The sequence below is a fragment of the Streptomyces cellostaticus genome (assembly GCF_001513965.1).
In the GTDB taxonomy this organism is placed as follows: domain Bacteria; phylum Actinomycetota; class Actinomycetes; order Streptomycetales; family Streptomycetaceae; genus Streptomyces; species Streptomyces cellostaticus.
The window spans coordinates 320,211-375,987 of sequence record NZ_KQ948016.1 but is presented as its reverse complement, the minus strand read 5'-3'; the positions used below and the strand labels follow the sequence as shown (position 1 = coordinate 375,987).

The 55,777-nt window shown below is 72.0% G+C and carries 55 protein-coding genes and 1 pseudogene (2 of these 56 only partly in view); 34 read left to right on the top strand and 22 right to left on the bottom strand.

All coding sequences use genetic code 11. From position 1 onward, the window contains the following. The 4 genes and pseudogenes from AQI88_RS05325 to AQI88_RS05310 all read left to right on the top strand — a co-directional run. Positions 1-382, top strand: partial view of an NYN domain-containing protein gene (locus tag AQI88_RS05325; protein WP_066992631.1) — the 3' portion only. 839 nt of this gene lie to the left of the window's left edge; the window shows 382 of its 1,221 coding nt (coding positions 840-1,221); the start codon falls outside the window, past its left edge; its stop codon occupies positions 380-382. A gap of 257 nt (positions 383-639) precedes the next feature. Then, a pseudogene (locus AQI88_RS05320) lies at positions 640-1,518 on the top strand (ABC transporter ATP-binding protein); the annotation flags it as partial. Positions 1,519-1,594: 76 nt separating this feature from the next. Further along, positions 1,595-2,416: an ABC transporter permease gene (locus tag AQI88_RS05315; protein ID WP_066992626.1), complete on the top strand. Its 822-nt coding sequence runs from the start codon at positions 1,595-1,597 to the stop codon at positions 2,414-2,416. A 34-nt stretch (positions 2,417-2,450) separates the two neighbouring features. Further along, positions 2,451-3,086 carry an AAA family ATPase gene (locus AQI88_RS05310; protein WP_066992623.1) on the top strand — a complete coding sequence of 212 codons (636 nt, stop codon included), beginning with the start codon at positions 2,451-2,453 and terminating at the stop codon, positions 3,084-3,086. 35 nt (positions 3,087-3,121) lie between these two features. On the opposite strand, the gene ybaK is transcribed toward AQI88_RS05310, so the two are convergent. The 4 genes from ybaK to AQI88_RS05290 all read right to left on the bottom strand — a co-directional run bounded on the left by ybaK (position 3,122) and on the right by AQI88_RS05290 (position 7,163). Further along, positions 3,122-3,622, bottom strand: coding sequence for a Cys-tRNA(Pro) deacylase (gene ybaK, locus AQI88_RS05305; RefSeq protein ID WP_066992620.1), 501 nt, complete (start codon positions 3,620-3,622; stop codon positions 3,122-3,124). Between the two features lie 23 nt (positions 3,623-3,645). Further along, entirely contained in the window at positions 3,646-4,386 is a 741-nt protein-coding gene (locus tag AQI88_RS05300) for an LON peptidase substrate-binding domain-containing protein (protein ID WP_066992617.1), read from the bottom strand. A gap of 11 nt (positions 4,387-4,397) precedes the next feature. Continuing rightward, positions 4,398-5,450: a hypothetical protein gene (locus tag AQI88_RS05295; RefSeq protein WP_208615717.1), complete on the bottom strand. Its 1,053-nt coding sequence runs from the start codon at positions 5,448-5,450 to the stop codon at positions 4,398-4,400. A 135-nt stretch (positions 5,451-5,585) separates the two neighbouring features. Further along, the gene (locus tag AQI88_RS05290; RefSeq protein WP_066992614.1) at positions 5,586-7,163 is read right to left on the bottom strand and encodes an oxidoreductase; all 1,578 of its coding nucleotides are present in this window, start codon (positions 7,161-7,163) and stop codon (positions 5,586-5,588) included. 178 nt (positions 7,164-7,341) lie between these two features. Here AQI88_RS05290 and hisD point away from each other — a divergent pair, with 178 nt between their 5' ends. From hisD to AQI88_RS05245, 10 genes are all read left to right on the top strand, one after another. Next, positions 7,342-8,667: a histidinol dehydrogenase gene (gene hisD, locus AQI88_RS05285; RefSeq protein ID WP_066992611.1), complete on the top strand. Its 1,326-nt coding sequence runs from the start codon at positions 7,342-7,344 to the stop codon at positions 8,665-8,667. Next, the gene (locus AQI88_RS05280) at positions 8,664-9,773 is read left to right on the top strand and encodes a histidinol-phosphate transaminase (RefSeq protein WP_066992608.1); all 1,110 of its coding nucleotides are present in this window, start codon (positions 8,664-8,666) and stop codon (positions 9,771-9,773) included. The genes hisD and AQI88_RS05280 overlap by 4 nt, the downstream gene beginning before the upstream one ends. Then, complete coding sequence (hisB, locus tag AQI88_RS05275) at positions 9,770-10,363, top strand: imidazoleglycerol-phosphate dehydratase HisB (protein ID WP_030783530.1); 594 nt, start codon at positions 9,770-9,772, stop codon at positions 10,361-10,363. The genes AQI88_RS05280 and hisB overlap by 4 nt, the downstream gene beginning before the upstream one ends. A 3-nt stretch (positions 10,364-10,366) precedes the next feature. Beyond that, positions 10,367-10,531 carry a hypothetical protein gene (locus AQI88_RS46520; RefSeq protein WP_167357442.1) on the top strand — a complete coding sequence of 55 codons (165 nt, stop codon included), beginning with the start codon at positions 10,367-10,369 and terminating at the stop codon, positions 10,529-10,531. Further along, the gene (gene hisH, locus AQI88_RS05270; protein ID WP_066992606.1) at positions 10,528-11,166 is read left to right on the top strand and encodes an imidazole glycerol phosphate synthase subunit HisH; all 639 of its coding nucleotides are present in this window, start codon (positions 10,528-10,530) and stop codon (positions 11,164-11,166) included. Before AQI88_RS46520 ends, hisH begins: the two co-directional genes overlap by 4 nt. Positions 11,167-11,169: 3 nt before the next feature. After that, positions 11,170-11,895: a bifunctional 1-(5-phosphoribosyl)-5-((5-phosphoribosylamino)methylideneamino)imidazole-4-carboxamide isomerase/phosphoribosylanthranilate isomerase PriA gene (priA, locus tag AQI88_RS05265; protein ID WP_066992602.1), complete on the top strand. Its 726-nt coding sequence runs from the start codon at positions 11,170-11,172 to the stop codon at positions 11,893-11,895. Next, complete coding sequence (locus tag AQI88_RS05260; protein ID WP_066992600.1) at positions 11,892-12,293, top strand: RidA family protein; 402 nt, start codon at positions 11,892-11,894, stop codon at positions 12,291-12,293. The genes priA and AQI88_RS05260 overlap by 4 nt, the downstream gene beginning before the upstream one ends. Beyond that, positions 12,290-13,045: an imidazole glycerol phosphate synthase subunit HisF gene (gene hisF, locus AQI88_RS05255; protein ID WP_066992597.1), complete on the top strand. Its 756-nt coding sequence runs from the start codon at positions 12,290-12,292 to the stop codon at positions 13,043-13,045. The genes AQI88_RS05260 and hisF overlap by 4 nt, the downstream gene beginning before the upstream one ends. Positions 13,046-13,129: 84 nt before the next feature. After that, positions 13,130-13,717, top strand: a complete 588-nt coding sequence (locus AQI88_RS05250) for an ArsR/SmtB family transcription factor (protein ID WP_066992594.1) — start codon at positions 13,130-13,132, stop codon at positions 13,715-13,717. Positions 13,718-13,731: 14 nt separating this feature from the next. After that, entirely contained in the window at positions 13,732-14,982 is a 1,251-nt protein-coding gene (locus AQI88_RS05245) for an MFS transporter (RefSeq protein ID WP_066992592.1), read from the top strand. A gap of 6 nt (positions 14,983-14,988) precedes the next feature. On the opposite strand, the gene AQI88_RS05240 is transcribed toward AQI88_RS05245, so the two are convergent. Next, a complete protein-coding gene (locus tag AQI88_RS05240) occupies positions 14,989-15,387 on the bottom strand; it encodes a glyoxalase/bleomycin resistance/extradiol dioxygenase family protein (protein WP_066992589.1) in 399 nt (132 codons plus the stop codon). Positions 15,388-15,397: 10 nt separating this feature from the next. After that, positions 15,398-16,033 (bottom strand): TIGR03085 family metal-binding protein, encoded by a 636-nt coding sequence (locus AQI88_RS05235; protein ID WP_066992586.1) that lies wholly within the window; start codon positions 16,031-16,033, stop codon positions 15,398-15,400. An 82-nt stretch (positions 16,034-16,115) separates the two neighbouring features. Between AQI88_RS05235 and hisI the strand changes: the two genes are divergently transcribed. The 11 genes from hisI to lgt all read left to right on the top strand — a co-directional run bounded on the left by hisI (position 16,116) and on the right by lgt (position 25,156). Further along, entirely contained in the window at positions 16,116-16,520 is a 405-nt protein-coding gene (gene hisI, locus AQI88_RS05230; protein WP_107118487.1) for a phosphoribosyl-AMP cyclohydrolase, read from the top strand. 10 nt (positions 16,521-16,530) lie between these two features. After that, positions 16,531-18,012 carry an anthranilate synthase component I gene (locus AQI88_RS05225; protein ID WP_066992580.1) on the top strand — a complete coding sequence of 494 codons (1,482 nt, stop codon included), beginning with the start codon at positions 16,531-16,533 and terminating at the stop codon, positions 18,010-18,012. A gap of 50 nt (positions 18,013-18,062) precedes the next feature. Beyond that, the gene (locus AQI88_RS05220) at positions 18,063-18,701 is read left to right on the top strand and encodes a TIGR02234 family membrane protein (protein ID WP_066992577.1); all 639 of its coding nucleotides are present in this window, start codon (positions 18,063-18,065) and stop codon (positions 18,699-18,701) included. A gap of 167 nt (positions 18,702-18,868) precedes the next feature. Continuing rightward, a complete protein-coding gene (locus AQI88_RS05215) occupies positions 18,869-19,129 on the top strand; it encodes an HGxxPAAW family protein (protein ID WP_066992574.1) in 261 nt (86 codons plus the stop codon). A 125-nt stretch (positions 19,130-19,254) separates the two neighbouring features. Beyond that, positions 19,255-19,692, top strand: coding sequence for a DUF2752 domain-containing protein (locus AQI88_RS05210; protein WP_066993691.1), 438 nt, complete (start codon positions 19,255-19,257; stop codon positions 19,690-19,692). A gap of 143 nt (positions 19,693-19,835) precedes the next feature. Beyond that, positions 19,836-20,645 (top strand): indole-3-glycerol phosphate synthase TrpC, encoded by an 810-nt coding sequence (gene trpC, locus AQI88_RS05205; RefSeq protein ID WP_066992571.1) that lies wholly within the window; start codon positions 19,836-19,838, stop codon positions 20,643-20,645. 21 nt (positions 20,646-20,666) lie between these two features. Continuing rightward, positions 20,667-20,849: a tryptophan biosynthesis modulator TrpM gene (gene trpM, locus AQI88_RS42635; RefSeq protein ID WP_079057400.1), complete on the top strand. Its 183-nt coding sequence runs from the start codon at positions 20,667-20,669 to the stop codon at positions 20,847-20,849. A 290-nt stretch (positions 20,850-21,139) separates the two neighbouring features. Further along, positions 21,140-22,423: a tryptophan synthase subunit beta gene (gene trpB, locus AQI88_RS05200; protein ID WP_066992568.1), complete on the top strand. Its 1,284-nt coding sequence runs from the start codon at positions 21,140-21,142 to the stop codon at positions 22,421-22,423. Further along, entirely contained in the window at positions 22,420-23,238 is an 819-nt protein-coding gene (trpA, locus tag AQI88_RS05195; protein ID WP_066992565.1) for a tryptophan synthase subunit alpha, read from the top strand. Before trpB ends, trpA begins: the two co-directional genes overlap by 4 nt. Before the next feature lie 117 nt (positions 23,239-23,355). Then, positions 23,356-24,129, top strand: coding sequence for a DsbA family protein (locus tag AQI88_RS05190; RefSeq protein ID WP_066992562.1), 774 nt, complete (start codon positions 23,356-23,358; stop codon positions 24,127-24,129). Between the two features lie 82 nt (positions 24,130-24,211). Further along, positions 24,212-25,156 (top strand): prolipoprotein diacylglyceryl transferase, encoded by a 945-nt coding sequence (lgt, locus tag AQI88_RS05185; RefSeq protein ID WP_066992559.1) that lies wholly within the window; start codon positions 24,212-24,214, stop codon positions 25,154-25,156. Positions 25,157-25,254: 98 nt separating this feature from the next. Here lgt and AQI88_RS05180 read toward each other — a convergent pair whose 3' ends face one another. The 7 genes from AQI88_RS05180 to AQI88_RS05150 are packed head-to-tail and all read right to left on the bottom strand — an operon-like array spanning position 25,255 to position 32,973. Beyond that, the gene (locus AQI88_RS05180) at positions 25,255-26,067 is read right to left on the bottom strand and encodes an HpcH/HpaI aldolase/citrate lyase family protein (RefSeq protein WP_066992557.1); all 813 of its coding nucleotides are present in this window, start codon (positions 26,065-26,067) and stop codon (positions 25,255-25,257) included. Then, positions 26,064-27,269 carry a CaiB/BaiF CoA transferase family protein gene (locus tag AQI88_RS05175; RefSeq protein WP_066992554.1) on the bottom strand — a complete coding sequence of 402 codons (1,206 nt, stop codon included), beginning with the start codon at positions 27,267-27,269 and terminating at the stop codon, positions 26,064-26,066. The genes AQI88_RS05180 and AQI88_RS05175 overlap by 4 nt, the downstream gene beginning before the upstream one ends. After that, on the bottom strand, positions 27,266-28,159 hold the full coding sequence (gene rbsK / locus AQI88_RS05170) for a ribokinase (protein ID WP_066992551.1): 894 nt from the start codon (positions 28,157-28,159) through the stop codon (positions 27,266-27,268). Before rbsK ends, AQI88_RS05175 begins: the two co-directional genes overlap by 4 nt. Then, complete coding sequence (locus tag AQI88_RS05165; RefSeq protein WP_066992547.1) at positions 28,156-29,523, bottom strand: ADP-ribosylglycohydrolase family protein; 1,368 nt, start codon at positions 29,521-29,523, stop codon at positions 28,156-28,158. The genes rbsK and AQI88_RS05165 overlap by 4 nt, the downstream gene beginning before the upstream one ends. After that, the gene (locus tag AQI88_RS05160; protein ID WP_066992544.1) at positions 29,511-30,686 is read right to left on the bottom strand and encodes an ADP-ribosylglycohydrolase family protein; all 1,176 of its coding nucleotides are present in this window, start codon (positions 30,684-30,686) and stop codon (positions 29,511-29,513) included. The genes AQI88_RS05165 and AQI88_RS05160 overlap by 13 nt, the downstream gene beginning before the upstream one ends. Positions 30,687-30,694: 8 nt before the next feature. Then, on the bottom strand, positions 30,695-31,825 hold the full coding sequence (locus AQI88_RS05155; protein ID WP_066992541.1) for an ADP-ribosylglycohydrolase family protein: 1,131 nt from the start codon (positions 31,823-31,825) through the stop codon (positions 30,695-30,697). Continuing rightward, the gene (locus AQI88_RS05150) at positions 31,822-32,973 is read right to left on the bottom strand and encodes an ADP-ribosylglycohydrolase family protein (RefSeq protein WP_079057399.1); all 1,152 of its coding nucleotides are present in this window, start codon (positions 32,971-32,973) and stop codon (positions 31,822-31,824) included. The genes AQI88_RS05155 and AQI88_RS05150 overlap by 4 nt, the downstream gene beginning before the upstream one ends. 267 nt (positions 32,974-33,240) lie before the next feature. Between AQI88_RS05150 and AQI88_RS05145 the strand changes: the two genes are divergently transcribed. The 3 genes from AQI88_RS05145 to AQI88_RS05135 all read left to right on the top strand — a co-directional run bounded on the left by AQI88_RS05145 (position 33,241) and on the right by AQI88_RS05135 (position 40,432). Continuing rightward, positions 33,241-33,972, top strand: a complete 732-nt coding sequence (locus AQI88_RS05145; protein WP_066992538.1) for a VIT1/CCC1 transporter family protein — start codon at positions 33,241-33,243, stop codon at positions 33,970-33,972. Positions 33,973-34,374: 402 nt separating this feature from the next. Then, positions 34,375-38,976: a glutamate synthase large subunit gene (gltB, locus tag AQI88_RS05140; RefSeq protein WP_208615715.1), complete on the top strand. Its 4,602-nt coding sequence runs from the start codon at positions 34,375-34,377 to the stop codon at positions 38,974-38,976. Further along, positions 38,969-40,432: a glutamate synthase subunit beta gene (locus AQI88_RS05135; RefSeq protein WP_066992533.1), complete on the top strand. Its 1,464-nt coding sequence runs from the start codon at positions 38,969-38,971 to the stop codon at positions 40,430-40,432. Before gltB ends, AQI88_RS05135 begins: the two co-directional genes overlap by 8 nt. A gap of 94 nt (positions 40,433-40,526) precedes the next feature. Here AQI88_RS05135 and AQI88_RS05130 read toward each other — a convergent pair whose 3' ends face one another. The 3 genes from AQI88_RS05130 to AQI88_RS05120 all read right to left on the bottom strand — a co-directional run bounded on the left by AQI88_RS05130 (position 40,527) and on the right by AQI88_RS05120 (position 43,715). Further along, the gene (locus AQI88_RS05130) at positions 40,527-41,237 is read right to left on the bottom strand and encodes a calcium-binding protein (protein ID WP_244184045.1); all 711 of its coding nucleotides are present in this window, start codon (positions 41,235-41,237) and stop codon (positions 40,527-40,529) included. Beyond that, positions 41,234-42,397 carry a non-hydrolyzing UDP-N-acetylglucosamine 2-epimerase gene (gene wecB / locus AQI88_RS05125; RefSeq protein WP_066992530.1) on the bottom strand — a complete coding sequence of 388 codons (1,164 nt, stop codon included), beginning with the start codon at positions 42,395-42,397 and terminating at the stop codon, positions 41,234-41,236. Before wecB ends, AQI88_RS05130 begins: the two co-directional genes overlap by 4 nt. 118 nt (positions 42,398-42,515) lie before the next feature. Next, positions 42,516-43,715, bottom strand: a complete 1,200-nt coding sequence (locus AQI88_RS05120; RefSeq protein ID WP_244184044.1) for a glycosyltransferase family 2 protein — start codon at positions 43,713-43,715, stop codon at positions 42,516-42,518. Positions 43,716-44,203: 488 nt separating this feature from the next. Between AQI88_RS05120 and AQI88_RS05115 the strand changes: the two genes are divergently transcribed. The 3 genes from AQI88_RS05115 (at position 44,204) to AQI88_RS05105 (ending at position 47,938) form a co-directional block, all read left to right on the top strand. Continuing rightward, complete coding sequence (locus AQI88_RS05115) at positions 44,204-46,054, top strand: DUF2334 domain-containing protein (RefSeq protein ID WP_244184043.1); 1,851 nt, start codon at positions 44,204-44,206, stop codon at positions 46,052-46,054. 11 nt (positions 46,055-46,065) lie between these two features. Continuing rightward, on the top strand, positions 46,066-47,115 hold the full coding sequence (locus tag AQI88_RS05110) for a glycoside hydrolase family 113 (RefSeq protein ID WP_244184042.1): 1,050 nt from the start codon (positions 46,066-46,068) through the stop codon (positions 47,113-47,115). Between the two features lie 100 nt (positions 47,116-47,215). After that, entirely contained in the window at positions 47,216-47,938 is a 723-nt protein-coding gene (locus AQI88_RS05105; protein ID WP_066992521.1) for a vWA domain-containing protein, read from the top strand. Here AQI88_RS05105 and AQI88_RS05100 read toward each other — a convergent pair. After that, a complete protein-coding gene (locus AQI88_RS05100; RefSeq protein ID WP_066992518.1) occupies positions 47,935-48,885 on the bottom strand; it encodes an acyl-CoA dehydrogenase family protein in 951 nt (316 codons plus the stop codon). The genes AQI88_RS05105 and AQI88_RS05100 overlap by 4 nt on opposite strands. After that, the gene (locus AQI88_RS05095; protein WP_066993682.1) at positions 48,885-50,024 is read right to left on the bottom strand and encodes an acyl-CoA dehydrogenase family protein; all 1,140 of its coding nucleotides are present in this window, start codon (positions 50,022-50,024) and stop codon (positions 48,885-48,887) included. The genes AQI88_RS05100 and AQI88_RS05095 overlap by 1 nt, the downstream gene beginning before the upstream one ends. A 53-nt stretch (positions 50,025-50,077) precedes the next feature. Here AQI88_RS05095 and AQI88_RS05090 point away from each other — a divergent pair, with 53 nt between their 5' ends. The 3 genes from AQI88_RS05090 to AQI88_RS05080 are packed head-to-tail and all read left to right on the top strand — an operon-like array spanning position 50,078 to position 52,719. Continuing rightward, entirely contained in the window at positions 50,078-50,863 is a 786-nt protein-coding gene (locus AQI88_RS05090) for an SDR family oxidoreductase (protein WP_066992515.1), read from the top strand. A gap of 24 nt (positions 50,864-50,887) precedes the next feature. Continuing rightward, the gene (locus AQI88_RS05085) at positions 50,888-51,523 is read left to right on the top strand and encodes a TetR/AcrR family transcriptional regulator (RefSeq protein ID WP_066992512.1); all 636 of its coding nucleotides are present in this window, start codon (positions 50,888-50,890) and stop codon (positions 51,521-51,523) included. Between the two features lie 38 nt (positions 51,524-51,561). Next, positions 51,562-52,719 (top strand): acetyl-CoA C-acetyltransferase, encoded by a 1,158-nt coding sequence (locus tag AQI88_RS05080; RefSeq protein WP_066992510.1) that lies wholly within the window; start codon positions 51,562-51,564, stop codon positions 52,717-52,719. On the opposite strand, the gene AQI88_RS05075 is transcribed toward AQI88_RS05080, so the two are convergent. The 4 genes in view from AQI88_RS05075 to AQI88_RS05060 are tightly spaced (each overlapping or abutting the next) and all read right to left on the bottom strand, a layout consistent with a single transcriptional unit that may run on beyond the window. After that, on the bottom strand, positions 52,703-53,761 hold the full coding sequence (locus AQI88_RS05075; protein ID WP_066992508.1) for an NAD(P)H-dependent flavin oxidoreductase: 1,059 nt from the start codon (positions 53,759-53,761) through the stop codon (positions 52,703-52,705). The genes AQI88_RS05080 and AQI88_RS05075 overlap by 17 nt on opposite strands. Next, positions 53,761-54,525: a CoA-transferase subunit beta gene (locus AQI88_RS05070; RefSeq protein WP_066992505.1), complete on the bottom strand. Its 765-nt coding sequence runs from the start codon at positions 54,523-54,525 to the stop codon at positions 53,761-53,763. The genes AQI88_RS05075 and AQI88_RS05070 overlap by 1 nt, the downstream gene beginning before the upstream one ends. Further along, entirely contained in the window at positions 54,522-55,373 is an 852-nt protein-coding gene (locus AQI88_RS05065) for a CoA transferase subunit A (protein WP_066992503.1), read from the bottom strand. Before AQI88_RS05065 ends, AQI88_RS05070 begins: the two co-directional genes overlap by 4 nt. Then, positions 55,374-55,777 carry the 3' portion of an enoyl-CoA hydratase family protein gene (locus AQI88_RS05060; protein WP_066992500.1) on the bottom strand. The gene runs 340 nt beyond the window's last position, so 404 of the gene's 744 nt are visible here — the last part of the coding sequence; its start codon lies off the right edge, out of view — the gene reads right to left on this strand; its stop codon occupies positions 55,374-55,376.

Here is a 55,777-nt window from a genome sequence, read left to right as displayed (position 1 = left end):
CCGTCCGGGAGGGGTCTCCGAGCCGCCCGAGGTCGCCTCCATGCCGACGCTGGCCCAGCTGACCACCGCCGAGCAGCGGTGGGCCGACCGGGAGGAGGACATCACCACCGTCGGCGGCGATCCGTACGAGGTGGGGCAGGTCTTCGCCCGCCGGTGGATGTCCCGGCTCGGCGACCAGAGCCATCTGCAGCGGCTGTCCTCGATGTATCCGCGCATCCCGCACCGCATCGACGGCGAGCTGCTGCGGTACGCCGCCCGCTTCGGCCTGCTCGCGCACAAGGACGACCAGATCGACGATCACGATCGTTACGCCATCCGGGCGGGGTTCTGGCGGGAATTCGATGTGCCCGCGGCGGCTGAGCACGCCCCGGCCGGGGATTGAGCCGGTGCTGTGGTGAGCTCGGCAGCGCCGGTCTCCGCCGTCGTGGCTGATCGCCGTCGCGGCTGGTCTTCCAGAGGCCCCAAAGGCGAGTAAAGGGTTCGGACCCCGTAGTCTCGTCCCTTGTGAGTACGCGCGCGGGACAGGCACTTCGGCATGACGAGGTCGTACGCGTGCGCGGGCTCAGCAAGACCTACCCGCCCGTCAAGGGACGGCGCGGGACGCCGGGCACCCCGGAGGTGCGGGCCACCGACGGCGTGACACTGGACGTGCGGCGCGGGGAGATCTTCGGGCTGCTCGGGCCGAACGGCGCCGGCAAGTCCACCCTCGTACGGCAGCTCACCGGACTGCTGCGGCCGGACGGCGGCAGCGTCGAGATCCTCGGCCATGACATCGTGCGCCACCCCGAGCGGGCCGCCCGCATCCTTGCCTATCTCGGCCAGGAGTCCTCCGCGCTGGACGAGCTGACCGTTTCCCTGGCCGCGGAGACCACCGGACGGCTGCGCGGACTCGACGTACGCCGGGCGCGGGCCGAGCGGGACGCCGTGATCGAGGAACTCGGGCTCACGCCGATCGCCGGTCGGGCACTGAAGAAGCTGTCCGGGGGCCAGCGGCGGCTCGCCTGCTTCGCCGCCGCCCTCGTCGGTGAGCGCCCGCTGCTCGTGCTGGACGAGCCGACCACCGGCATGGACCCGGTGGCCCGGCGCGCGGTGTGGGCGGCCGTGGACCGGCGGCGGGCCGAACACGGTACGACCGTGCTGCTGGTCACCCACAACGTCATCGAGGCCGAGACCGTCCTGGACCGGGTCGCCGTCCTGGACCAGGGCCGGGTCATCGCCTGCGACACCCCGGCCGGGCTCAAGGAACAGGTCTCCGGCGAGGTGCGGGTCGAGCTGGTGTGGCGGGAACGCGCGCCGCTGGACGTGCCCGAGGTCGCCGTGCTGCGCGAGCGGGCCGTGGAGTCCGGCCGGCGCTGGACGCTCCGGCTCGCCCCCGAGGAGGCCCGGGCCGCCGTCGCCACGGTGACCGGCGGGGCCGCCTTCGCCGCCCTGGACGACTTCACCCTCGCCACGCCCAGCCTGGAGGACGTCTACCTGGCACTGGGCGGCGCGGCGCGGCAGGGGCTGGTGAAGGTGTGAGCGCGAGGCTGGTCGTATCCGTATGGTCCCTGTGGGACGGTGGCGCGGCTGCCGTAGGGAAGAGGAGCAGGTCGTCGTGAGTGTCGTATCCGCTCAGGTGCTGCCGGGCGATGCCCCGGCCATGCCACAGGCGGCCCGGGGCGCGGCCGAACTCGGGCCGCGAGCACGGCTGTGGCCGTCGTTGGCGGCCGTCTACCGGGCGCAGCTGTCCCGGGCCCGGGTGGCCCGGATCCCGCTGCTGTTCGTGGCGACCTTCCAGTCCGTCGGCATCACCGTGATGATGCGGGGCGTCGTCGACAGCGGCGGTGAGGCCCAGTCCGTGGTGGCCGGGTCGTCGGTGCTGGTCGTCGCGTATGTCGCGCTGAACCTGCTGTCGCAGTACTTCGGGCAGCTGCGGGCCAGCGGCGGGCTCGACCACTACGCCACGCTGCCGGTGCCGCCGGCGGCGGTCGTGCTGGGTGCGGCGGGGGCGTACGCCTCCTTCACCGTGCCGGGGACCTTGGTGACCGCCGTCTTCGGGTGCGTGCTGTTCGGACTGCCGCTGTCCAACCTGTGGATCCTGATGGCCGTGATCCCGCTCGCCGGGGCCGCGCTGTCCGGGCTGGGCGCCGCCTGCGGGCTGCTCGCGCCGCGGCCCGAACTGGCCACGCTGCTCGGTCAGCTGGGCATGTCCGCGGCGCTGCTGCTGGGCGTGCTGCCGGCCGACCGGATGCCGCAGATCGTGCGGCTGGCGCGGGATCTGCTGCCGTCGACCTACGGCGTGGAGGCATACGCGCGGACCTTCGGGGCACACCCCGACTGGGCCGTGGTCCTCGCTGACCTGGGGGTGTGCGCGGGTGTCGGAGTCGTCTCGCTGGCCGTGGCGACCTGGGCGTACCGCAGGGCGGCCGTCCGGTGACGCGGCGCACAGCGCGACCTGGCACGATGTCAGGGTGACCGCACCGCTGACTCCGCCTCCGCCGCCCCACGACGACTCCCCGCACCAGGTCTGGCAGGCTCCGCCCGCCGGGGGGCCGGTGGCGGGTCCGTACGAACAGGACGGCCCTGGGATGAAGACCGAAGTGCGGGAAGCCGCCGTGATCACGGTGGCCGTGGCGCTGGGCGGTGTGCTGCTCGGGCTGCTGTGGTCGTGGCTGGCGCCGCATGTGCCGCTCGTGGGGGACGAGGCCGACCGCAGCTGGGTCGTCTACCTCAAGGACACCGAGGGGGAGCAGGCGGTCGGGGCGGACGGGACGTTCGCGCTGCTGGGGCTGGGCTTCGGGCTGGTCAGTGCGGTTGCGGTGTTCCTGCTGCGGCGGCGTGGGGGCGTGCCTCTCGTGGTGGCACTCGGCCTCGGCGGGCTGCTGGGGTCGTTGCTGGCGTGGCGGCTCGGTATATGGCTGGGCCCGGAGTCGGATGTCATCGCTCACGCCAAGGCCGTGGGCAAGGGGGTCACCTTCTCGGCGCCGTTGAAGCTGGGGGCGAAGGGGGCGCTGCTGGCCTGGCCGCTCGGGGCGCTGCTGGTGCACCTCGGGCTCACGGCGCTGTTCGGGCCCCGGGATCCCGAGCTGCCGTATCCGCAGGGCTGACCGGGGCTCTGCCCCGGGCCCCGCAGCGCCGGGTGTCAGCCCCGGCCGATCGGTGCCAGCACCGCGGCCGTCAGGCTGGTCAGGTCCCCCGGGGACAGTTCGACCTCCAGGCCGCGGCGGCCCGCCGAGACACAGATCGTGGGGTGGGCGGCGGCCGAGTCGTCCAGGACCGTGGGGAGCTTCTTGCGCTGGCCCAGGGGAGAGATACCGCCGCGGACGTAGCCGGTGGTGCGTTCGGCGAGGGTGGGGTCGGCCATCGTGGCCCGCTTGCCGCCCACCGCTGCCGCCAGGGCCTTGAGGTCCAGCGTGCCGGAGACCGGGACCACCGCCACCGTCAGGGCGCCGTCCACGTCGGCCACCAGGGTCTTGAAGACCCGGTCGCCGGAGACGCCCATCGCCTCCGCGGCCTCCTCGCCATAGGAGGGGTGGGAGGGGTCGTGGTCGTAGGCGTGGACCGTGAACTCCACGCCCGCCGTCGTCAGGGCCACCGTCGCCGGGGTGCCTCCGGACTGCTGCTTCTTCGTCTTCTTCGCCATCGGGGGTCTCGGCCTCGGTTCCGTCAGTTCAGGCTGGTCGGTGTCCGCGTCAGCTCGAACGCGGGCAACGACGGCAGGCTACGGATGATGGCCGTCTCCGCGCGAAGGAGTTTCAGCTCGTCCCTCAGCCGGGAGGCGGTGTCCGGCGCCTGGAGCAGCCGTTGCTTCGTCGGCGTGTCCAGGACCATCGCCGCGGCCACCAGGTAGGAGACCACCGAAGGCTCGTCCGGGAGGTCCGCGCCCGTCGAGAGCGAGCGCTCGCGGGCGCCCGCGAGCCGCTTCTGGTACTGGCGGAACGCGCGCAGGACCCCTTGCGCCAGTGCGCCCGCCTCGTCGCCGGGCTCCTCCGGCAGCTCCTCCAGCTCCGCCGTCAGGAACGGGCCCGACGCGTCCACGGACAGCAGCCGTACCCGGGTCGTCCCGGTCGCCAGCACCTCGAACGTGCCGTCGGCACGCTCCCGGACGGTCGCCGCGTCCGCCACGCAGCCCACCTGCTGGAAGGCCTTGAGGGGGTCGGGGCCGAACCCCGCCGAGGGGCCGCGCTCGGGCTGTGCGGTCGGATCCGGCATGCCAGGGGCGCTGGGCGCCACCTCGTAGCCGTCGCGGATCGCCACGACGGCGAACCGGCGCGGCTCGTCCTCGGGGGTCTTCAGCAGCTCGCGCATCATGGCGCGATAGCGCTCCTCGAACACGTTCAGCGGAAGCACGAGCCCCGGGAACAGCACCGAGTTCAGCGGGAAGAGGGGGAGACGGACGGTGGTCACGGCGCCCCAGCCTAATGGTCACCGGCGCGGGCGTGTCCGCCGTGCCCGCTCCGTGGTCGCAGCGGAGCGGGCAGCAGGCCCTTCGGGCCGGGTGTGCCGGTCCCGTTCAGGAGTTCCTCGCGCAGCCGCAGGAAGAGCCCCAGCGGGTCCTCCGAGACCCGGTCCCAGGGGAAGGAGGTGGCGTACGGGCCGGTCAGCCGCAGCTGGGCGCGGGCATCCTCCCAGCGTTCCAGCCGTACGAGGACGTAGACCAGCTTGTTGCGGACCTCGGCGGGCCACGGGTCGGCCGCCGGGAACCGGCCGGAGAGCGCGACCGCCCGGTCGGCCGCCGCGTCCAGCCGCTCGCGCGGCACCTCGGGACCGCAGTCGTCGGTCAGGTAGGCGAAGGCCGCCCGGGCCGGCAATGCCTGGACGAGCGAGTCGGCCGGGGCGTCCTGCGCGGCCAGGTCGGCGAAGTCGAAGCACTCGCGGTGAGAGCCGTGCCAGAAGGTGCCCAGGTAGCGCAGGGCGGCCACATGGCAGCCGTAGTGGTGCGGGGCGCGCCGGACCGCCGCCTCCCACAGCTCCTCGAAGTACCGGTGGCCGGCCCGTGAGCCGCGCGCGTGGTCGAGCGCGATCCGCCACGGCACCGGGTCACGGTCGTCGGCGCGGGCGGCGGCCGTGATCAGCGGGCTCACCTCGCGCAGCAGCTCGGCGCGGGCCGGCGAGGGCCAGACGCGGTCCACCGCCAGCTGGGTCGCGACGAGCAGCGCGTCGGGGTCGTCGGGTGCGGCGGCGCGCCATGCCTCGAACCATTCGGGGCGCGAGCGGGCGAAGGCGGCGAGCCGTTTGGCGCAGCGGTCGCGGTCCTCCCACGCGGCGGTCGCACGGGTGGTGGCGAGCAGTGCCTCGGCGACGCCGTACTCCCCCCGGCCGGCCGCGACCAGCGCGGGGGAGAGGCGCTCGTCGGGCGCGTCGAGGACGGCCTCGTCGCCGGCCGGCAGTGGGGCGGCGGGGCGCGAGGCACGTCGTGTCATCCGTGTGGGGCGGAGGAACGCCGGCAGCAGAGCCATGGTGTCGACCATTGAAAGTCCGCAGGTCGTGGGTGCGCCAGAGGGTCCGGGCAAGTCATGGAAAGTTGTACGGCCGATGGTCAAGGACGGGCAAAAGGTGCCTCTTCGGTCATTGTGGAGTACCTGTCACTATCGGCGAACCGGGCGTCAGCCCCGGCGCAGCAGCCGGGTCGCCCCCGCCGCCACCGTCGTCGCCAGGATCCAGCCCAGCATGATCATCGCCGCCGACAGCCACTGCCAGCCGCCGCGTAGCTGCCACTGGCCCACCTGGCCCAGGTCGATCACCGGTAACAGGATGTCCAGCGTGAACAGGGCGGGGCTCCAGGAGGGATGCCCGCCGGAGTTCACGGGCGGGTGGGGCGCGTGCGAGAACGCGAGCGTGCCCGCCGCCCAGAGCACCGCCATCCACACCGCGGCCCGGCCCGGCCGGTAGCCGTAGGCCACCGTCCAGTCCTGGACGTAACCCCAGAACTTGGCGGCCAGCGGCAGCGTCTCGCGGCGTCGGCGCTGCTTGGCGAGCAGCACCTCGCGGGCGTCCTCGTCCTCCCCGGCCGCGCGCAGCACGGTGGCCAGCCGCTCGTACGGCTCCGGGTTGTACTCGGCGGTGGCCGCGGCCACCCAGTCCAGCCGCCGGGTCAGCGGGAAGGGGCCCTGCGGGACCAGGTTCTCGTAGGCGAAGCCGCCCATGTGCAGGCTGCCCGGGCCCGGCCAGCTGCTCGCGCGGTCCACCAGGTTGACGATCCGCGCGCCGGACAGCAGCACCTGGCCGCGCTGCGGAGCGTCCCCGAGGAAACGCAGCTCCGGCGTCTGCACCCGGCGCAGCGACAGCACCTGGTCGTCGGTGAAGGCGAACCGGGCCCGCTCCAGGTCCACGGCGTCCCCGAACCGTCCGTCGTCCAGCCGCACCCCGCCCTGGGCTTCGAAGCACTGGATCCGGGTCCCGCGCGCGGGGGTCGTGCCGCTCAGCAGCGGGTTGCCCACGCCGGCCGGCGTCAGGTACAGCGTGCGCCCCACCGTGAGCTGGGGGGCGTTCAGGGCGAGGCGCGCGTACGGGTTGGCCAGTTTCGCGCCGCGCAGGCTCAGCGAGACCCCGATCTTGGCGCTGCGCAGGCTCAGCTCACCGTGCGACTCCAGCAGCTCCGCCTGGAGGTCCTGGCCGACGGTCATGCCGTCCGCGGCGATCGAGCGGCCGCTGCGGCCCCGGTACACGATCGCCTGGTTGAGCAGCAGATCGGTGCCGATGTGCGCGTCGGTCAGCCGCACCCCGTTCTGGAAGCGGCAGCGCGGCAGGTGCAGATCGCCCTCCGTGTGCACCCGGGCCGCCTCCAGCCGCGGCACCGCGCAGTCCACCAGGCGCAGGGTCGTGAAGCGGGCCTCGGGCAGCAGGACCTCGTCGTCGAAGCGGCAGCCGCGCATCTCCACGTACGGCGTGACCGTGCCGCCCGCCAGGTCCAGCGTGCCGGTGACGCGCACGCCGACGAGCTTCAGCGCATTCACCCGGCCCGCGAGCGCGGGCGGCCCGTCCAGCAGCAGCCAGCAGATGATGCGCGCCCTGACGCTCCGCTCGGGCCCCCAGGGGTGCCCGCCGTGCGGATCGTCCACGATGGCGTCTGCGCTGCTCAGGTCGTACACGCTGCCGTTGCGGAAGGCCTGCCACATGCCCGCCTCGGTCGCGGTCAGGTCCTCCGGCAGGTCCCCGGCGCGCAGGCCGGCCCCCTCGGTCACCGCTCGTCCTTCTTCCTCGCCTACTTGTGGGTCACCTGTGTCGTACAGACGTTCATGCCCGCTGAGTGACGCCCGGAACACTAGACGTGAAGGCGATCTTCCGGCTTCCGGCCAGGTTCTGTATCAGCCATTGATACGCGCGGACGGCTCCGGACCCCGGTCTGAGAGAATTGGAACCGTGATCTCCCGAATCGATCTGCGCGGCGACGCCCTTCCCGAGGGCCCCGCCCTGCGCGACCTGCTGCCCCGAGCCGACTTCGACGTTCAGGCCGCCCTGGAGAAGGTGCGTCCGATCTGCGAGGCCGTGCATCATCGGGGCGACGCGGCGCTGATCGACTTCGCGGAGAAGTTCGACGGAGTACGGCTGGAATCCGTCCGTGTCCCGGCCCAGGCGCTCACCGACGCGCTCCAGGCCCTCGACCCGGCCGTGCGCGCGGCCCTGGAGGAGTCCATCCGCCGCGCCCGCCTGGTCCACCGCGAGCAGCGCCGTACGACGCACACCACCCAGGTCGCGCCCGGCGGGTCCGTCACCGAGAAATGGGTGCCGGTCGAGCGCGTCGGGCTCTATGCGCCCGGCGGCCGCTCGGTCTACCCGTCCTCCGTGATCATGAACGTGGTGCCCGCACAGGAGGCCGGCGTCGAGTCGATCGCGCTCGCCTCGCCCGCCCAGGCCGAGTTCGACGGGCTGCCGCACCCGACGATCCTCGCCGCCTGCGCCCTGCTCGGCGTGGACGAGGTCTACGCGGCCGGCGGTGCCACCGCCGTCGCGATGTTCGCGTACGGCACCGAGTCCTGCCCGCCCGCCAACATGGTCACCGGCCCCGGCAACATCTGGGTGGCCGCCGCCAAGCGCTACTTCACCGGCAAGATCGGCATCGACGCCGAGGCCGGCCCCACCGAGATCGCGGTCCTCGCGGACGACACCGCCGACCCGGTGCACGTGGCCTCGGACCTGATCAGCCAGGCCGAGCACGACCCGCTCGCGGCGGCCGTGCTCGTCACCGACTCGGTCGAGCTGGCCGACGCGGTGGAGAAGGAGCTGGAGCCGCAGGTCGCGGCCACCAGGCACGTCGAGGACCGCATCCGCCCGGCCCTCGCGGGCAGGCAGTCCGCGATCGTGCTGGTCGACGGCATCGAGGAGGGCCTCAGGGTGGTCGACGCGTACGGCGCCGAGCACCTGGAGATCCAGACCGCCGACGCCGCCGCGGTCGCCGACCGCGTGAAGAACGCGGGCGCGATCTTCATCGGCCCCTGGGCCCCCGTCTCGCTCGGCGACTACGCGGCCGGGTCCAACCACGTCCTGCCCACCGGCGGCTGTGCCTGCCACTCCTCGGGCCTGTCCGTCCAGTCGTTCCTGCGCGGCATCCACATCGTGGACTACACGAAGGATGCGCTGGCCGAGGTCGCGCACCACGTGGTGACGCTGGCGGAGGCGGAGGACCTGCCCGCGCACGGCGCGGCGATCAGGGCGAGGTTCGGTTGGAAGGTGCCTGAGAGCAAGTGAGCTTCGGAATCGACGATCTCCCCGTACGGGACGAGCTGCGCGGCAAGTCCCCCTACGGTGCGCCCCAGTTGGACGTCCCCGTACGGCTGAACACGAACGAGAATCCGTACCCGCTGCCCGAGCCGCTGGTCGAGCGGATCGCGGAGCGGGTGCGCGAGGCCGCCCGGAACCTGAACCGCTACCCCGACCGGGACGCGGTCCAGCTGCGCACCGAGCTGGCCAAGTACCTGACGAAGACCGGCAAGTACCCGCTCGGCATCGAGAACGTATGGGCCGCCAACGGCTCCAACGAGGTCATCCAGCAGCTGCTGCAGACCTTCGGCGGACCGGGCCGCAGCGCCATCGGCTTCGAGCCGTCGTACTCGATGCACGCGCTCATCGCGCGCGGCACGGGCACGGCCTGGATCTCGGGCCCGCGCAACGAGGACTTCACGATCGACCTCGCCGCCGCCGAGCAGTCCATCGCCGAGCACCGGCCCGACGTCGTCTTCATCACCACCCCCAACAACCCCACCGGCAACGCGGTCCCGCCCGAGACCGTCCTCGCGCTGTACGACGCGGCCCAGGCGGCGGGGCCGTCGATGGTGATCGTGGACGAGGCCTACATCGAGTTCAGCCACGGCGACTCGCTGCTGCCGCTGCTGGAGGGCCGGCCGAACCTGGTCGTCTCCCGCACCATGTCGAAGGCGTTCGGCGCCGCCGGCCTGCGCCTCGGCTACCTCGCCGCGCACCCCGCGGTCGTGGACGCCGTCCAGCTCGTCCGGCTGCCGTACCACCTGTCGGCGATCACTCAGGCGACCGCCCTGGCCGCCCTGGAGCACACCGACACCCTGCTGAAGTACGTCGAGCAGTTGAAGTCGGAGCGGGACCGGCTGGTCGCCGAGCTGCGCACGATCGGCTACGACGTCATCGAGTCCGACGCGAACTTCGTGCAGTTCGGCCGGTTCGAGAGCGCCCACGAGGTCTGGCAGAAGATCCTCGACCGGGGCGTCCTGGTCCGGGACAACGGCGTACCGGGGTGGCTGCGGGTGTCCGCCGGAACCCCCGAAGAGAACGACGCGTTCCTCGACGCGGTACGTGAAGTGAAGAAGGAGCTTGAGGCATGAGCCGGGTTGGACGCGTGGAGCGCACCACCAAGGAGACCTCGGTCCTGGTCGAGATCGATCTCGACGGCACCGGGAGGACCGACATCGCCACCGGCGTCGGCTTCTACGACCACATGCTCGACCAGCTCGGCCGGCACGGTCTGTTCGACCTGACCGTGAAGACCGACGGCGACCTGCACATCGACTCCCACCACACCATCGAGGACACCGCCCTCGCGCTCGGCGCCGCCTTCAAGCAGGCGCTCGGCGACAAGGTGGGGATTTATCGATTCGGCAACTGCACGGTCCCGCTGGACGAGTCCCTCGCCCAGGTCACCGTCGACCTGTCCGGCCGCCCCTACCTCGTGCACACCGAGCCCGAGAACATGGCGCCGATGATCGGCGAGTACGACACGACGATGACCCGGCACATCCTGGAGTCCTTCGTCGCCCAGGCGCAGATCGCGCTGCACGTGCACGTGCCCTACGGGCGCAACGCGCACCACATCGTGGAGTGCCAGTTCAAGGCGCTCGCCCGGGCCCTGCGCTACGCCAGCGAGCGCGACCCGCGCGCGGCCGGCATCCTCCCCTCCACGAAGGGCGCGCTGTAACCCATGAACGGTCTGTCCACGGTCCTGATCGTCGTCGGCCTCTTCCTGGTCGGCGGCATCATCTCCTTCGCCAAGCAGAAGATGCCCACGAGCCTCATCGTGCTGCTCTCCATCGGCGCGGCCATGTGCCTCGGCGCGGGCGTCCTGCGGCTGGAGGTGTGGAATTGAGCGCCAAGCGAGTGGTCGTCTTCGACTACGGCTTCGGCAACGTCCGCTCCGCCGAACGCGCCCTCGCGCGCGTGGGGGCCGACGTCGAGATCACGCGTGACTTCGACAAGGCGATGAACGCCGACGGCCTGCTGGTCCCGGGCGTCGGCGCCTTCGCCGCCTGTATGCAGGGGCTGCGCGCGGCCCGCGGCGACTGGGTCGTCGACCGCCGGCTGTCCGGCGGGCGCCCGGTGATGGGCATCTGCGTCGGCATGCAGATCCTGTTCGCGCGCGGCATCGAGCACGGCGTCCAGGCCGAGGGCCTGGACGAGTGGCCCGGCACGGTCGAGCCGCTCCAGGCCGACGTCGTGCCCCACATGGGCTGGAACACCGTTCAGGCGCCCGCCGACTCGGAACTGTTCGCCGGCCTGGACGCGGACGCCCGCTTCTACTTCGTGCACTCCTACGCGGTCCACGACTGGACCCTGGAGTCGCACAACCCGCTCATCGCCGCCCCCAAGGTCACCTGGTCGACGCACGGCAAGCCCTTCGTGGCCGCCGTGGAGAACGGTGCCCTGTGGGCCACCCAGTTCCACCCCGAGAAGTCCGGCGACGCCGGCGCCCAGCTCCTCACCAACTGGATCGGAACCCTGTAGACCATGGCCAAGCTCGAACTCCTCCCCGCCGTCGACGTCCGCGACGGCCAGGCCGTCCGCCTCGTGCACGGCGAGTCCGGAACCGAGACGTCCTACGGCTCCCCGCTGGAGGCCGCCCTCGCCTGGCAGCGGTCGGGCGCCGAGTGGCTGCACCTGGTCGACCTGGACGCCGCGTTCGGCACCGGTGACAACCGCGCGCTGATCGCCGAGGTCGCCAAGGCGATGGACATCAAGGTGGAGCTGTCCGGCGGCATCCGCGACGACGACACCCTCGCCGCCGCCCTCGCCACCGGCTGCACCCGGGTGAACCTCGGCACCGCCGCCCTGGAGACCCCCGAGTGGGTCGCCAAGGTGATCGCCGAGCACGGCGACAAGATCGCGGTCGGCCTGGACGTGCGCGGCACGACCCTGCGCGGCCGCGGCTGGACCCGCGACGGCGGCGACCTCTACGAGACGCTGGAGCGCCTCAACAAGGAGGGCTGCGCCCGCTACGTCGTCACCGACATCGCCAAGGACGGCACCCTCCAGGGCCCGAACCTGGAGCTGCTGAAGAACGTCTGTGCCGCCACGGACCGCCCGGTCGTGGCCTCCGGCGGTGTGTCGTCCCTCGACGACCTCCGTGCCATCGCCGAGCTGGTACCCCTCGGTGTCGAGGGCTCCATCGTCGGGAAGGCCCTGTACGCCAAGGCGTTCACCCTGGAAGAGGCCCTGGAGGCTGTGTCGTCATGAGTGATGCCGTGCGGCGCGTGCAGAGCGGAAGTCCCTGGGAAGAGAGTTTCGGGTTCGCACGCGCGGTGGCGGCGGGTGACCGGGTGCTGGTGGCCGGTACGACGTCCTTCAAGGGCCGCGTGCTGTACGGGGAGGGCGACCCCTACGAACAGGCCAAGGTGGCCTTCACCGGCGCGCTGGAGGCGATCGCGGAGTTCGGGCTCGGCATCGACTCCGTGATCCGTACGCGGATGTACCTGACCCATGTGCGGGACGTGGACGCCGCCGGCCGGGCCCACAAGGAGATCTTCGACTCCGTGCGCCCGGTCTCGACCCTGCTGGTCGTGGAGGGCTTCGTCGACCCGCGCATCCTGGTCGAAGTGGAACTAGAAGCATTCAGAGGAGCCGTGACCTCATGACCCTGGCGGTCCGAGTCATCCCCTGCCTGGACGTGGACAACGGCCGGGTCGTCAAGGGCGTCAACTTCCAGAACCTGCGCGACGCGGGCGACCCCGTCGAGATGGCCAAGGTGTACGACGCCGAGGGCGCCGACGAGCTGACGTTCCTGGACATCACCGCGTCCTCGGGCAACCGGGAGACGACGTACGACGTGGTGCGCCGCACCGCCGAGCAGGTGTTCATCCCGCTGACCGTGGGCGGCGGAGTCCGCACGGCCGAGGACGTGGACAAGCTGCTGCGGGCCGGCGCCGACAAGGTGGGCGTGAACACGGCCGCGATCGCCCGCCCCGATCTCATCCGCGAGATCGCAGAGCGCTTCGGCCGGCAGGTACTGGTGCTGTCGGTGGACGCGCGCAGAACCGAGTCGGGCTCCTTCGAGGTGACCACCCACGGCGGCCGCCGCGGCACCGGCATCGACGCCGTCGAGTGGGCGCACCGGGCCGCGGAGCTGGGCGCCGGCGAGATCCTGCTGAACTCCATGGACGCCGACGGCACCAAGGACGGATACGACCTGGAGATGATCGCGGCCGTCCGGGGGCACGTCACCGTCCCGGTGATCGCCTCGGGCGGCGCGGGCAGGCTGGCGGACTTCCCGCCGGCCGTCGAGGCGGGCGCGGACGCGGTCCTGGCCGCCTCCGTCTTCCACTTCGGCGACCTGCGCATCGGCGAGGTGAAGCGGGCCCTGCGGGAGGCGGGACACCCGGTCCGGTGACGCTGCGCTGAGCTTCGACAGATGGGAAAGAGAAGTTGCGCAAAATCTGTTGTGCAACTTTTCTTTCCTGTCTAGTCTGAGCGCATGGCAGACAAGGAGCCCCGGCGGATCACCGATGTGGGGACGCTGAAGGCCCTCGCACATCCGCTGAGGGCACATCTGTACCGGTTGCTGTGCATCGAGCAGGTTGCCACGGCATCACAGCTCGCCGAACACGTGGACGAAGCCGTGTCCCTGGTCAGCTACCACCTGCGCAAGCTCGCCGAGCACGGGCTGATCGAGGAGGCGCAGCCGCAGAGCGGGGATGCGCGGGAGCGGTGGTGGCAGCCCGCGTCCGACGGACTGAGCATCCGGGACGCGGACTTCCGTGGCGAACCGGGGAAGGCAGCGGCCCACCTGGCGGCCAGCCGCCTCTTCCACGATCAGCGTGCCGACCGCTACCGGGGCTACCTGGACGAACGCGCCACCTGGAGCCCTGAGTGGAACACCGCCTCCATGGACAGCGAGTCGTGGATGCGGCTGACCCCGGCGGAACTCACCGCGCTGAGAGTGGAGTTGGAGGCGCTCGTGCGCCGGTACGACGAGCGCGGCCGGGCCGCCGAAGCCGCAGGCGGCACCGAGGGGCGCGAACACGTCGCGCTGTTCATGTACGGATTCCCGTTCCGCGTCTGAGAAAGGCCCCTCCCATGACCGCCACCCTCTTACCGTCGGCCCCCGTCACCGACGCCCGCCCCGCCCACCGCGACCGCAACGTCCTGCGCTGGCTCGCCGCCTACACCTCCTCGATGCTCGGCGACAGCATCTACTACATCGCCCTGTCCTGGGCCGCCGTCCAGGCCGGAACGCCCGCTCAGGCCGGTCTCGTGATGTCCGCCAGTGCGCTGCCCAGAGCCGTGCTGATGCTCGGCGGGGGAGTGATCGCCGACCGGTTAGGGCCGCGCCGGGTCGTCATCGGCAGCGACGCTGTGCGCTGCGCGGCCGTCCTCGCCGCGGCCGCCCTGCTGTTCCTCACCAGCCCCGGACTGTGGCCGCTCGCCCTGCTGGCCCTGGTGTTCGGCACCGTCGACGCCGTGTTCATGCCCGCCGTGGGCGCGCTCCCGGCCCGCCTCACCGAGAAGGGCCAGCTCGCCCGGGTCCAGGGCATGCGGGGCCTTGCCGTCCGCTTCTCCGGTGTGGTCGGCGCCCCGCTCGGCGGACTCGGCGTGGCCGTGGGCGGAGCGTCCGCCGCCTTCGCGCTCGCCGGACTGCTCATCGCCGTCTCGGTGCCGCTGCTGCTCTCCGTACGCCTACGGGACCTGCCGAAGGACGACGCGCCCGGGGCCGCAGGGACCGCCTGGAGCGATCTCAGAGCCGGCCTGCACCACATCCGCCGCCACCGCGTCCTCGCCCCGCTGATGCTGGCCATCGCCCTCGGCGACCTCGGCTTCGTCGGCCCCCTCAACGTCGGCCTGACCCTGCTCGCCGACCGGCGCGGCTGGGGCGCCTCCGGCATGGGCTGGGTGCTGGCCGGGTTCGGCGTCGGCGCGGCGGCCGCCTCGCTGCTGCTGACGGTCCGGGGGCGGCTGCCGCGCGCCGGACTGGTCACCGGGTGCGCATGCACCGCGGGCGCCGTGGCCATCGGCGCCCTCGCCTACGCCCCGACCCTCGTCACGGCCGTCGGTACGGCCCTGCTCGTCGGCCTGCTCGCCGGGCTCAGCGGCGCGCTGTGCGGGGCCCTGCTGCAGACCCAGACCGACCCCGCTTACCTGGGCCGCGTCACCGCGGTCTCCAGCCTGGTCAGCCTCGGCCTCGCCCCGCTGAGCATGCCCGTGGCGGCCGCCGCGATCGGGGCCTTCGGCCTCGGCCCGGTCTACGTGGTCAGCGCGGTCGTCTGCGGCCTCGGCGGGGTCGTCGCCCTCCTCGTCCCGGGTCTGCGCCGGGCCGAGCTGCCCCGCTGACGCGGCTCATTCCTTCGGCTGGGCCAGCTGCACCAGATTGCCGACCGTGTCGTCGAGCACGGCGGCGATCACCGGCCCCTGCTCCTGCGGCTCGTGCGTGAACCGCACACCGAGGCCGCGCAGCCGCTCGTACTCCGCCCGGATGTCGTCCACCGAGAAGACGATGCACGGGATCCCTGCCTCGTACAGGGCCCGGCGGTACGGCTCCGCGACGGGCCCGTCGCCGGGCTCCAGCAGCAGCTGGAGGTCCGGCTGGGCCCCGCCCGGCGCGCCGACCGTAATGAACAGCGTGCCGCCGCCCAGGTCCAGATGGGTGCGGGTCTCGAAGCCGAGGACGTCCGTGTAGAAGGCGTGCGCCTGCGCCACGTCGTCGACGTACACACCGGTCATCGCGACCTTGATCATGAGACGCCTCTCAGATGCCCAGCTGCTTCGACTCGTGCAGCTTGGCGATCGCGTTCTCGTCGCCGTCCAGCTCGACCTCGGCCGCGCTCTGCCGGCCGAACGCGAACATCAGCAGCTCCGACGGCTCGCCCGTCACCGTCACCACCGGCGCGCCCCGGTGGGCGACGGCCGTCTGGCCGTCCGGGCGCCGGAGGACCAGGCCCGTCGGCACACCCCGGCCCAGCAGGCGGGCGGTGCGCTCCAGACGGGACCACAGGGCGTCCTGGAAGACGGGGTCGAGCTCCCGCGGCGACCAGTCCGGCTGGGCGCGGCGGACGTCCTCCGTGTGGACGTAGAACTCCACGGTGTTGGCCGCCTCGTCGATCTGCTTGAGCTGGAAGGGCGAGAAACGCGGCGGGCCGGTACGGATCAGCTGGATCAGCTCCTCGTACGGCTTCGCGGTGTACTCGCTCATCACCTTCTCCAGGCGCGGCGCGAGCGGCTTGATCAGCGTGCCGCCTGCGGCGTCCGGCCGCCGCTCGCGCACCACCACGTGCGCGGCGAGGTCACGGCTGTGCCAACCCTCGCAGAGGGTCGGGGCGTCCGGACCGGTGGTCTCCAAGAGGTCGGCGAGCAGAAGCCGTTCACGCTGAGCGAAGGTCGACATGAAATCAGCCTACGACCACACAGTACGTCCGCACAGTGGACACGGACCGTCACTGTCAGTGGGGCGCGGCACAATGGCACCCATGACCAGCACGCCCCCGCCCAGCAGCCTCGATCCCCGGATCGCCGCGCGTCTCAAGCGCAGCGCCGACGGGCTCCTGCCCGCCATCGCCCAGCAGTACGACACCGGTGAGGTGCTCATGCTCGGCTGGATGGACGACGAGGCGCTGCACCGCACGCTCACCACGGGCCGCTGCACCTACTGGTCGCGCAGCCGCCAGGAGTACTGGGTCAAGGGCGACACCTCCGGCCACTTCCAGTGGGTCAAGTCGGTCGCCCTGGACTGCGACGCCGACACCCTGCTGGTCAAGGTCGACCAGGTGGGCGCCGCCTGCCACACCGGCGCGCGCACCTGCTTCGACGAAGACGTCCTGCTCAAGGACGGCGACAGCGGCGCCGATTCCGGCGTACCCGACGCGGATCAGTAAGGTCGCCGCCATGGACCTCGAGACCTTCCGCAAGCTCGCCACCGACCGGCGTGTCATCCCGGTCACGCGCAAGCTCCTCGCCGACGGCGACACCCCGGTCGCGCTCTACCGCAAGCTCGCCGCCGAGCGCACCGGCACCTTCCTGCTGGAATCCGCGGAGAACGGCCGCTCCTGGTCCCGCTACTCCTTCGTGGGCGTGCGCTCGGCCGCCACGCTGACCGCCCGGGACGGCGAGGCCCACTGGCTCGGCACCCCGCCCGTCGGCGTCCCCGTGGACGGCGACCCGCTCGCGGCCCTGCGCGCCACCCTCCAGGCCCTGCACACCCCGCACCAGGAGGGCATGCCGCCCTTCACCGGCGGCATGGTCGGCTACCTCGGCTACGACATCGTCCGCCGCCTGGAGAAGATCGGCCCCGGCGAGCGCGACGACCTGAAGCTGCCCGAGCTGACCATGCTCCTCACCAGCGACCTCGCCGTCATGGACCACTGGGAGGGCTCGGTCCTGCTGATCGCCAACGCGATCAACCACAACGACCTCGACACCGGAGTCGACGAGGCCTACGCGGACGCCGTGGCCCGCCTCGACGCCATGGAGGCCGACCTGACCCGGGCGGTCGCCCAGCCCCCGGCCGTCCTGCCGCCCTCCGAACTGCCCGAGTACACCGCCCTGTGGGGCGGCCCCGATTTCCAGGCGGCCGTCGAGGACGTCAAGGAGCGCATCCGCGCGGGCGAGGCCTTCCAGGTCGTGCCCTCCCAGCGCTTCGAGACCCCGTGCACGGCGAGCGCGCTGGACGTGTACCGCGTCCTCAGGGCGACCAACCCCTCGCCGTACATGTACCTGTTCCGCTTCGACGGATTCGACGTCGTCGGCTCGTCCCCCGAGGCCCTGGTCAAGGTCGAGGACGGGCGGGCGATGGTCCACCCCATCGCCGGCACCCGGCACCGCGGCGCCACCCCGCAGGAGGACCAGGCACTCGCCGAGGAACTGCTCGCCGACCCCAAGGAGCGCGCCGAGCACCTGATGCTGGTCGACCTCGGCCGTAACGACCTTGGACGGGTCTGCCGGCCCGGCTCGGTCGAGGTCGTGGACTTCATGTCCGTCGAGCGCTACTCGCACGTCATGCACATCGTCTCGACCGTCACCGGCAAGGTCGCCGACGGCCGCACCGCCTTCGACGTGCTGACCGCGTGCTTCCCGGCGGGCACCCTCTCCGGCGCCCCCAAGCCCCGCGCGATGCAGATCATCGACGAACTCGAACCGTCCCGGCGCGGCCTGTACGGCGGCTGCGTCGGCTACCTCGACTTCGCCGGCGACTCCGACACGGCCATCGCCATCCGCACGGCCCTGCTCCGGGAGGGCACGGCCTACGTCCAGGCCGGCGCGGGCATCGTCGCCGACTCCGACCCGGTCGCCGAGGACCAGGAGTGCCGCAACAAGGCGGCGGCGGTGCTGCGGGCGGTGCACACGGCCAACCGCCTCACAAAGGCCTGATCGGCCTGAGTTGAACCCCGGGTGACGGTTCGCCCGGGGTTCAGGCGATAGTGGAGTACGTGACTGCCGTACCTCACCCCCGTTCCGAAGCCGCCGCACCCGCCCGGTCCGGCCGGCGGAGCCTCGCCGTGGCCCTGCTGTGCGGTGCGCTCGGCGCGGCCGTGGCGCTGCTCGCGACCCGGCAGCGCTGGGCGGAGGGCACCGCCACGGTGGCCGGCGGCACGCTCCCGCTGACCGCCAAGGGGAGTGACGTCACGGGCGTCCCCGCGGCCCTCGCCATAGTGGGCCTCGCCGCGCTCGTCGCCGTCTTCGCCGTACGCAAGGCCGGCCGCCTCGTCGTCGCCGGGCTGCTCGCGCTCTCCGGTGCGGGCATCGTCGCCGCCTCGCTCGTCGGGGCCTCCGACAACTCCGCGCTGGACGAGAAGGCCGCGCAGACCACCGGCGACACCTCGGCCACCGTCGCCGCCCTCACCCACACCGGCTGGCCGTACGTCGCGGCCGTCGGCGGCGCCCTGATCCTGCTCGCCGGGCTGCTCGCTCTGCGCTACGGCCGCCTGTGGCCCGCCATGTCCGGCCGCTACGAGCGCGGGGCCGACCGCCCGCGGCGCAAGGCCCGCCCGGTCGACCCCGAGCGCCCCGAGGAGATCTGGAAGGCCCTGGACCGGGGCGAGGACCCGACCGGCGCCTGAGCCCGGTCCCGATGTGGCGAACCAGACGCCACCCCAGCGTCCGCCACGCGTGCGCGTACGGGACAATGGACGACGAGCGTCCGGCTCGGACAGTGACGGGCGGGCTCGGAACCGTACGACACGTACGACACGAACTACGACACGTACACAGCAACGAGGAGCAAGTCATGGCGGGCAGCAGCCACGGTCACACCCCGGCCGCCTGGACCGGCGTCACCATCGCCTTCATCGGTTTCTGCGTCGCGGGCGCCTTCATGGTGATGGCCCAGCCGGTCGGCTTCTGGGCCGGCATGGCGATCGTGGTCCTCGGTGGCGTCGTGGGCGCCGCCATGCGCGCCATGGGCCTCGGCCAGCCGAAGCAGCAGCCGCTCGCCGTCGCGCACGCGGCCCCCACCGCGACCCGCGAGCCGGCCGTCGCCGAGGGCTGAGCACCACCGCTTCCCACGAGGGGCGACCCGGCACCGAAAAGGGTGCGGGCCGCCCCTCGCGCGCGTCCGCGCGCCGCGCGGGGCACAATGCCAGCGTGAACGCCGACAGCCGCACGGTCCCGCCCCTGGCTCCGCAGACCGTCCCGTACCTGGCCCCGTCCGCCTCTGTGTGGCGGCGGCTCGCCGTCCCGGGCGGGCTGCTCGCGGCCGTCGCCGGGGCCTTCGCGTACGTCGGCACCGTCGATCCCAACGAGCCCGGCCACTACCCGGTGTGCCCCCTGTACCGGCTCACCGGCCTGTACTGCCCCGGCTGCGGCGGACTGCGCAGCGCGCACGCCTTCATCCACGGAGACTTCCTCGCCGCCCTGCGGGACAACGCGGCGGGCGTGGCCGCCTACCTGGGCTTCGCCCTGCTGTGGACCGTCTGGGTGGTCCGCGCGGTGCGCGGCCTGCCGGTGCGCCGGTTCGAGCCGGGGCGGGCCCAGCTGTGGGCCGCCGGCGCGTTGCTCCTGGTCTTCACCGTGGTCCGGAACCTGCCGTTCGGCGGCTGGCTCCATCCCTGATCGTCCACGGAACGTCCAGGTGGTGGGACCGAAATGGATCGGATGCAGGGCCTTCGTGGACCTGCGGATACCATCGCAGTGACCAAGGGTTTTCAAAACCCGAAGGAACAGAAGGAACAACCGTCTGAAAGGGGGCCGCTCGCGTGAGTGTGCTCGACGAGATCATCGACGGAGTCCGTGCCGACCTCGCGGAGCGGCAGGCACGCGTCAGCCTCGACGAGCTCAAGGAGCGTGCGGCGAAGGCTCCTGCCGCCAAGGACGGGGTGGCCGCACTCAAGGGCGACGGCGTCAAGGTGATCTGCGAGGTCAAGCGCTCCAGCCCCTCCAAGGGCGCGTTGGCCGCGATCGCCGACCCGGCCGGGCTCGCCGCGGACTACGAGGCGGGCGGCGCTGCCGTCATCTCCGTGCTCACCGAACAGCGCCGCTTCGGCGGCTCGCTGGCGGACCTGGAGGCTGTCCGCGCGCGCGTGGACATCCCGGTGCTGCGCAAGGACTTCATCGTCACGTCGTACCAGCTGTGGGAGGCCCGGGCCTACGGCGCCGACCTCGCGCTGCTGATCGTCGCCGCCCTCGACCAGCCGGCCCTGGAGTCGCTGATCGAGCGCGCGGTGTCCATCGGACTCACCCCGCTCGTCGAGGTGCACGACGAGGAGGAGGTCGAGCGGGCCGTGGACGCGGGTGCCCGGATCATCGGCGTCAACGCGCGCAACCTGAAGACACTGGAGGTCGACCGCGGTACGTTCGAGCGGCTTGCCCCGGAGATCCCCGAAGGCATCGTGAAGGTCGCGGAGTCCGGCGTACGCGGACCGCACGACCTCATCGCCTACGCGAACGCCGGCGCGGACGCGGTCCTGGTCGGCGAGTCCCTCGTCACCGGGCGTGACCCGAAGGCCGCCGTCTCCGACCTGGTCGCCGCCGGCGAGCACCCCGCGCTGCGGCACGGGCGGGGCTGACCTCCCGGTAGGCTGGCCCCGATGATGCTTCCGATCACCCCGGCGATGCGGGATCCCTATGCCCGCCTCGCCCGCGGTTGCCGACCCCGAGGCTGCCGTGCGCCCGCACGACGGGTGCACGGGCGGCGGGTCCGCTATGTGATCGGCGACGAGCCCGGCCAGGTGAACGGCATGCGATGGCGTCCCGCCGCGTGCGCGAGCTGAGCCGGCGTTCTGTGGTGAACGCCGGTTGATCCGTACCCCTGTTGACCGGGCCGCTCAGGGGGCTCCGCCCCCCGGACCCCCCGGGCCTTTGCCCACCCTCCCCCACGCTCGGCTGCGCTCGCGCGGGGCCCCCATCCCGACTCGGCCGGCTGAGAGGTAGCCGTCCGGTCTTTGCTCGGCCTGTGCCGACAGCAAAGGCGGGTGGGTGGGAAAGCATCCTCAGGGCAGCGCACGCGTACCCATACCCCAAGTCCAGCGACCCGGGGCACAAGCCCCTGCGAGGTATCCGCATGCCCAGTCAGTTCTTCATCCCTGACCCCACCGGCCAGGTGCCCAGCGCCGAGGGCTACTTCGGTGCGTTCGGCGGAAAGTTCATCCCGGAGGCCCTCGTCGCCGCCGTGGACGAGGTCGCCGTCGAGTACGACAAGGCCAAGGCCGACCCCGAGTTCGCCCGTGAACTCGACGACCTGCTCCTGAACTACACCGGCCGGCCCAGCGCCCTCACCGAGGTGCCGAGGTTCGCCGAACACGCCGGCGGCGCCCGCGTCTTCCTCAAGCGGGAGGACCTCAACCACACCGGCTCCCACAAGATCAACAACGTCCTCGGCCAGGCCCTGCTCACCAAGCGCATGGGCAAGACCCGCGTCATCGCGGAGACCGGCGCCGGCCAGCACGGCGTCGCCACGGCCACCGCCTGCGCCCTCTTCGGCCTCGACTGCACCATCTACATGGGCGAGGTCGACACCCAGCGCCAGGCCCTCAACGTGGCCCGCATGCGCATGCTCGGCGCCGAGGTCGTCGCCGTGAAGTCCGGCAGCCGCACGCTCAAGGACGCCATCAACGAGGCGTTCCGGGACTGGGTGGCGAACGTCGACCACACCCACTACCTGTTCGGTACGGTCGCCGGCCCGCACCCCTTCCCGGCCATGGTCCGCGACTTCCACCGGGTCATCGGCGTCGAGGCGCGGCGCCAGCTCCTGGAGCGCGCCGGGCGGCTCCCCGACGCCGCGATCGCCTGTGTGGGCGGCGGCTCCAACGCCATCGGCCTCTTCCACGCCTTCATTCCCGACGAGGGCGTCCGCCTGATCGGCTGCGAGCCGGCCGGGCACGGCGTGGAGAGCGGCGAGCACGCGGCCACCCTGACCGCGGGCGAGCCCGGCATCCTGCACGGCTCGCGCTCGTACGTCCTGCAGGACGAGGAGGGCCAGATCACCGAGCCGTACTCCATCTCGGCCGGCCTGGACTACCCGGGCGTCGGTCCGGAGCACTCCTACCTGCGCGACAGCGGCCGCGGCGAGTACCGCGCGATCACCGACGACGCCGCCATGCAGGCCCTGCGCCTGCTGTCGCGGACCGAGGGCATCATCCCGGCCATCGAGAGCGCCCACGCCCTCGCCGGCGCCCTGGAGGTCGGCAAGGAGCTGGGCAAGGACGGGCTGATCGTCGTCAACCTGTCCGGCCGCGGCGACAAGGACATGGACACCGCGGCGCGCTACTTCGGCCTCTACGACACCGACGCCGAGGTGGCCGCCGACGCAGCCGACATCGCCGAGATCGAGGGGGACGCCAAGTGAGCGGGAACATCCAGCTGTTGAGTGACACCCTCGCCGGTGCGAAGGCCGAGGGGCGCTCCGTCCTCATCGCCTACCTCCCGGCCGGGTTCCCGACCGTGGACGGCGGCATCGAGGCGATCAAGGCCGTCTTCGACGGCGGCGCCGACATCGTCGAGGTCGGCCTGCCGCACAGCGACCCGGTGCTCGACGGCCCGGTCATCCAGACCGCCGACGACATCGCCCTGCGTGGCGGAGTCAGGATCGCGGACGTCATGCGGACGGTCCGCGAGGCGCACCAGGCCACCGGCAAGCCGGTGCTCGTCATGACGTACTGGAACCCCATCGACCGCTACGGCGTCGAGCGCTTCACCGCCGAGCTGGCCGAGGCGGGCGGCGCGGGCTGCATCCTGCCCGACCTGCCGGTCCAGGAGTCGGGCCTGTGGAGGGAGCACGCCGAGAAGCACGGTCTCGCCACCGTCTTCGTCGTCGCCCCCAGCAGCAAGAACGAGCGGCTCGCCCGGATCACCGCGGCGGGCAGCGGCTTCGTCTACGCGGCCTCGCTGATGGGCGTCACCGGCACCCGCGCGTCCGTCGGCGCGCAGGCCCAGGACCTGGTCGAGCGCACCCGGGCCACGGGTACGGAGCTGCCCGTGTGCGTCGGGCTCGGTGTCTCCGACGCGGCCCAGGCCGCCGAGGTCGCCGGCTTCGCCGACGGCGTCATCGTCGGCTCGGCGTTCGTGAAGCGGATGCTGGACGCCCCGGACCACGCCTCGGGCATCGAGGCGGTCCGCTCGCTGGCCGGCGATCTGGCGAAGGGCGTACGCGGACAGGCGTAATCGCCCGTAGCCGTCGGTAGCCGCCCGTAGCCGTTCACAACGGAAGATTCGGTCACTCGAACGAGTGGACCTCGGGCCGGGGAGGCGCGCTGCGCCTCCCCGGTTCGTTCTGGGGGTGTGAGCGAGAAGAACCGTGACGGAAAGCGCACCGCCCGTGAGCGGCTGGCGGTCGAGCGTGAGAAGCAGAAGACCGCGGACAAGCGACGGCGCACGCTGATCGTGGGCGCGAGCGTCGTCTGCGTCCTCGGCCTCGCGGCGGTGATCGGCGTGATCGCCGCGAACGCAGGCAAGGAGAAGGGCAGCAGCGCGGGGCCCGTCGTGGCGCCCTCCGGCGCCCAGGGCAAGGACAGCCTCGCGATCCCGGTCGGCAAGGACGGCGCCAAGTCGACGCTCACGGTCTGGGAGGACTTCCGCTGCCCGGCCTGCATGGGCTTCGAGATCCGGTACCGGCCCACGCTCCACGAGCTGGAGGACGCGGGCAAGCTGAGAATCGAGTACCACCTGGTCCGGCTGATCGACGGCAACCTCGGCGGCAGCGGCTCCCTGCGCGCGGCCAACGCCGCGGCCTGCGCCCAGGACGCCGGAAAGTTCCGCGACTACCACGACGTGCTGTACGGGAACCAGCCCCAGGAGACCGACGACGCCTTCGCGGACAACGACAAGCTGATCCGGCTGGCCGGCAAGGTGAAGGGTCTCGACACCCCCGCCTTCCGGAAGTGCGTCAAGGACGGCGCCCACGACAGCTGGGTGAACAAGTCCCACAAGGCCATGCAGGCCGCCCGCTTCAGCAGCACGCCCACCGTCCTGCTGGACGGCAAGAACATCTACCAGGACCAGACGCTGACCCCGGCGAAGCTGAAGCAGATGGTGGAGCAGGCGCACCAGGGGTAAGCGTTTCTCACATCCCCGTTATGGACCCGTTGCCGGGCTGCTTTCCGCCCTCGCGGCCCGGCACGGTAGCGTCGACCTTGCCATGGAACTTGCCTACATTCCCAGCCCGTCGCGCGGGGTGCTGTACCTCGGCCCCATTCCGCTGCGCGGTTACGCCTTCTGCATCATCATCGGTGTCTTCGTCGCCGTCTGGCTCGGCAACAAGCGCTGGATCGCCCGGGGCGGGCGGGCCGGCACGGTCGCCGACATCGCCGTCTGGGCCGTCCCCTTCGGCCTCGTCGGCGGCCGGCTCTACCACGTGATCACGGACTACGAGCTGTACTTCAGCGAGGGCCGTGACTGGGTGGACGCCTTCAAGGTGTGGGAGGGCGGCCTGGGCATCTGGGGCGCGATCGCCCTGGGCGCGCTCGGTGCGTGGATCGGCGCGCGGCGCCGGGGCGTCCCGATGCCCGCCTACGCCGACGCCGTCGCGCCCGGCATCGCCTTCGCGCAGGCCATCGGCCGCTGGGGCAACTGGTTCAACCAGGAGCTGTACGGGCGCGAGACGCATGTTCCCTGGGCACTGCACATCACCTCCTCCGAGGGCGGCCGGGTGCCGGGCTACTACCACCCGACGTTCCTGTACGAGTCGCTGTGGTGCATCGGCGTCGGCGTCCTGGTCATCTGGGCCGACCGCCGCTTCCAGCTGGGCCACGGCCGGGCGTTCGCCCTGTACGTCGCCGCGTACTGCGTGGGCCGCGGCTGGATCGAGTACATGCGCGTCGACGACGCCCACCACATCCTGGGCCTCCGCCTCAACGACTGGACCGCGCTGGTCGTGTTCCTGCTGGCGGTGACCTACATCGTGGTGTCGTCGAAGAAGCGGCCCGGACGTGAGGCCGTGGTGGAGCCCGGGGCCGTCGAGGAAGTACCCGGTGACGAGCCGGCTGCTGCCGAGGCGGAGGACAAGACCGAGGCAGATGCCGTTGAGGCTGAAACTGAGGTTGAAGCTGAGGACGAGGCCGGGTCGGCGACGAAGAAGAGCTGACGGCCGGCTGTACGACGCCGAGGGCGCCCGGAACTGTTCCGGGCGCCCTCGGCGTGTGCGGGCGGTCGGTCGAGGTGGGGACGGCTGAAAGAGGAAGGTCAGTCTCTACGGGCCAGTGACAGCGTTCGCCGGGCCGTCGCCACCACCGCCGCGTCGATGAACCGCCCGTTGGGAAGGGCTTGGGCGCCCTCGTTCGTCGCTGCCGCCTTGAGGATGGTCTCCGCCTCCTCGATCTCCGCCTCCGTGGGCAGATACGCCCGCTGGATCACCGGGAGCTGGCGCGGATGGATCGCCGCGCGGCCCAGGAATCCGAGGGCGCGGCCGTGGGCGCAGGAGGCGGCGAGGCCGTCCAGGTCGCGGATGTCGGGGTGGACGGACTGGGGCGGTGGGGCGAGCCCCGCAGCGCGGGCGGCGACGACCACGCGCGAGCGGGGCCAGTCGAGGCCCGCGTCGGCCCGGACGCCCAGGTCGGCGCGGAGGTCGGCCTCGCCGAGGGAGACGCCCCGCAGGGACGGATGGGCGCAGGCGATCGTGTACGCGTGCTCGATGGCGAGGGCCGACTCCAGGAGGGCGTACAGGGGGAGCGGGGTGGCTGCGGCGACCTGTCTGATCGCGTCCGCTGACGTCACCTTCGGCAGCCGTAGCCCGGACACCCCCGGCAGCGCGGCCAGGCTCCTGAGGTCCGCGGACGCCCAGGGGCCTTCCAGGGCGTTGACGCGGACGTGGACCGGCACCGGCTGCGGCTCACGCAGGCGTTCGGCGGTGGCCGCGCGGGCGTACTCCTTGCGGTCGGGGGCGACCGCGTCCTCCAGGTCGATCACCACCACGTCGGCGCCCGCGGCCAGCGCCTTGGTGACCACGCGCGGGCGGTCGCCGGGGACGTAGAGCCAGGTGAGCGGGAACGGCGTCATACGGCGCCCTCCTCACGCAGGGCGCGCAGGCCGGCCGGGGTGAGACCCAGCTCGGTGAGCACCGCGTCCGTGTCGGCGCCGTGCGGACGGCCGGCCCAGCGGATCGCGCCGGGCGTGGCGGACAGCCGGAAGAGCACGTTCTGCATGCGCAGCGGACCCAGCTCCGGGTCGGCGACGGTGGTGACCGTGTCCAGGGCCCGGTACTGGGGGTCCGCCATGACGTCCCGTACGTCCTGGACCGGGGCCACCGCCGCCTGTGCCTTCTCGAAGGCCGCGAGGACCTCGGCGCGGGTGCGGGCCGCGATCCAGGAGCCCACCGCCTCGTCCAGCACATCGGCGTGCGCGGCGCGCTCCGCACCTGTGGCGAACCACGGCTCCTCGATCAGCTCCGGGCGGCCCACCAGCCGCATCACCCGTTCCGCCACCGACTGCGCGGAGGTGGAGACGGCGACCCAGAGGCCGTCGGCGGTGCGGTAGGTGTTGCGCGGGGCGTTGTTCGCGGACCGGTTGCCGGTGCGTTCCTGGACGTGGCCGAGCTGGTCGTACCAGGTGGGCTGGGGGCCGAGGACGGCGAGGATCGGCTCGATGATCGCCATGTCCACGACCTGGCCGTCGCCGGTCCGGTCGCGCGCGGCCAGCGCCGTCAGCACGGCGTACGCCGTCGCCAGGGCCGCGACCGAGTCCGCGAGCCCGAAGGGAGGGAGCGTCGGCGGCGCGTCCGGTTCGCCGGTCAGGGCCGCGAAGCCGCTCAGCGCCTCGGCGAGCGTGCCGAAGCCGGGCCGGTGCGCATACGGCCCGAACTGGCCGAAGGCCGTGACCCGGGCGAGGACCAGCCGCGGGTTGGCGGCGGACAGCTCCGCCCAGCCCAGGTCCCACTTCTCCAGGGTGCCGGGGCGGAAGTTCTCGATCACTACGTCGGCAGTCGCGGCGAGGCGGAGCAGGGTGGCGCGGCCGCCGGGCTTGGACAGGTCGAGGGTGATGGCGCGCTTGTTGCGGCCGAGCACCTTCCACCACAGCCCGATGCCCTGCTTGGCCGGGCCGTGGCCCCGGGACGGGTCGGGCCGGTCCGGATGCTCCACCTTGATCACCTCGGCGCCGAAGTCACCGAGCAGGGTGGCGGCCATGGGGCCGGCGAAGAGGGTGGCCAGGTCCAGTACGCGCAGGCCGGACAGGGACTGCGGGGCGTTCGCGGGCGTGCTCATGCCGTGTACTGCGCCTCGATCTCCGGGCGGTACGGCATCGATGCCGACGCTCCCTCCCGCTGCACGGACAGGGCCGCGGCGGCGGCCGCCCAGGACAGGGCCTCCCGCACCGGCTTCTCCTCGGCGAGGGCCACCGCGAGCGCGCCGACGAAGGTGTCGCCCGCGCCGGTGGAGTCCACGGCCTTCACCCGGGGCGCGGGCACCACCAGCCGTTCGGCGCCCCGGGCCAGGTACAGGCTGCCGGTCGCGCCGAGCGTGACGACCACCTCCGGGACCAGCTCCAGCAGGGCGGCGGCCGCCTCGCCCGGGTCGGTGCGGCCGGTGAGGGTGACCGCCTCGTACTCGTTCGGGACCAACAGGTCGGTCATGGCGAGGAGTTCGGGCGGGAGCGGCTGGGCGGGGGCCGGGGTGAGGACCGTACGGACGCCGTGCCGGCGGGCCGCCTCCGCGCCCGCGACGACCGCGGCCAGCGGGATCTCCAGCTGGAGCAGCAGGGCGTCGGCGGAGGCGATCACTCCCTCGTCGCCCGGGACGAGATGGTCGACGGTGCCGTTGGCGCCGGGGATGACGACGATGGAGTTGCCGCCCTCGTCGTCCACCACGATGTGCGCGGTGCCGGACGGGCCCTCGACCGTGCGCAGGAAGTCGGTGTCCACGCCCGAGTGTTCGAGGGTGTCGCGCAGGCGCAGGCCGAAGGTGTCGTTGCCGACCGCGCCGATCATCGAGACCGTGGCGCCGGCGCGGGCCGCGGCGATCGCCTGGTTGGCGCCCTTGCCGCCGGGAATCGTGCAGAACTCCCGGCCCGTCACGGTCTCGCCGCGCTGCGGGGCCTTGGTCACGTAGGTGACGAGGTCCATGTTCGTGCTGCCCAGCACGGCGATGTGCGTCATTTCGCCTCCAGGTAGGTGAGGTGGGCGAGGGTGTCGAAGCCGGTGCCGTCGAAATCGGCGACGGTGCTGGCGAGGCGGTTCTTCAGCGGGGCCCGCCAGCGGCCGGGGAGCGCGCCCGGGGCTTTGGCGAGGAGGCCGGAGATGCTGCCCGCGGTCGCGCCGTTGGAGTCCGTGTCCCAGCCGCCCGACACGGCACGGCAGACGGAGCCGGTGAAGTCGCCGTCCGCGTGGGTGAGGGCGGCGACGATCAGGGCGGTGTTGGGGAGGGCGTGGACCCAGTGGTGGGTGGGGGCGTAGCTGGCGTGGAGCTCGTCCACGACGTCGTCGAAGTCCTGGTGACTCGCGGCCAGCCGGAGGGCGTGGTCGATCGCCTTCGCCAGGCGGGAGCGGGGTGGGACCACGGTGCGGCCGGTGCGCAGGCAGGCGTGGATGTCCTGGGTGCCGGTGGCGGCCGCGGCGAGGGTGGCGGCGGTGAACATCGCCGCGTAGACGCCGTTGGCGGTGTGGGTGAGGACCGCGTCGCGGTGTGCCTGCTCGGCGGCGGCCGCGGGGTCGCCCGGGTTGGTCCAGCCGTGGACGTCGGCGCGGATCAGGGCGCCGATCCATTCGCGGAACGGGTTGCGGTGGCGGGCGGTGTGCGGGGGCTCGATGCCGGTGAGGAGGTTGCGGAAGGCGAGGCGTTCGGCGGTGAAGGTGCGGCCGGGCGGGAGTTCCTCGAGCCAGAGCCTCGCCACGTCGGTGGTGGTGAAGGTCTTTCCGTGGCGCCTGAGCAGCAGGAGGTTGAGGAGGGGGTAGTCGAGGTCGTCGTCCTCGGGCATGCCGTCGATGTTCTCGGCGAGGGAGGTCCGGGCCGAGCGGCGGTTCCAGGGGTACTGGGCGAGCAGGTCCTGGGGGACGCCCTTCGCCGTGAAGTACGTGGTCAGGGGCCAGTTGCCGGTGGATCGGGCGAGGGCGCGGATGCCGTCCAGGGGGAGCTTTTCCACGGGTTTGCCGAGGAGGCATCCGATGGCCCGGCCCAGCCAGGATGCTTCCAGGGCGAGGGGGTCGGGGGCTGGGCGGGGGTGGGCGCAGCCGGGTGGATGTGGCCAGTCGGGGCAGAGCGCCTTGATGCGTGCCAGATCCGTTGGCTCGTCCTCGGCCAACTTGCTGGGCAGGTCCGCGAGTTCGTCCAGGAGGTCCTCGGCCAGCAGGCGCAGGTAACGGGACGCCCGCGTCGGTGAGGCGCCCGCTCGGTCCGGGGCATCCAGGCCTCCGGCCGCGCGCCACCGCGCCTCGATTCTCGACGGTTCCCGGCCGTCGAGACGGGCCTGGTGGAGTTCGTGGCCCAGGAGGTCCTCCGGCTGGACCCAGGTCAGTCGGAGCATGGCGTGCCTCCGAGCGCCGTGACGGCCTGCTCGTGTGCGCGCCGGCGGCGGACGTCCCGTTCGAAGATCTCGCGGGTGACCTCCGTCAGCGTGCGGGCCGGTTCCCACAGGTCCAGGCGGCTCGCCTCCGCCACCGTCTTCGCCCAGTCCTCGGGTACGGGCGAGCGCAGGGCGCCCGCGAGGGCGCCGGCCATCGTGGCGATCGAGTCGCAGTCACGGCCGTAGTTGACCGAACCCAGCACCGCCTGGCGGAAGTCGCCGCCGGCGACCAGCAACATACCCAGGGCGATGGGGAGTTCCTCGATGGAGTGCAGACGGGAGGGGCGGCGCGCGCCGAGGGAGGGGGCGCGGTAGTCGGGGCCGACCGTGTCGTACGGGGCCACCGCCGCGCGCAGCGGGACCAGGGCCGACTCGAAGTCGCCGTGGCCGCAGGCCACTTCGCAGACCTTCTCGATCGCCGTGCGCGTGCCGTCCCTCGCCAGGGACAGACAGGCGGCCACGACCGACTCCGGGGTCGCGCCCGGTGCGGTGGCGGCGGCGACGGCCGCGGCGAAGACGCCGGCCGCCTCCCTGCCGTACGACGACTGGTGCGCGCCCGCGATGTCCAGAGCCTCGGCGTACGCGGCGGCCGGGTTGGCCGCGTTGACCAGGCCGACGGGGGCCATGTACATCGCCGCGCCGCAGTTGACGATGTTGCCGACGCCCGCTTCCCGGGGGTCCACATGACCGTAGGCCAGCCGCGCGACGAGCCACTTCTCGGCGAGGAAGACGCGGTGCAGCGGCAGCGTCTCGGCCTCCAGCTCCGGGATCCAGCGCGGGTTGGTCATCAGGTCCGGCACCAGGTGGTCGGCGACGGCGTACGCGTCGAGGTGGTCGCGGACGCGGGCGTAGACCCGTACCAGCGCGTGCGTCATCAAGGTGTCGTCGGTGACGTGCCCGTCGCCCTTGTGGTACGGGGCGAGGGGGCGGGCGGTGCGCCAGGCGTCGCCGTGCCAGGGACCGACGATGCCGTGCACGCGGCCGCCGTGCCGGTCGGTGATCTGCTCGGGGGAGTAGCCCTCGACGGGACCGCCGAGCGCGTCACCGACGGCGGCCCCGACCAGGGCTCCGGTGATCCGTTCGGCCAGACCGGCTCCTTGGCTTTCTTCTCCTTTGGGCGTCATGCCCCGAATCATCCTCCTGGTCGGGCCCGCTCCGTCGCTTCCAGGAGTTCGGCGAGTTCCACCAGATCGGTGCCGGTGAGGCGGGGCAGGGCGCAGCCGGACAGGGTGCGGCAGGCATCCCGCCAGGTGGCCGGGACGGCCGCGCCGCCGCCCAGGGCGCCGGTGAGCGCGCCCACGAGGGCGGGGGCGGAGTCGGCGACCCGGGACAGGCACGCGGCGGCGGGGACGGCCTCGGCGATACGGCCCCGCGCGGCCGTGGCCAGGGCGAGCGCGACGGGGACGGTCTCGGCGGCGGCGATGCCGTAGCTGTAGACGTGGTCGACGATCTGGTGTTCCAGGAGGGGGACGAGGGCGAAGGCCGACTCGCTGTCCTCGACGCAGTCCTTGGCCAGGACGAGGGCGTGGCGGGCGTTGCGGCCGATCTCCGTCTGTTCGGGGAGTTCGGCGAGCGCGGCCGTCACGCAGGTGTCCGGGTCCGCTCCGGCGAGGGCGAGCGCGAGAGCCGCCGCCATCGCCCGGGCGCCGTGCACGCCGTCGCCGTCCTGGGTGTAGCGGGCGTCGAACTCGGCGAGGTCGGCGGCGCGCCCGGGGTCGCCGGGGTGGGCCACGGCGAGGACGCAGGCGCGGACGCAGGCCGCGTCGTCGAAGTAGTGCGGGTTGTCGTGGCCGGTGGCGGGCGGGCGCAGGCCGGCGGCGAGGTTGCCGAGGCCGGCCCGGACGGAGATGCGGGCGCGCAGCGGGAGTACGGCGGACTCGATCTCGGGGGCGCGGTCCGCCGCCGCGGCGACCTCTGCGGCCACGGCGGTCCAGGTGAGGTCGATGGCGGTGCGCATACGGCGTTCCCGGCTGAGGTCGCCGAGTACGTCGTCGTCGCCGGCCCGCAGGACCGCTTCCGCGGCGAACGCCGCCCACTCGGCGTCGTCGGAGGGGCCCAGGCGGAGCGGCTCGGGGGGCTGGTTGAGCGCGATCGGCACGGGGAGGGTGGTGGTGGCGTTGAGTTCGGCGAAGGTGTCCAGTTCGCGGGTCAGTCTGCGGGTCCACTCGGGCATGCGGGCGGCGCGGTGCCGTGCTGCGGGCCAGCCGGCGGCGTCTCCTGCGGCGAGGCCGAGGAGGAGTCCCTCGATACGGCGCCGTGTCATGGCCGACCCTCACTGTCCGGGATACCGGTGTTTCCGGCCCCCACCAGGGGGCTCCGCCCCGACGCGAGGTCCGGCTCCCTCTCCGGGACAGGATCCGGTACCGCCGTCGGCAGGAAGTCCGGTACCACCACCCCCGCCCCCCACTTCCCGCCCTCCTCCGGTACCAGCAGTTCCGCCACGTCCAGGACGTGATGTCCGGCCATGGACGGCAGGCAGCGGCCCCTCGCCGGGCCGATGGCTGCTGCCCAGTCCGGGGGGATGGCCGAGAGGCCTTGTGTCGCGCCGGACAGCGCGCCCGCAACCGCCGCCGTCGTGTCCGCGTCGCGGCCCATGTTGACCGCCGTGAGGACCGCCTCCCGGAAGTCGCCGTCGGCCGCCGCGTACGCGCCGAAGGCGAGGGCGATCGCCTCGGGCGCCAGGTCGGTCCAGGGGTAGCCGCCGATCACCACCGCGGAGCGCACCGCGCGTTCGCCGCGGTGGGCCACGGTCACCGCGCGGCGCAGGGAGCGGGCCGTCCAGGAGTCGTCGGGCACGACGGCGAGGGCCGAGGCGATCACCACCGCGGGCGAGGCGCCCGCCATCGCCGCCGCCACTCCCGCAGCGACCGCCTGGCCGCCGTAGATGCCCTCGCCCTCATGGCTGACCGAGCCGTCGATCGCCACCAGTCGCGCCGCCTCGGCGGGGCGACCCGCCGCGAAGACGCCGAAGGGGGCCGCCCGCATCGCCAGGCCGTCGCTCCAGGCGTGGCGGTGCTGGGCGGAGATGGGGGCCGCAAGCCCCCGGCGCAGGTTCTCCAGCGTGCCGCGCTCGCTGAAGCCGGCGCCGCGGAAGGGGCCCTCGGCCCGGTCGGCGATCCACTCGTGCCAGGCGGCCTCGACATGGGCGGGGGTCAGTGCCGAGCCGTGCCGGGCCAGCAGCAGGCCCGAGAAGATCGCGTACTCGGTGTCGTCCGTGCCGGACGGCGCCTTGGTGACGTACCCCGTGATGCGGCCCCAGCGGGCGCGGATCTCGGAGGGCCTGAGGTTCTCCGCGGGCGCCCCGAGCGCATCGCCCACGGCCAGGCCGAGCAGTGCGCCGCGCGCCCGTTCGCGGAGTCCGGCGGCGTCCCCGGGCGCCGCGAGCGGGGGAGTGCAGGCAGTCGATGCCATGGGCGGCCTCTCCTTCGGGCAAGGGCCTGGGAGCCCCTTTGCGGATGTGTCCCACGGACACGGCCCGCGCGAGCCTTTGCGGGGCCCGCATCACCCACACGGCATCTGAGCGCTGATCATCACGGATGAGCATTCGGTGGCAAAACCGCAGGTTAGCCGAGCCTTTCCTTGCTGGCGGCGTGGAAATTATCGGCGTAGGTTCGGTGTTGTCGAAAAGTAGAACTCGTCCAAAGTTAGCTTTGGCTAAGCTTCCTGGGGGGACCCCGCATGGCCATCATCGAAACCGAGGCACCGCTGCACGCGGCGCACCGCGACAACCACACGCACCGTGACGTCAACGGCGGCTGGCTGCGCCCCGCCGTCTTCGGCGCGATGGACGGCCTGGTCTCCAACCTCGCCCTGATGACCGGCGTGGCGGGCGGTTCCGTCAGCCATCAGACGATCGTCATCACCGGGCTCGCGGGGCTCGCCGCCGGCGCCTTCTCCATGGCGGCCGGCGAGTACACCTCCGTCGCCTCCCAGCGTGAACTCGTCGAGGCCGAACTCGACGTCGAGCGACGCGAACTGCGCAAGCATCCGCAGGACGAGGAGAACGAGCTCGCCGCACTGTACGTGGCCCGCGGGGTCGAGCCCGCACTGGCCCGTGAGGTCGCCCGGCAGCTGTCCGAGGATCCCGAGCAGGCCCTTGAGATCCATGCCCGCGAGGAGCTGGGCATCGACCCCGGCGATCTGCCGTCGCCGCTGGTGGCCGCGGTGTCGTCCTTCGGGTCGTTCGCGCTCGGCGCCCTGCTGCCCGTCCTGCCGTTCCTGCTGGGTGCGACCGCCCTCTGGCCGGCCGTACTGCTCGCGCTCGCCGGGCTCTTCGGTTGCGGTGCGGTCGTGGCCAAGGTGACCGCGCGGACCTGGTGGTACAGCGGGGTCAGGCAGCTCGCGCTCGGCGGTGCGGCGGCCGGTGTGACGTACGCCCTGGGCAGCCTGTTCGGAACGGCCGTAGGATAGCTTGACCGCTACTTATGCGAGGGGCCGCATAAGTAGCCGTTACTCGCTGGTTTCGAATGCTTAACCACCGGGCATGAGCCGTAAGCGCTGTGGGCAATGACGCCTGCGGCGCACTCGCGGGAGGAGTGAAAGACGCTCCCCCGTTCTCCTAGGGCCGACGGACGCCGATCTGATCGATCTTGTCCTGCTCGATCCCCCCATACTTTCCGCCGCCGTGTGCGGCGCCTGCCGTGACCCCGCGGCACCTGCCGCACCCCACGCGGCGTCCGCATGCTGGAACGGAGTATCCGGTTCCCGAGATCCGCTCCATCATGTAACCTGCACGAAATTTTGCACTCCGCAGAGGGCCAACGTCGTCCCTCGGCACTTGCCACATGCCACATGACGACGACGGGAGAGCCGATGCGTACGCCGCGCCAGCCGTCCCAGCATTCCGCGAATGGCCAGAACTGGTCCTTCATGGATGCTCGCCCTGCTGCGCAGGGTATGTACGACCCCCGCAACGAGCACGACGCCTGTGGCGTCGGCTTCGTGGCCACCCTCACCGGCGAGGCGAGCCATACGCTGGTCGAACAGGCGCTCACGGTTCTGCGTAACCTCGAGCACCGCGGCGCCACCGGCTCCGAGCCCGACTCCGGCGACGGCGCGGGCATCCTCTCCCAGGTGCCGGACGCCTTCTTCCGTGAGGTGGCCGGATTTGAACTCCCCGCGGCGGGCTCGTACGCGGTCGGCATCGCCTTCCTCCCGGAGGACGGGGCCCAGGACGCCGTCTCGAAGATCGAGACGATCGCGTCCGAGGAGGGTCTGACCGTCCTCGGCTGGCGCGAGGTCCCCGTCGCGCCGGAACTGCTGGGCGCCACCGCCCGGTCCACCATGCCGGTCTTCCGTCAGGTGTTCGTGGCCGACGGTTCGAGCGAGGGCATCGCGCTCGACCGCAAGGCCTTCGTGCTGCGCAAGCGCGCCGAGCGGGAGGCCGGTGTCTACTTCCCGTCCCTCTCCGCCCGCACGATCGTCTACAAGGGCATGCTGACCACCGGCCAGCTGGAGCCCTTCTTCCCGGACCTGTCCGACCGCCGCTTCGCCTCGGCCGTCGCGCTCGTCCACTCGCGCTTCTCCACGAACACCTTCCCGTCGTGGCCGCTCGCGCACCCCTACCGCTTCGTCGCGCACAACGGTGAGATCAACACCGTCAAGGGCAACCGCAACTGGATGCGCGCCCGCGAGTCCCAGCTGGTCTCCGACTTGTTCGGCTCTGCCGACCAGAAGGCGATCGAGCGCATCTTCCCGGTGTGTACGCCGGACGCCTCCGACTCGGCGTCCTTCGACGAGGTGCTCGAGCTGCTCCACCTCGGCGGCCGCTCGCTCCCGCACTCCGTGCTGATGATGATCCCGGAGGCGTGGGAGAACCACGACTCCCTGGACCCGGCACGGCGCGCCTTCTACCAGTTCCACTCCACGATGATGGAGCCCTGGGACGGCCCGGCCTGTGTCACCTTCACCGACGGCACCCAGGTCGGCGCCGTGCTCGACCGCAATGGTCTGCGCCCCGGCCGCTACTGGGTCACCGACGAGGGCCTCGTCGTCCTCGGCTCCGAGGTCGGCGTCCTCGACATCGACCCGGCCAGGGTCGTCCGCAAGGGCCGCCTGCAGCCCGGCCGGATGTTCCTCGTCGACACCGCCGAGCACCGCATCATCGAGGACGACGAGATCAAGGCGCAGCTGGCCGCCGAGGCTCCGTACGCCGAGTGGCTGGAGGCCGGCGAGATCGAGCTGGGCGACCTGCCCGAGCGCGAGCACATCGTCCACACCCACGCCTCGGTCACCCGCCGCCAGCAGACCTTCGGTTACACCGAGGAGGAGCTGCGCGTCATCCTGGCGCCGATGGCCAAGTCCGCCGCCGAGCCGATCGGCTCCATGGGCACGGACTCGCCGATCGCGGCCCTCTCCGAGCGCCCGCGGCTGCTGTTCGACTACTTCACCCAGCTCTTCGCGCAGGTCACCAACCCGCCGCTGGACGCGATCCGCGAGGAGCTGGTCACCTCCCTGCGCTCGTCCCTCGGCCCGCAGGGCAACCTGCTCGACCCGAACGCCGCCTCCTGCCGGTCGGTCGTGCTGCCCTTCCCGGTCATCGACAACGACGAGCTGGCCAAGCTCATCCACATCAACGCCGACGGCGACATGCCCGGCTTCAAGGCCGCGACCCTGTCGGGCCTGTACCGGGTCTCCGGCGGCGGTGACGCCCTCGCCGCGCGCATCGAGGAGATCTGTGCCGAGGCCGACGCGGCCATCGAGAACGGCGCCCGTCTGATCGTCCTCTCGGACCGCCACTCCGACGCCGAGCACGCGCCGATCCCGTCACTGCTGCTCACCGCGGCCGTCCACCACCACCTCATCCGCACCAAGCAGCGCACCCACGTGGGCCTGCTGGTCGAAGCCGGCGACGTCCGCGAGGTCCACCACGTCGCCCTGCTGATCGGCTTCGGCGCCGCCGCCGTCAACCCGTACCTGGCGATGGAGTCCGTCGAGGACCTGGTCCGCGCGGGCACGTTCCTGTCGGACATCGAGCCCGAGAAGGCCATCCGCAACCTGATCTACGCCCTCGGCAAGGGTGTCCTGAAGGTCATGTCCAAGATGGGCATCTCCACCGTGGCCTCCTACCGCGGCGCCCAGGTCTTCGAGGCCGTCGGCCTGGACGACGCCTTCGTGGAGAAGTACTTCAACGGCACCGCCACCAAGATCGGCGGCGTCGGTATCGACGTCATCGCCAAGGAGGTCGCCGCCCGCCACGCCAAGGCCTACCCGGCCTCCGGCATCGCCCCGGCGCACCGCGCGCTGGAGATCGGCGGCGAGTACCAGTGGCGCCGCGAGGGCGAGCCGCACCTGTTCGACCCGGAGACGGTCTTCCGCCTCCAGCACTCCACGCGCTCCGGCCGCTACGACATCTTCAAGAAGTACACCGGGCGCGTGAACGAGCAGTCCGAGCGGCTGATGACGCTGCGCGGCCTGTTCGGCTTCACGTCGGACCGCGCGCCGATCTCCGTGGACGAGGTCGAGCCGGTCTCCGAGATCGTCAAGCGGTTCTCGACGGGCGCGATGTCGTACGGCTCCATCTCCAAGGAGGCGCACGAGACCCTCGCCATCGCCATGAACCAGCTGGGCGGCAAGTCCAACACCGGTGAGGGCGGCGAGGACCCGGACCGCCTGTACGACCCGGCACGGCGCAGCGCCATCAAGCAGGTGGCCTCCGGCCGCTTCGGTGTGACGAGCGAGTACCTCGTCAACGCCGACGACATCCAGATCAAGATGGCCCAGGGCGCCAAGCCCGGCGAGGGCGGCCAGCTGCCCGGCCACAAGGTCTACCCGTGGGTCGCGAAGACGCGTCACTCGACGCCGGGCGTGGGCCTCATCTCCCCGCCGCCGCACCACGACATCTACTCCATCGAGGACCTGGCCCAGCTGATCCACGACCTGAAGAACGTGAACCCGCAGGCGCGGATTCACGTCAAGCTGGTCTCCGAGGTCGGCGTCGGCACGGTCGCGGCCGGTGTGTCCAAGGCGCACGCGGACGTGGTCCTGATCTCCGGTCACGACGGCGGTACGGGTGCCTCCCCGCTGACCTCCCTGAAGCATGCGGGCGGTCCCTGGGAGCTGGGCCTGGCCGAGACCCAGCAGACGCTGCTGCTCAACGGCCTGCGCGACCGGATCGTGGTCCAGACCGACGGCCAGCTGAAGACCGGCCGTGACGTGGTCATCGCCGCGCTGCTCGGCGCCGAGGAGTTCGGTTTCGCGACCGCTCCGCTCGTCGTCTCCGGCTGCGTGATGATGCGCGTCTGCCACCTGGACACCTGCCCGGTCGGCATCGCCACCCAGAACCCGACGCTGCGCGACCGCTTCGCCGGCAAGGCCGAGTACGTGGTGAACTTCTTCCAGTTCATCGCCGAGGAGGTCCGCGAGATCCTCGCCGAGCTGGGCTTCCGCTCCATCGAGGAGGCCGTCGGCCACGCCGAGGTCCTCGACGTGGCGCGGGCCGTCGACCACTGGAAGGCGCAGGGCCTGGACCTGGAGCCGCTGTTCCACGTGCCGTCGCTGCCCGAGGGCGCGGCGCGCCACCGGATCGTCGCCCAGGACCACGGCCTGGAGAAGGCCCTGGACAACGAGCTGATCAAGCTCGCCGCGGACGCGCTGGCCGCCTCCGACGCCACCGAGGCACAGCCGGTGCGCGCCCAGGTCGCCATCCGCAACATCAACCGCACGGTCGGCACCATGCTGGGCCACGAGGTGACGAAGAAGTTCGGCGGTGCGGGCCTGCCCGACGACACCATCGACATCACCTTCACCGGCTCGGCCGGCCAGTCCTTCGGCGCGTTCCTGCCGCGCGGCGTCACGCTGCGCCTGGAGGGCGACGCCAACGACTACGTGGGCAAGGGCCTGTCCGGCGGCCGGGTCGTCGTCCGCCCGGACCGTGCGGCCGACCACCTCGCCGAGTACTCGACCATCGCGGGCAACACCATCGCCTACGGCGCCACCGGCGGCGAGCTGTTCCTGCGCGGTCGTACCGGTGAGCGGTTCTGCGTGCGCAACTCCGGCGCGCTGGTCGTCTCCGAGGGCGTGGGCGACCACGGCTGCGAGTACATGACCGGCGGTCACGCGGTCGTCCTCGGCCAGACCGGCCGCAACTTCGCGGCGGGCATGTCCGGCGGCATCGCCTACGTCATCGACCTCGACCGCGACAACGTCAACATCGGCAACGTCGACGCGGTCGAGGCGCTGGACGACACGGACAAGCAGTGGCTGCACGACGTGGTGCGCCGTCACGCCGAGGAGACCGGCTCGACGGTCGCCGAGAAGCTGCTCGCCGACTGGGACGTGGCCGTGGAGCGGTTCAGCAAGATCATCCCCAGCACGTACAAGGCAGTGCTCGCCGCCAAGGACGCCGCCGAGCGAGCCGGTCTCTCCGAGACCGAGATCACCGAGAAGATGATGGAGGCGGCGATCAATGGCTGACCCGAAGGGCTTCCTGAACCACGGCCGTGAGGTCGCCAAGACCCGCCCCGTCGCCGAGCGCGTCAAGGACTGGAACGAGGTCTACGTCCCCGGCTCCCTGCTGCCGATCATCAGCAAGCAGGCCAGCCGGTGCATGGACTGCGGCATCCCGTTCTGCCACAACGGCTGTCCGCTGGGGAACCTCATCCCCGAGTGGAACGACTACGCCTACCGCGAGGACTGGGCCGCCGCCCAGGAGCGCCTGCACGCGACCAACAACTTCCCGGAGTTCACCGGTCGCCTCTGCCCGGCCCCCTGCGAGTCGGCGTGCGTGCTCGGCATCAACCAGCCGGCCGTCACCATCAAGAACGTCGAGGTCTCGATCATCGACAAGGCGTGGGAGACCGGGGACGTCGCCCCGCAGATCCCCGAGCGCCTGTCCGGCAAGACCGTCGCGGTCATCGGCTCGGGCCCGGCGGGCCTGGCCGCCGCCCAGCAGCTGACCCGGGCCGGCCACACCGTCGCCGTCTACGAGCGCGCGGACCGCATCGGAGGCCTCCTGCGGTACGGGATCCCCGAGTTCAAGATGGAGAAGCGGCACATCAACCGCCGTATCGAGCAGATGCGCGCGGAGGGCACCCGCTTCCGCACCGGCATCGAGATCGGCCGTGACCTGAAGGCGACGGACCTGAAGAAGCGGTACGACGCCGTGGTCCTGGCCGTCGGCGCGACGACCGCCCGCGACCTGCCGGTGCCCGGCCGCGACCTCAAGGGCGTCTACCAGGCGATGGAGTACCTGCCGCTGGCCAACAAGGTCCAGGAGGGCGACTACGTCACCGCTCCGGTCTCGGCCGAGGGCAAGCACGTCGTGGTCATCGGCGGCGGCGACACCGGTGCCGACTGCGTGGGCACCGCCCACCGCCAGGGCGCGGCCTCCGTCACCCAGCTGGAGATCATGCCCCGCCCGAACGACGAGCGGAACGCGGTCGCCCAGCCCTGGCCGACCTTCCCGATGCTCTACAAGGTCACCTCGGCCCACGAGGAGGGCGGCGAGCGGGTCTACTCCGTCTCCACCACCCACTTCGAGGGCGACGAGGACGGCAACGTCCAGTGGCTGCACCTCACCGAGGTCGAGTTCGTGGACGGCAAGCTGACCCCGAAGCCGGGCACCGAGCGCAAGATCCCGGCCCAGCTGGTCACCCTCGCCATGGGCTTCACCGGCACCGACCGGGAGAACGGTCTTGTGGAGCAGTTCGGCCTGGACCTCGACGAACGCGGTAACATCGCCCGCGACGCCGACTTCCAGACCAACGTGCCGGGTGTGTTCGTCGCCGGCGACGCCGGCCGCGGCCAGTCCCTGATCGTGTGGGCGATCGCGGAGGGCCGCTCGGCCGCCCGCGGTGTCGACCGCCGCCTGACCGGAGCCAGCGACCTGCCGGCCCCGATCCGTCCGACGGACCGCGCGCTGATGGTCTGACGGTTCATCGAAGACGTCCCGTACAAAGGCGTACGGAACACTGGTGGCGCCTGCCCGAAGTCCCCGACCGGACTGGGCGGGCGCCGCCGCCTTTTCAGCGCGAACCAGCCTTCAGCCCCTCGAACTTCACGGTCGCGTCCTCGGTGTAAGCCCCCACCCTGCCCCGGCTGTAAGGGCGCTCGGTGTCCGTGAACGTCACCAGCGGCTTCCCGCCCACCGACACCGCAAGCACCGCGCCACGCTGCTCCGCCCGCACCTCGTACCAGTCGCCCACGGGGTACCTGGTCTTCCCCGTGGCCAGGAAACGCTGGCCCCCCGGATATGCGGGATCCCGCTTGCCCAGCTCCCAGCCGTTGGGCTTGAGGGTGATGTAGTAGAAGTGCTCCGGGTCGGTGTATGCCCACACCAGCCACGGCACCTCCCACGGGTTCGGGTCGGGATCCCGCAGCTGCTGCACCGTCCGCATACGCGCGTCGTACCGCACGTCGGTGTACGAGGCGGTGCTCACCACAAGGCCCGCGTGCGTCGTACCAGGATCCTCCGCGGCTCTGGGGGACAGCGACAGGGAGTCGTCGTCGCCCAGGTTGGTGCCATGGCCGTTGAACACGGAGAGCCAGCGGCCGTGCGTCGTGCCGTCGATCCAGGGCCTGGGCGGTGGTGAGCCGCCGCCCTGGCACTGGCTCAGGGTGACCGCGAGGAGCGCGGTCAGTGTGAGCGCGAGTGCCAGGGCGGTGAGAAGACGGCCCCTGCGCCCCTGCGGGATCGGCGGGATCCGGCGGCGGGGGCGCAGGAGTGACGAGGTCATGCAGCCGAGTATGGCCCGGACGCGGTGAGGCCGACGGGTACTTCGGCGGCGAAGTCCTCGGCCAATTGGGCGAGTACGCGGGTGGCGGCGAGCCCGTCGCCGAACGGATTGCCCGCGGCCGCCATCCTCCGGTACTCCGCCGGATCGTCCAGGAGCTTCTCGGCCCAGGTCACGATGGCGTCCGGGTCCGTGCCGATCAGCCGGGCCGCACCCGCCTCGACCGCCTCCGGGCGCTCGGTGGTCGTGCGCAGCACCAGCGCGGGCTTGCTCAGGCTGGGGGCCTCCTCCTGGATACCGCCGGAGTCGGTGAGGACCAGGTCGCACTCGGCCAGCGTCGCCGCGAAGTCCACGTAGTCGAGCGGCTCGACGAGCGAGATGCCGGTGTGGCCGTCGAGTTCGGGCAGCAGTGCGTCGCGGACGGCGGGGCTCTTGTGCAGCGGCAGCACGATCTCCGCGTCACCGCGGTGCGCGAGCCGGGCCAGCGCCCGGCCCATGCCGCGCATCCGCTCGCCCTGGTTCTCCCGCCGGTGCAGGGTGACCAGGATCCGCTTGGCGCCGGTGCGGAAGGCGGAGGTTCCGGTGCCCTCGGCCAGCACCCACAGGAGGTTGTCGATCACCGTGTTGCCGGTGGTGAAGACCTGCTCCGCGGGGACGCCCTCGTCGGTCAGGTGCCGGGCCGCGCGCGGGGTCGGGGCGAAGTGCCAGCGGGCGATGCGGCCGATCAGGCTGCGGTTGAGTTCCTCCGGGAAGGGGTTGTCGATGACTCCGGTGCGCAGTCCCGCCTCGACATGGGCGACCGGGATCTTCTCGTAGAAGGCGGCCAGGGCGCCGGCCAGCGCGGTCGTGGTGTCCCCCTGCACCACGACCAGGTCCGGCCGCTCACCGCGCATGACCTCGCCGAGCTCGCCGACCAGCCGGGCGGTCAGCTCGGACAGCTCCTGGCGGCTGCGCATCACGTCGAGCGCGATCCGTACGTCGACGCACAGCAGGCCGAGCATCTGGTGGAGCATCTCGCGGTGCTGGCCGGTGGTGACGACGATCGGTTCGAACTGCGGGTCGTCGGCCATCGCCCGTGCCACGGGCGCCAGTTTGATCGCTTCCGGCCGGGTGCCCAGCACGAGCATGGCGCGTACGGGCAGGGTTGAGGGATGTGTGGACATGACAGGGCCCCCCTAGGGCATGCGCGGTCGTCGCAGGACCGCGTGAGCGGTGCGGAGATGAGAGATGAGAGGAGAGATGCGCGGCGGGAAAGCCGCGAGAGAGGGAGGACGGGCGTCCTCAGGTGCGCGCGGTTTTCAGCCAGGTCTGCTTGCCGGTGAGCATCCGCCAGAACCCCCACCAGCCGGCGAAGAACCAGATGTAGCCGTAGAAGACGAAGACATGGGCGAGGAGCACACAGCGCACCAGCCCGAGTTCGCGCTCCCGCTTGGCGTACACGAAGCCGTACGCGTAGGCGGTCGTGAACGACAGCAGATACGGGCCGAGCAGCCACATGGGCGAGACGAGCGGATGTCCCACCTGGAGGGAGGCCACGACGGTGGCGCCCAGGGCGACCAGGAAGGAGATCGGCAGCAGCGAGGTGAGCAGGATCAGGACGGGGCTGGACAGGTGGTAGAGCATGTCCAGCGCCGGCCGGGTCGGCACCTCCCGCAGGATGAGCGGGACGAGACCGGCGGACTGCAGGTGCCCCTGGAACCAGCGGGATCGCTGCCGGATCAGGCGCCGCAGGCTGAGCACGGCCTGCTGGGAGACCGCGGCGGTGGTGCAGTGCATGTTGGTCCAGCCCTTGGCGATCAGCCGCACGCCGAGGTCGAGGTCCTCGGTGAGGCTGTCGCTCCACGGGCCGGCACCCTCCAGCGTGTTGAGCGCCGACAGCCGCATGAACTGCCCGTTGCCGCCCATGCCCACGCTGCCGATGAAGCGGCGCGCACTCTGGAACACGTCGCCGTAGACGACGAACTCCATGTCCTGCATGCGGGCCAGCAGCCCCTGCCCACGGTTGTACATACGGACGCAGACCTGAACCGCGCCCGTGCCAGGGTCGTCGAAGTAGGGGTCGACGGACTGCACGACGTGCGGGTCGAGCCGTCCGTCGGCGTCGACCACGCACAGCACGACGTCCGCCGGGTCATGGCCGTCCAGCAGGCCGGACTCCCTGAGATGCCGTACCCCGTCGTTGAGCGCGGCGCCCTTGCCCCGGCGTGCGTTCGGCGGGGTACGCCGGTGCAGCCGGACCAGGTCCGGATCCGCGGCCAGCGCGATCTCGCTGGTGCGGTCGTCGGAGCCGTCGTCGATGACCAGTGCCATGAAATTCCCGGCGGGCAGGGAAGTGATGCGCGCCAGGCTTTCGGACAGTACTTTCTCTTCGTTCAGACAGGCGAGCAGAAATACGTAGAAGCGCTCTCTCCGGTCGATCCGGGAGCGGCGAATTCTGCGCCGTGAGAGAAGGAAAAGGCTGGTGTTGTAACAGCCGGCCATCACGATCAACGTGATGCTCGACCACAGAAGCAGCTCAGTTATCACGAGTGCCCCCGGCATGCGCCTGCCGCTGTGTCTGTCGGCGCAGACGTATCCGGACCAGCAGGATCAGGCAGGCGGTCAGGCAATAGAACAGGAATCCGGCTCCGGCCGTCGCCTGTAGTGCTTTGGCCAAAGGTAAGCCCGGTATCGCTTCCGGTGCGGCCATCGCCCCGGCAAGGGGCAGCAGTGTGCCCAGGGCGGGTCGTCCGTACATTGTCCCCCCACATTTCGATGCGCGTCCCCAACGCGCGAAGATGAACGTAGCAGGCGCCGGGGCGCATCAGAGGCGAAACCAGAAAAAGGGCATGTCGGATCTTCCGATGGTGTCTGATGGGCCACGGGAATTCACCCAGTGGCCATTGACACCCTTCTCGGTCGCCAGAAGAATCGGTGGCTTCTTGCCAGCAAAAGCCTTTGCCATTGATTGGCAAAGTGGGGGGAAGATCGTGAGACCTTTGATCTCGTCCCGGAGGCGGGGAACCTCCAGGATCTCCATCGTTCTGCTGCTCGTCGCAGCGCTGCTCAGCGGCACATTCCTGGCCGCGGGCGCCCAGGCGGCCGGGGGGAACCATCGCCCCGGCGAATCCCGCGGCACCACGTCCGGACTCAACCGCGTCAACCTCAAGGGCTGGGCGAAGGCCCAGCTCAAGGCCGACAAGGCCCGCCGTGCCCGGCCGCACCAGAACGCGACCCGGACCGCGGCCGCGGTCCCGGCGCGCACCGCGAGCGCGGTGACCCGGAAGGCGGCCCCGCTCGTCCGGGCGGACGCCGCCGCCCCCGCCGGCACGAGCGCCCTCGTGCTCTACGACACGACCGGCCCCTACGGACAGCTGGGCGAGCTGTACGCGATGGCCACCGCCAACCTCGCCGGCCACTTCGGCACGGTGACGGCCAAGCCGGTCCAGGACTACACCGCCGGGATGGTCGAGCAGTACACCGCCACCGTCTACCTCGGCTCCACGTACTACGGCGGCACCCTCCCGGACGCCATTCCCGCCGCCTTCTACCAGGACGCCTCCGCCACCTCGCACCCGGTGATCTGGATGGGCGCCAACATCTGGGGCATGGCCAACTCGGTGGGGGTCACCCAGTTCACGCAGAAGTACGGCTGGGACCCCACGACGTCGTACTACGAGGACGGCGGCTCGGTCGGCAACGTCACACAGGTGACGTACCGCGGCCAGACGCTGACCCGTACCATCCCCGCCGGCCAGGACGGCGGAGTGCTGCGCCCCAACATCCTGACGGGCACCGGGTATCCGCAGGTCACCACGGTTGCGATGGGCCTGGACAGCTCCAACGGGCACACCTTCGGCTGGGCGGTCCGCTCGGCCAACCTCACCTACATCGGCGAGATCCCCTTCGCCTACGTCTCCGAGAGCGACCGCGTCATCGCCTTCGAGGACCTGCTCTTCGACGCCCTCGCCCCGGCCACCGCCGAGCGGCACCGGGCGATGGTGCGCCTGGAGGACATCAGCCCCGACTCGAACCCCACCGAGCTGCGGACGATGGCCGACTACCTCTACTCGCAGCAGATCCCCTACGGCATCAACGTGATCCCCGTCTACACGGACCCCAAGGGCACCTACAACAACGGCGTCCCGCAGACGATCACGCTCGCGCAGCGGCCGCAGGTGGTCAGCGCGCTGAAGTACATGCTGAGTCATGGCGCGGTCCTGATGGACCACGGCTACACGCACCAGTACAGCAACGTCGACAACCCCTACAACGGCGTGACCGGTGACGACTTCGAGTTCTACCGGGCGCACATCGACGCCGCGAACAACGTCGTCTACGACGGCCCGCCGGCCGAGGACTCCAGCGTCTGGGCACAGAGCAGGGTCACCGCCGCACTCGCCGCGTTCGCCGCGGCCGGTCTGCCGAGGCCCACGCTGTGGACCACCCCGCACTACGCGGGCTCCGCGGCCGACTACAGGGTCTTCGGCTCCAACTTCTCGGCGCGCCTGGAGCGTTCGCTCTACTTCGCCGGGACGCTGAGCGGGGCCTCGTCCGACCCGAACCGGTTCATCGGCCAGTTCTTCCCGTACGTGGTGAACGACGTGTACGGCACCAAGGTGCTGCCCGAGGACATCGGCAACTACGAGCCGGAGGCGTACAACAACCACCCGGCGCGCCTGCCCGCCGACCTCATCGCCTCGGCCAGGGCCAACCTGGCCGTACGGGATGGAGTGGCGAGCTTCTTCTACCACCCCTACTACCCGGTGCAGCCGTTGAAGGACACGATCGACGGCATCAGGGCACTCGGCTACACCTTCGTCAGCCCGGCGGCGCTGTGACGGCGCCCGCTGTGAAGAGGAGGACCGTCGCCTTCGTGGCGGCGGTCCTCGTCGCCGTCGGCGGATGCGTGTCCACCGGCCCGGGCCAGGGGTCCGGCCACGGCGCCACGCACGCCTCCCGTCCCGGACCGGGGACCTCGACCATGCGCGGCATCACCCTGCCCTCGTGGAACCGCACCGACTACGACAGCCCGGCCGCACCCCGCTATCTGCGCGGCATCCGGGCCACCGGGGCACGCTGGGTCACCTTCACCCCGACCTGGTACCAGAAGCGCGTCACCGACACGGGCATGCACACCACCGAGGAGACCGCGAGCGACGCGAGCCTGCGCAGGATCGTCGGGCGCGCGCACGCGGCCGGCCTCAAGGTGATGATCAAACCGCACGTGGACCTCCCCGGCGACCTGGACCGCGCCGAGATCCGCCCCCGCGACCGGGCCGCCTGGTTCGCCGCCTACCGCCGCTTCATCACCCACTACGCGGACATCGCCGCCGGCACCGGAGCCGAACAGTTCGCGGTCGGCACCGAACTCGCCGGGGTCTCCGGCGACACCACCGCCTGGACGAAGGTGATCAAGGCGGTCCGCGACCACTACGAGGGCCCGCTGACCTACGCCGCCAACTACGACGAGTACCAGCACATCCACTTCTGGAAGGCCCTCGACCTCATCGGCATCGACGCCTACTGGCCCCTCGCCGAGAAACCCACCACCGATCCCGCCCTGCTGGACCGCGCCTGGGCCTCGATCCGGCAGAAACTCGCCGCGTACTCCGCACGGCAGCATCGCCGGATCCTGTTCACCGAGGCCGGCTACGTCAGCCAGCGCGGCTCCACCACGGCCCCGTACTCCTGGACCGTCAGCACACACCCGGCGAACGCCGAACAGGCCGCCGCCTACCAGGCGCTCCTCGACTCCTTCGAGGGCCAGAACTGGTGGGCCGGCGTCTGCTGGTGGATGTGGGACGACTGGCCGGGCAGCGGAGAGACACCGGCACGCCTGGCCTACACCCCGCACGGCAAACCGGCCGAGGAGGTGCTGCGCCGGAAGTGGGCCCACTGAGCCCCCGCGGCCGCACTGTGCGGCCGCACCGCTCGTGATCGGCGGCGAACCCTTAGGCTCGGCTTCCTGGAAAGCCAGGGGGGATCACCAAGGGGGGACCATGGCCGCGATCAGCCTGCGCAAGGTGGAGGAGACCGCACCCGCACTCGTCGGGCCGTACCGGTCGGCCGGGGTCTGCCTGCGCAAGCATGGTCTGGACGGGCTGCGGGCAGCGGTGTACCTGGTGGTCGACCACTCGGGTTCGATGAAGCCGTACTACAAGGACGGCAGCGTGCAGGCGCTCGCCGACCGAGTGCTGGGCCTGTCGGCGCACCTGGACGACGACGGCCGGGTGCCGGTGGTGTTCTTCTCCACCGACATCGACGCGGTCACCGACATCGCCCTTGACGGCCACGAGGGCCGCATCGAGCGGATCGCCGCCGGGCTCGGGCACATGGGCAAGACCAGCTACCACCTGGCGATGGACGCCGTCATCGACCACTACCTCGACAGCGGCGCCGCGGATCCCGCGCTGGTCGTCTTCCAGACCGACGGCGGCCCGATCAACAAGCTCGCCGCGGAGCGCTACCTGTGCAAGGCGGCGGGGCTCCCGCTGTTCTGGCAGTTCGTCGGCTTCGGCGACCCGGGCAGCCGACAGTTCGAGTTCCTGCGGAAGCTGGACGAGCTGGCGGTGCCCGGCAAGCGGCTCGTGGACAACGCCGGCTTCTTCCACGCGGGCCAGGATCCACGGCGGGTCTCCGACGCCGAGTTGTACGACCGTCTCGTCGGTGAGTTCCCGAAGTGGCTGGCGGCCGCACGCGCCGCGGGCATAGTGACGGCCTAGCCGGCGCCTTCGAGGACCGCGTCCCGGCACTCGCCGGGCGTGCCCCACGCCGTGCGCAGGGCGCGAGCCTTGGTCAGCCACAGGGACAGGTCGTACTCCGCCGTGTACCCGATCGCCCCGTGCAGCTGGAGCGCGGTGCGAGCGGTCGCGTACGCCGCCTCGCACGCCGTCAGCTTGGCGGCGGCCACATCCGCGGGGTGCAGGGATATCGCCGCCCCGAAGAGCAGGGGCCGGGCGAACTCCAGGGCGATCTTCGCGTCGGCCAGGCGGTGCTTGACCGTCTGGAAGGAGCCGATGGGGACGCCGAACTGGGTGCGCTGCCCGACGTACGCCACCGTCCGGTCGAGCAGGGCGAGTCCCACGCCGAGGGCCTGGGCGGCGGTGGCCAGGCGCGCCCAGGTGACGGCGTCGGCGTGCGGCGGGCCGGGGGTGAGGAGCTCGCCGCCGGGGGCCAGCGGGGTCAGGCGGCGGGCGGGGTCGAGGCAGGGGCGGACCGGGCCGGGGCCCGGGGACAGGAGCAGACCCTCGCCGGTCGGGGCGAGATGAAGGGTGGCCGCGTCGCCGTCCAGGGCGTACCCGGTGGGTGCCGCCACGGTCGCGAGGGTCTCGCCCGCCGCGAGCTGGGGCAGGAACCGCTTGGCCGGCCGGTCCTCGCCGAGCAGCACGGCCGCCGCGACCGTCTCCACCAGCGGCCCGGGCACGGCATGCCTGCCCAACTCCACGAAGGCGACGGCCAGTTCCACCGGGTGCTGCCCCAGCCCTTCGTACTCCTCGGGCACCGCGAGACCGAACACCCCCGCCGCAGCGATACGGCGCCACAGCGCGCGGCCGCTCGCATGGTCGCCGCGGCTCCAGTCCCGGACCACCGTGGGGGTGTCCGCCGCCGTCAGCATCGCGTGCAGCGAGTCGGCGAAGGCGCGCTGCTCGGCATCGAGGAGGAAGCGCATCAGCGACGTCCCTTCGGCAGGCCGAGCAGGCGCTCGGCGACGATGTCGCGCTGGATCTCGTTGGTGCCCGCGTAGATGGGTCCGGCGAGGGAGAAGACGTACCCCTGCGCCCAGGCCGTGTCCGCCCACTCGCCCTCCCCGCCGAGCAGATCGAGCGCCGTCTCGTGCAGCGCCAGGTCGTACTCGGACCAGAACAGCTTGTTCATGCTGGACTCCGGGCCGAGCGAGGCGCCGTCCAGGAAGCGGGCGGCTGCCGCGTAGGTGAACAGCTGGTAGGCACGGGCGCCGGCCAGGGCGTCGGCCACCCGGGCGCGGGCGTGCTCCGGGCGGCCCTGCGCCTGCCACAGCTCCAGCAGCCGGGCGGCGGAGGCGAGGAAGCGGCCGGGGGAGCGCAGGGTGAGGCCGCGTTCGTTGCCCGCCGTGGACATCGCGATCCGCCAGCCCTGGCCGGGCTCACCGATCACGTCCTCGTCCGGCACGAACACCTCGTCCAGGAACAGCTCCGCGAAGGCCGGCTTCCCGTCCAGGCGGCCGATCGGGCGGACGGTGACGCCGGGAACCCGCAGGTCGAACATGAGGTACGTGAGCCCCTGGTGCGGCCTGGGAGCGCCGGGGTCGCTGCGGAACAGGCCGAAGGCCCGGTCGGCGAAGGCCGCCCGCGAGGACCAGGTCTTCTGCCCGCTCAGCAGCCAGCCGCCGTCCGTCCGTACGGCCCTGGAGGTGAGCGAGGCCAGGTCGGAGCCCGCCTCCGGCTCGGACCAGGCCTGCGCCCAGACCACCTCGCCCGAGGCCATCGGCGGCAGCACGCGCGCCCGTTGCTCCTCGGTGCCGTGGTCGAGGAGGGTCGGGGCGAGCAGGCTGATGCCGTTCTGGCCGACCCGGCCCGGCGCGCCCGCCGCCCAGTACTCCTCCTCGAACACCAGCCACCTGAAGAGGCCGGCCGCACGACCGCCGTACTCCTCGGGCCAGGACACCACCGACCAGCGGTCCGCGGCCAGTTCGGCCTCCCAGGCGCGGTGCGCCGCGAAGCCCTCCGCGGTCTCCAGGGAGGGCAGCGGGGTACGGGGCACGTGTGCCGCCAGCCAGGCGCGGGCCTCGGCGCGGAACTCCTCGTCGGCCGGAGCGTGGGTCAGGTCCACGGTCGCCGTCACCGTCCTTCCCTAACAAGTGTTTGGTAGGTTAGCGTGGCCCTATGACAGGCGTCGAGAGTCCGGCGTACGAGCCCGGACACGGGCTGCTGAAGGGGCGCACCGCCGTCATCACCGCGGCGGCCGGCGCGGGGATCGGCGGGGCGACCGCGCGCCGCTTCCTGGAGGAGGGCGCCCGGGTGCTGATCAGCGACGCGCACCCGCGCCGCCTGAAGGAGCACGAGGCCGGGCTGGGCCGGGAGTTCCCTGGCGCGGTGGCAGCGGTGCCCTGCGACGTCACCGACGAGGCCCAGGTGCGGGCACTCTTCGAGGCGGCCGCACGGGAGCACGGAAAGCTCGACATCGTCGTCAACAACGCAGGGCTGGGCGGGACTTCGGACCTCGTCGACATGACCGACGAGCAGTGGTCCCGTGTCCTCGACGTCACGCTGAACGGCACCTTCCGCTGCACCCGCGCGGCCCTGCGCGCCATGCGGGACACCGGCGGCGGGGTGATCGTCAACAACGCCTCCGTGGCCGGCTGGCGCGCCCAGGCAGGGCAGGCCCACTACGCCGCCGCCAAGGCCGGAGTGATGGCGCTGACCCGGTGCGCGGCGATCGAGGCGGCCGCCTACGGGGTGCGGGTCAACGCGGTGGCGCCCAGCCTCGCCATGCATCCGCACCTGGCGAAGGTCACCTCCGCCGAACTGCTCCAGGAGCTGACCGAGCGCGAGGCCTTCGGGCGGTACGCCGAGCCCTGGGAGGTGGCCAACGTGATCGTGTTCCTGGCCTCCGGCTACTCCTCGTACATGACCGGCGAGGTCGTCGCCGTCAGCAGCCAGCACCCCTGACGACGGGCAGACCACAATGGGTTCGTGCCGACCAAGAAGAAGCCCCAGGTGACCGCTCCGAAGAAGCCCATGGCCGCCGCCGCCCAGGCGCGCCGCCACGAACTCCTCGGCACCGCCGCCGAGGTCTTCGCCGAGCAGGGCTACAACGCCACCACCGTCCGCACCATCGCCGACCACGCCGGAATGCTCGCAGGCAGCCTCTACTACCACTTCGACTCCAAGGAGTCGATGCTGGAGGAGATCCTGCGGACCTTCCTGGACGAGCTGTGGGACGGCTACGACAGCGTCCTGGCCTCCGGGCTCGGGCCCCGCCAGACCCTGGAGGCGCTGGTCACCGAGTCCTTCCGGGAGATCGACCGGCACCGCGCCGCCGTCGCGATCTACCAGAAGGAGAGCAAGCAGCTCGTGGCGCAGGACCGCTTCGCCTTTCTCGCCGACTCGCAGCGCCGGTTCGAGAAGGCGTGGCTGTCCACGCTGGAGCGCGGAGTCGCCGAGCGCGTCTTCCGCGCCGACCTGGACGTCCGGCTCACCTACCGGTTCGTCCGGGACACGGTGTGGGTCGCCGCGTCCTGGTACCGGCCCGGCGGACAGCACAGCCCGGAGGAGATCGCCCGCCAGTACCTGTCGATGGTGCTGGACGGGATCGCCGTACGCGAATGACATCACGGTTAACACCCCTTTCCTGTGAGGGAGTCGCCATGGCCGAGGCCTACATCGTCGAAGCGGTCCGCACGCCCGTCGGGCGGCGCGGGGGAGGGCTCGCCCGGGCCCATCCGGCCGACCTGGGCGCGCATGTACTGAAGGCGCTCGTGGAGCGGTCCGGGATCGACCCGGCCGCCGTGGAGGACGTCGTCTTCGGCTGCCTGGACGCGGTCGGGCCGCAGGCCGGGGACATCGCCCGCACCTGCTGGCTGGCCGCCGGCCTGCCCGAGGAGGTGCCGGGCGTGACCGTGGACCGGCAGTGCGGCTCCTCCCAGCAGGCCGTGCACTTCGCCGCGCAGGCCGTGCTCTCCGGCACTCAGGACCTGGTGGTCGCGGGCGGGGTGCAGAACATGTCCCAGATCCCCATCGCCTTCGCCTCCCGGCAGGCCGCCGAACCCCTCGGCCTCACCGACGGCCCCTTCCTCGGCAGCACCGGCTGGCGCGCCCGCTACGGCGACCAGCCCGTCAACCAGTTCGCCGGCGCCGAGATGATCGCCGCCAAGTGGGGCATCACCCGAGAGGACCAGGAGGAGTTCGCCCTGCGCTCGCACCGGCGGGCGGTGTGGGCCATCGACACGGGCCGCTTCGAGCGCGAGACCGTCGCCTACGGCGAGGTCGCCGTCGACGAGGGCCCGCGCCGGGACACCTCCGCGGAGAAGATGGCCGCGCTGAAGCCCGTCCTCGACGGCGGTACCATCACCGCGGCCTGCTCCTCCCAGGTCTCCGACGGAGCCGCGGCCATGCTGCTCGCCTCCGAGCGGGCGGTACGCGAACACGGGCTGCGCCCACGCGCCCGCGTCCACCACCTCTCCGTGCGCGGCGAGGACCCCATCCGGATGCTCTCCGCGCCCATCCCGGCCACCGCGCACGCCCTGAAGAAGACCGGGCTGACCATCGACGCCATCGACCTCGTGGAGATCAACGAGGCCTTCGCCCCCGTCGTGCTCGCCTGGCTGAAGGAGACCGGCGCCGACCCGGAGAAGGTCAACGTCAACGGCGGTGCCATCGCCCTCGGCCACCCGCTCGGCGCCACCGGCGTCCGGCTGATGACGACCCTGCTGCACGAACTGGAGCGCACCGGCGGCCGGTTCGGCCTCCAGACCATGTGCGAGGGCGGCGGCCAGGCGAACGTGACGATCATCGAACGCCTCTGAGTCCCGCCAGTTCCGCCAGCACCTCCTGCGCCTCCTTCACGATCCGCTCCACCAGCTCCGCGCACGACGGCAGGTCGTCGATCACCCCGGCGACCTGCCCGGACGCCATCACCCCCAGGTCCGTACAGCCGTCCACCATCGCCGACTTCAGCAGCATCGGCGTGTTCGCCGCCAGCAGCACCTGACTCCAGGACAGCTCCTTGCCGTGCCGCAGGGCCAGCCCGTCGCGGACCAGCTGCCGCCAGGTGAGCCCCGACAGCCGCCGGAACCCCGCAGCCCGCCGCACCGCGTGGACCAGGGCCGGTATCCGCCCGGACCGCTCCAGCGTGTCCACCAGCTCCGTGCGCAGCATCCGGTGCGGCAGCCCGTCCACCGCCCGGGTGACCGTGACGTCCCGGACCGAAGCCGCCAGATACCGCGCCTTCACCGCGTCCGGCACCGTCGAGTCCGAGGTGAGCAGGAACCGCGTGCCCATCGCCACCCCGGCCGCACCGTAGGCCAGCGCCGAGACCAGACCCCGACCGTCGAAGAAGCCGCCCGCCGCGACGACCGGTATCCGCACCGCGTCCACCACCTGCGGCAGCAGCACGCTCGTCGCCACCTCGCCGGTGTGCCCGCCGCCCTCGCCGCCCTGCACGATCACCGCGTCCGCACCCCACGCGGCTACCTTCTCGGCATGCCGCCGCGCCCCGACGGACGGGATGACCACCACACCGGCCTCCTTGAGCCGGGCTATCAGTTCGGCGGAGGGGGCCAGCGCGAAGGAGGCCACCCGGACGCCCTCGTCCAGCATGATCTGCACCCGGTCGGCAGCGTCGGCCGCGTCGGCCCGCAGGTTCACCCCGAACGGCGCATCCGTGCGCGACCGGACCTCCCGTATCGCGGCCCGCAGCCGGTCGGGGGACATCGTCGCGGAGGCCAGGATGCCCAGGGCGCCCGCGTTCGCCGCCGCCGAGACCAGCCGCGGGCCGGCCACCCAGCCCATCCCGGTCTGCACGATCGGGTGCCGGACCCCGGCCAGCCGGGTCAGCGCGGTCTCCATCACCCCCTCGCCCCCTCGGGCACCTCACGCGCGCGTGCCCCGCCCGGATCCAGCTCCTCACGGATCAGCCGCAGCTCCTTTGCGGTCGGCTCCCGGGTGTACGGCACCTCGTCCGGCACGGCGAGCGCGAAGCCCGTCGCCTCCCGCACCTGCTCCACACCCACCCCTGGATGCAGCGAGGCCAGCCGCATCGAGCGGTCCGGGGTGGCGAAGTCGAAGACACCGAGGTCGGAGACGACCCGGGGGATGCGGTGGAAGCGGGCCGTGCTCCCCAACTCCGCCGCCCGGTCGTACCCCACCCCGCACACCATGTCGACCCGCTCCACGAACACCCGCCGGGAGTGCCTCGGGATCCAGTAACTCGTCGGATTGTTCAGCGTGTTGAGCGGTGCCCCGCGCACTCCGAGCAACTGCCGCCGGGGCCGCGTCCAGTCGCCGATGCAGGAGATGTTCTGGTTGCCGTAGCGGTCGATCTGGCTCGCTCCCATCATCACGTGCCGCCGCCCTCCCGCGACCAGGGTCAGATGCTGCCGGTAGGGCAGCCAGCCCTCGGGCGTGCCGTCCGGGCGGACCAGCAGCGCCTCGCCGTCGGTCAGCAGCAGGTCCGGCGCGAAGGTGAGCCGGGCCAGCCGGGCGCCCAGCGAGGGGATCAGGCCCATCGGGCTCGCAAGGATCTCCCCGGCACCGCGCCAGGCGTCGGCGCAGGCGATCACGCAGTACTCGGCGCGGGTGGGCGGGGGAAGAGGGCCCCGGGTGACACTCATTGCTCTCGCTCCCTTCGCCAGGCCCGCACCGCCGACCGGTACGCCTCCTCGTCCGCGCCGAGGAACCGCTCCGCGAACTCCGGCCACGGCGTGGCCGTGTACTGCTGCTGGAACTCCTCGTCCCGGCCGTAGTCCGGCGCGCAGGACGTGAAGTGCGCGCCGTTCGGGGCCTCCACCACACCGGTCACCGACAGCCGCTTGAGGAGCAGCGACTGCGGGGCCGCCTGCTTCGTCAACTCGGCCGTGTCGACCAGCCGTTCGCAGGAGACGTAGGCCGTGTCCGCCGCCTCGCAGAACAGGTCGTCGAAGTACGGGTCGGGGCCCAGACACTGCCCGTTGCCCAGCCGGTCGGCCCGGTTGACGTGCACCAGGGCCGCGTCCGTGCGCAGGGCGGGCATCGCCACGAACGTCTCCCCGTCCTCGTACGGCGAAGCGACGGTCCTGAGGCCCGGGTTGACCCGCATGACGTCCGAGCCGACTCCCGCCCGAACCGGCAGGAACGGCAGCCGGTTCGCCGCCGCGTGCAGCCCCCACAGGAACATCCCCTCGTCCACCTCCGTCAGCTCGAAGTCGCCGCGCTCGCGCGCCGCCCGGTAGTGCGGTTCCAGCGGGACGGAGTCGAGGGTGACGAAGGCCGTGACCAGCTTGCGGATCCGGCCGGCCGCGGCCAGCATGCCGACCTCCGGGCCGCCGTACGAGACGACCGTGAGGTCATCGATCCCGGACCGGAGCAGCGCCCTGACCAGGGCCATCGGTTTGCGCCGGGAACCCCAGCCGCCGATGCCGAGGGTCATGCCGCTGCGCAGGCGGGAGACCACCTCGTCGGCGGTCATCGTCTTGTCGCTCACCTATGCGCCCTCCTTCCCGAACCTGTCCCGGACCTCGTCGGCCACCCCGCTGAGGGCGGCCTCGAAGGTGAAGCCCTGCTCGAAGCGGTAGCTGCGGCGCACGTCCACCGGGTCGATGCCGTTGATGGCCGCCTTGGCCAGGCGCAGCAGCCTGCCGTCCTTGGCGGCGATCTCGCGGGCCAGCTCCAGCGCCGCCGTGCGCAGTTCCGTGCGCGGCACCACTCGCCACACCGAGCCGTGGGCGTGCAACTCGGCCGCGGTCGCCGTGCGCGAGGTGTAGTACAGGGCGCGCATCAGGTGCCGGGGGACCAGCCGGGCCAGGTGGGTCGCCGCGCCCAGGGCGCCCCGGTCCAGCTCGGGCAGCCCGAAGGAGGCGTCCTCGCTCGCCACGATCGCGTCCGCGT

Bases quoted from the DNA above. Each gene is read 5' to 3' on its own strand.
- AQI88_RS05075 (WP_066992508.1), bottom strand. From the start codon at position 53,761: ATGGAGACCGCGCTGACCCGGCTGGCCGGGGTCCGGCACCCGATCGTG.
- AQI88_RS05120 (WP_244184044.1), bottom strand. From the start codon at position 43,715: ATGGCCGGCTGTTACAACACCAGCCTTTTCCTTCTCTCACGGCGCAGA.
- trpB (WP_066992568.1), top strand. From the start codon at position 21,140: ATGCCCAGTCAGTTCTTCATCCCTGACCCCACCGGCCAGGTGCCCAGC.
- hisI (WP_107118487.1), top strand. From the start codon at position 16,116: ATGACCAGCACGCCCCCGCCCAGCAGCCTCGATCCCCGGATCGCCGCG.
- AQI88_RS05180 (WP_066992557.1), bottom strand. From the start codon at position 26,067: ATGACGCCGTTCCCGCTCACCTGGCTCTACGTCCCCGGCGACCGCCCG.
- AQI88_RS05235 (WP_066992586.1), bottom strand. From the start codon at position 16,033: ATGTCGACCTTCGCTCAGCGTGAACGGCTTCTGCTCGCCGACCTCTTG.
- AQI88_RS05155 (WP_066992541.1), bottom strand. From the start codon at position 31,825: ATGACACGGCGCCGTATCGAGGGACTCCTCCTCGGCCTCGCCGCAGGA.
- AQI88_RS05175 (WP_066992554.1), bottom strand. From the start codon at position 27,269: ATGAGCACGCCCGCGAACGCCCCGCAGTCCCTGTCCGGCCTGCGCGTA.
- trpM (WP_079057400.1), top strand. From the start codon at position 20,667: ATGATGCTTCCGATCACCCCGGCGATGCGGGATCCCTATGCCCGCCTC.
- AQI88_RS05130 (WP_244184045.1), bottom strand. From the start codon at position 41,237: ATGACCTCGTCACTCCTGCGCCCCCGCCGCCGGATCCCGCCGATCCCG.
- wecB (WP_066992530.1), bottom strand. From the start codon at position 42,397: ATGTCCACACATCCCTCAACCCTGCCCGTACGCGCCATGCTCGTGCTG.
- AQI88_RS05160 (WP_066992544.1), bottom strand. From the start codon at position 30,686: ATGACGCCCAAAGGAGAAGAAAGCCAAGGAGCCGGTCTGGCCGAACGG.
- priA (WP_066992602.1), top strand. From the start codon at position 11,170: ATGGCCAAGCTCGAACTCCTCCCCGCCGTCGACGTCCGCGACGGCCAG.
- AQI88_RS46520 (WP_167357442.1), top strand. From the start codon at position 10,367: ATGAACGGTCTGTCCACGGTCCTGATCGTCGTCGGCCTCTTCCTGGTC.
- AQI88_RS05165 (WP_066992547.1), bottom strand. From the start codon at position 29,523: ATGCTCCGACTGACCTGGGTCCAGCCGGAGGACCTCCTGGGCCACGAA.
- AQI88_RS05080 (WP_066992510.1), top strand. From the start codon at position 51,562: ATGGCCGAGGCCTACATCGTCGAAGCGGTCCGCACGCCCGTCGGGCGG.
- lgt (WP_066992559.1), top strand. From the start codon at position 24,212: ATGGAACTTGCCTACATTCCCAGCCCGTCGCGCGGGGTGCTGTACCTC.
- AQI88_RS05245 (WP_066992592.1), top strand. From the start codon at position 13,732: ATGACCGCCACCCTCTTACCGTCGGCCCCCGTCACCGACGCCCGCCCC.
- rbsK (WP_066992551.1), bottom strand. From the start codon at position 28,159: ATGACGCACATCGCCGTGCTGGGCAGCACGAACATGGACCTCGTCACC.
- AQI88_RS05070 (WP_066992505.1), bottom strand. From the start codon at position 54,525: ATGAGTGTCACCCGGGGCCCTCTTCCCCCGCCCACCCGCGCCGAGTAC.
- AQI88_RS05100 (WP_066992518.1), bottom strand. From the start codon at position 48,885: ATGCGCTTCCTCCTCGATGCCGAGCAGCGCGCCTTCGCCGACTCGCTG.
- hisF (WP_066992597.1), top strand. From the start codon at position 12,290: ATGACCCTGGCGGTCCGAGTCATCCCCTGCCTGGACGTGGACAACGGC.
- AQI88_RS05215 (WP_066992574.1), top strand. From the start codon at position 18,869: ATGGCGGGCAGCAGCCACGGTCACACCCCGGCCGCCTGGACCGGCGTC.
- AQI88_RS05135 (WP_066992533.1), top strand. From the start codon at position 38,969: ATGGCTGACCCGAAGGGCTTCCTGAACCACGGCCGTGAGGTCGCCAAG.
- AQI88_RS05145 (WP_066992538.1), top strand. From the start codon at position 33,241: ATGGCCATCATCGAAACCGAGGCACCGCTGCACGCGGCGCACCGCGAC.
- AQI88_RS05250 (WP_066992594.1), top strand. From the start codon at position 13,130: ATGGCAGACAAGGAGCCCCGGCGGATCACCGATGTGGGGACGCTGAAG.
- ybaK (WP_066992620.1), bottom strand. From the start codon at position 3,622: ATGGCGAAGAAGACGAAGAAGCAGCAGTCCGGAGGCACCCCGGCGACG.
- AQI88_RS05240 (WP_066992589.1), bottom strand. From the start codon at position 15,387: ATGATCAAGGTCGCGATGACCGGTGTGTACGTCGACGACGTGGCGCAG.
- AQI88_RS05105 (WP_066992521.1), top strand. From the start codon at position 47,216: ATGGCCGCGATCAGCCTGCGCAAGGTGGAGGAGACCGCACCCGCACTC.
- AQI88_RS05295 (WP_208615717.1), bottom strand. From the start codon at position 5,450: ATGGTCGACACCATGGCTCTGCTGCCGGCGTTCCTCCGCCCCACACGG.
- AQI88_RS05090 (WP_066992515.1), top strand. From the start codon at position 50,078: ATGACAGGCGTCGAGAGTCCGGCGTACGAGCCCGGACACGGGCTGCTG.
- AQI88_RS05260 (WP_066992600.1), top strand. From the start codon at position 11,892: ATGAGTGATGCCGTGCGGCGCGTGCAGAGCGGAAGTCCCTGGGAAGAG.
- AQI88_RS05225 (WP_066992580.1), top strand. From the start codon at position 16,531: ATGGACCTCGAGACCTTCCGCAAGCTCGCCACCGACCGGCGTGTCATC.
- gltB (WP_208615715.1), top strand. From the start codon at position 34,375: ATGCGTACGCCGCGCCAGCCGTCCCAGCATTCCGCGAATGGCCAGAAC.
- hisB (WP_030783530.1), top strand. From the start codon at position 9,770: ATGAGCCGGGTTGGACGCGTGGAGCGCACCACCAAGGAGACCTCGGTC.
- AQI88_RS05150 (WP_079057399.1), bottom strand. From the start codon at position 32,973: ATGGCATCGACTGCCTGCACTCCCCCGCTCGCGGCGCCCGGGGACGCC.